Origin of the sequence: Achromobacter sp. JD-1, from assembly GCF_038594925.1 — a bacterium.
Lineage (GTDB): Bacteria > Pseudomonadota > Gammaproteobacteria > Burkholderiales > Burkholderiaceae_B > Achromobacter > Achromobacter spanius_C.
The window spans coordinates 1-57671 of record NZ_JBCGCS010000003.1 but is presented as its reverse complement, the minus strand read 5'-3'; the positions used below and the strand labels follow the sequence as shown (position 1 = coordinate 57671).

At 60.9% G+C, this 57671-nt stretch carries 48 protein-coding genes, 4 tRNA genes and 1 pseudogene (1 of these 53 running past the window's edge); 13 read left to right on the top strand and 40 right to left on the bottom strand.

The annotated features are described in order from the left end of the window. The 20 genes and pseudogenes from rpoC to WBR68_RS05765 form a co-directional block, all read right to left on the bottom strand. Nucleotides 1-49, bottom strand: partial view of a DNA-directed RNA polymerase subunit beta' gene (gene rpoC / locus WBR68_RS05860; protein ID WP_050450097.1) — the beginning only. 4196 nt of this gene lie to the left of the window's left edge; only the first 49 of its 4245 coding nucleotides appear in the window; its start codon is at nt 47-49; the stop codon falls past the left edge of the window. After that, nucleotides 49-4161 (bottom strand): DNA-directed RNA polymerase subunit beta, encoded by a 4113-nt coding sequence (gene rpoB / locus WBR68_RS05855; protein ID WP_050450098.1) that lies wholly within the window; start codon nt 4159-4161, stop codon nt 49-51. The genes rpoC and rpoB overlap by 1 nt, the downstream gene beginning before the upstream one ends. A 161-nt stretch (nt 4162-4322) precedes the next feature. Next, nucleotides 4323-4703, bottom strand: a complete 381-nt coding sequence (gene rplL / locus WBR68_RS05850) for a 50S ribosomal protein L7/L12 (protein ID WP_006216571.1) — start codon at nt 4701-4703, stop codon at nt 4323-4325. A gap of 81 nt (nt 4704-4784) precedes the next feature. Beyond that, nucleotides 4785-5309, bottom strand: coding sequence for a 50S ribosomal protein L10 (gene rplJ, locus WBR68_RS05845; RefSeq protein ID WP_006216572.1), 525 nt, complete (start codon nt 5307-5309; stop codon nt 4785-4787). A 273-nt stretch (nt 5310-5582) separates the two neighbouring features. Further along, entirely contained in the window at nt 5583-6284 is a 702-nt protein-coding gene (gene rplA, locus WBR68_RS05840) for a 50S ribosomal protein L1 (RefSeq protein ID WP_006392088.1), read from the bottom strand. Nucleotides 6285-6286: 2 nt separating this feature from the next. After that, nucleotides 6287-6718, bottom strand: a complete 432-nt coding sequence (rplK, locus tag WBR68_RS05835) for a 50S ribosomal protein L11 (RefSeq protein WP_046806050.1) — start codon at nt 6716-6718, stop codon at nt 6287-6289. 63 nt (nt 6719-6781) lie between these two features. Next, complete coding sequence (gene nusG, locus WBR68_RS05830; RefSeq protein ID WP_006216576.1) at nt 6782-7315, bottom strand: transcription termination/antitermination protein NusG; 534 nt, start codon at nt 7313-7315, stop codon at nt 6782-6784. Nucleotides 7316-7324: 9 nt separating this feature from the next. Next, nucleotides 7325-7705: a preprotein translocase subunit SecE gene (gene secE / locus WBR68_RS05825; RefSeq protein ID WP_006216577.1), complete on the bottom strand. Its 381-nt coding sequence runs from the start codon at nt 7703-7705 to the stop codon at nt 7325-7327. Nucleotides 7706-7769: 64 nt separating this feature from the next. Further along, nucleotides 7770-7845 (bottom strand) — tRNA-Trp (locus tag WBR68_RS05820). A gap of 142 nt (nt 7846-7987) precedes the next feature. Next, the gene (tuf, locus tag WBR68_RS05815) at nt 7988-9178 is read right to left on the bottom strand and encodes an elongation factor Tu (protein ID WP_006221899.1); all 1191 of its coding nucleotides are present in this window, start codon (nt 9176-9178) and stop codon (nt 7988-7990) included. Nucleotides 9179-9234: 56 nt separating this feature from the next. After that, nucleotides 9235-9309: transfer RNA gene (locus tag WBR68_RS05810), tRNA-Thr, on the bottom strand. A 12-nt stretch (nt 9310-9321) separates the two neighbouring features. Continuing rightward, nucleotides 9322-9395 (bottom strand) — tRNA-Gly (locus tag WBR68_RS05805). 145 nt (nt 9396-9540) lie between these two features. After that, nucleotides 9541-9627: transfer RNA gene (locus tag WBR68_RS05800), tRNA-Tyr, on the bottom strand. A 113-nt stretch (nt 9628-9740) separates the two neighbouring features. After that, nucleotides 9741-10904: an iron-containing alcohol dehydrogenase gene (locus WBR68_RS05795; RefSeq protein ID WP_127186195.1), complete on the bottom strand. Its 1164-nt coding sequence runs from the start codon at nt 10902-10904 to the stop codon at nt 9741-9743. A 26-nt stretch (nt 10905-10930) separates the two neighbouring features. Continuing rightward, nucleotides 10931-12319, bottom strand: a complete 1389-nt coding sequence (locus WBR68_RS05790; protein ID WP_230693702.1) for an aldehyde dehydrogenase family protein — start codon at nt 12317-12319, stop codon at nt 10931-10933. 30 nt (nt 12320-12349) lie between these two features. Continuing rightward, entirely contained in the window at nt 12350-13735 is a 1386-nt protein-coding gene (locus tag WBR68_RS05785; protein WP_050447330.1) for a glutamine synthetase family protein, read from the bottom strand. 251 nt (nt 13736-13986) lie between these two features. Then, nucleotides 13987-15000: a Bug family tripartite tricarboxylate transporter substrate binding protein gene (locus tag WBR68_RS05780; RefSeq protein ID WP_230693701.1), complete on the bottom strand. Its 1014-nt coding sequence runs from the start codon at nt 14998-15000 to the stop codon at nt 13987-13989. A gap of 193 nt (nt 15001-15193) precedes the next feature. Beyond that, nucleotides 15194-16795 carry a rhodanese-like domain-containing protein gene (locus tag WBR68_RS05775; RefSeq protein WP_050447464.1) on the bottom strand — a complete coding sequence of 534 codons (1602 nt, stop codon included), beginning with the start codon at nt 16793-16795 and terminating at the stop codon, nt 15194-15196. Between the two features lie 45 nt (nt 16796-16840). Next, nucleotides 16841-17983, bottom strand: a pseudogene (gene metC, locus WBR68_RS05770) (cystathionine beta-lyase); the annotation flags it as partial. 2 nt (nt 17984-17985) lie between these two features. Next, nucleotides 17986-18573 (bottom strand): cysteine dioxygenase family protein, encoded by a 588-nt coding sequence (locus tag WBR68_RS05765; RefSeq protein ID WP_050447332.1) that lies wholly within the window; start codon nt 18571-18573, stop codon nt 17986-17988. 116 nt (nt 18574-18689) lie between these two features. Between WBR68_RS05765 and WBR68_RS05760 the strand changes: the two genes are divergently transcribed. After that, nucleotides 18690-19583: a LysR substrate-binding domain-containing protein gene (locus WBR68_RS05760; protein ID WP_050447333.1), complete on the top strand. Its 894-nt coding sequence runs from the start codon at nt 18690-18692 to the stop codon at nt 19581-19583. Here WBR68_RS05760 and WBR68_RS05755 read toward each other — a convergent pair. The 8 genes from WBR68_RS05755 to WBR68_RS05720 all read right to left on the bottom strand — a co-directional run bounded on the left by WBR68_RS05755 (nt 19577) and on the right by WBR68_RS05720 (nt 29532). Further along, nucleotides 19577-20581: an asparaginase gene (locus WBR68_RS05755; RefSeq protein WP_050447334.1), complete on the bottom strand. Its 1005-nt coding sequence runs from the start codon at nt 20579-20581 to the stop codon at nt 19577-19579. The two genes, WBR68_RS05760 and WBR68_RS05755, sit on opposite strands and share 7 nt — an antisense overlap. Continuing rightward, complete coding sequence (locus WBR68_RS05750; protein ID WP_050447335.1) at nt 20574-21497, bottom strand: ParB/RepB/Spo0J family partition protein; 924 nt, start codon at nt 21495-21497, stop codon at nt 20574-20576. The genes WBR68_RS05755 and WBR68_RS05750 overlap by 8 nt, the downstream gene beginning before the upstream one ends. Before the next feature lie 44 nt (nt 21498-21541). Further along, on the bottom strand, nt 21542-22366 hold the full coding sequence (locus WBR68_RS05745; protein ID WP_230693700.1) for a GNAT family N-acetyltransferase: 825 nt from the start codon (nt 22364-22366) through the stop codon (nt 21542-21544). 9 nt (nt 22367-22375) lie between these two features. After that, a complete protein-coding gene (locus WBR68_RS05740; protein WP_050447337.1) occupies nt 22376-23176 on the bottom strand; it encodes a ParA family protein in 801 nt (266 codons plus the stop codon). Then, a complete protein-coding gene (gene rsmG, locus WBR68_RS05735; RefSeq protein WP_127186200.1) occupies nt 23173-23898 on the bottom strand; it encodes a 16S rRNA (guanine(527)-N(7))-methyltransferase RsmG in 726 nt (241 codons plus the stop codon). The genes WBR68_RS05740 and rsmG overlap by 4 nt, the downstream gene beginning before the upstream one ends. Beyond that, the gene (mnmG, locus tag WBR68_RS05730) at nt 23895-25814 is read right to left on the bottom strand and encodes a tRNA uridine-5-carboxymethylaminomethyl(34) synthesis enzyme MnmG (protein WP_127186505.1); all 1920 of its coding nucleotides are present in this window, start codon (nt 25812-25814) and stop codon (nt 23895-23897) included. The genes rsmG and mnmG overlap by 4 nt, the downstream gene beginning before the upstream one ends. Nucleotides 25815-28056: 2242 nt before the next feature. Then, nucleotides 28057-28263, bottom strand: coding sequence for a cold-shock protein (locus tag WBR68_RS05725; RefSeq protein ID WP_006216596.1), 207 nt, complete (start codon nt 28261-28263; stop codon nt 28057-28059). A gap of 243 nt (nt 28264-28506) precedes the next feature. Continuing rightward, the gene (locus WBR68_RS05720) at nt 28507-29532 is read right to left on the bottom strand and encodes an AbrB family transcriptional regulator (protein ID WP_230693795.1); all 1026 of its coding nucleotides are present in this window, start codon (nt 29530-29532) and stop codon (nt 28507-28509) included. 113 nt (nt 29533-29645) lie between these two features. Here WBR68_RS05720 and WBR68_RS05715 point away from each other — a divergent pair, with 113 nt between their 5' ends. After that, nucleotides 29646-30812, top strand: coding sequence for a pyridoxal phosphate-dependent aminotransferase (locus WBR68_RS05715; RefSeq protein WP_127186201.1), 1167 nt, complete (start codon nt 29646-29648; stop codon nt 30810-30812). A gap of 96 nt (nt 30813-30908) precedes the next feature. Here WBR68_RS05715 and WBR68_RS05710 read toward each other — a convergent pair whose 3' ends face one another. The 5 genes from WBR68_RS05710 to WBR68_RS05690 form a co-directional block, all read right to left on the bottom strand. Further along, the gene (locus WBR68_RS05710) at nt 30909-32435 is read right to left on the bottom strand and encodes a tripartite tricarboxylate transporter permease (protein ID WP_050447342.1); all 1527 of its coding nucleotides are present in this window, start codon (nt 32433-32435) and stop codon (nt 30909-30911) included. Continuing rightward, nucleotides 32432-32869 (bottom strand): tripartite tricarboxylate transporter TctB family protein, encoded by a 438-nt coding sequence (locus WBR68_RS05705; RefSeq protein WP_230693699.1) that lies wholly within the window; start codon nt 32867-32869, stop codon nt 32432-32434. The genes WBR68_RS05710 and WBR68_RS05705 overlap by 4 nt, the downstream gene beginning before the upstream one ends. Nucleotides 32870-33003: 134 nt before the next feature. After that, nucleotides 33004-34002: a Bug family tripartite tricarboxylate transporter substrate binding protein gene (locus WBR68_RS05700; protein WP_050447345.1), complete on the bottom strand. Its 999-nt coding sequence runs from the start codon at nt 34000-34002 to the stop codon at nt 33004-33006. A gap of 116 nt (nt 34003-34118) precedes the next feature. Then, nucleotides 34119-35495, bottom strand: a complete 1377-nt coding sequence (locus WBR68_RS05695; protein ID WP_230693793.1) for a sensor histidine kinase — start codon at nt 35493-35495, stop codon at nt 34119-34121. Nucleotides 35496-35592: 97 nt separating this feature from the next. Continuing rightward, nucleotides 35593-36270: a response regulator gene (locus tag WBR68_RS05690; RefSeq protein WP_050447346.1), complete on the bottom strand. Its 678-nt coding sequence runs from the start codon at nt 36268-36270 to the stop codon at nt 35593-35595. Between the two features lie 489 nt (nt 36271-36759). On the opposite strand from WBR68_RS05690, the gene WBR68_RS05685 reads away from it, so the two are divergent. Beyond that, on the top strand, nt 36760-38136 hold the full coding sequence (locus WBR68_RS05685; protein ID WP_230693698.1) for a ClcB-like voltage-gated chloride channel protein: 1377 nt from the start codon (nt 36760-36762) through the stop codon (nt 38134-38136). A 20-nt stretch (nt 38137-38156) separates the two neighbouring features. On the opposite strand, the gene WBR68_RS05680 is transcribed toward WBR68_RS05685, so the two are convergent. Then, nucleotides 38157-38615: a GNAT family N-acetyltransferase gene (locus WBR68_RS05680; protein ID WP_230693697.1), complete on the bottom strand. Its 459-nt coding sequence runs from the start codon at nt 38613-38615 to the stop codon at nt 38157-38159. Between the two features lie 40 nt (nt 38616-38655). Continuing rightward, the gene (gene mnmE, locus WBR68_RS05675) at nt 38656-40008 is read right to left on the bottom strand and encodes a tRNA uridine-5-carboxymethylaminomethyl(34) synthesis GTPase MnmE (RefSeq protein ID WP_230693696.1); all 1353 of its coding nucleotides are present in this window, start codon (nt 40006-40008) and stop codon (nt 38656-38658) included. A 115-nt stretch (nt 40009-40123) separates the two neighbouring features. Between mnmE and WBR68_RS05670 the strand changes: the two genes are divergently transcribed. From WBR68_RS05670 to WBR68_RS05640, 7 genes are all read left to right on the top strand, one after another. Continuing rightward, on the top strand, nt 40124-41710 hold the full coding sequence (locus WBR68_RS05670) for an ABC transporter substrate-binding protein (RefSeq protein WP_050447350.1): 1587 nt from the start codon (nt 40124-40126) through the stop codon (nt 41708-41710). Between the two features lie 22 nt (nt 41711-41732). Further along, the gene (locus tag WBR68_RS05665; RefSeq protein ID WP_050447351.1) at nt 41733-42707 is read left to right on the top strand and encodes an ABC transporter permease; all 975 of its coding nucleotides are present in this window, start codon (nt 41733-41735) and stop codon (nt 42705-42707) included. After that, nucleotides 42704-43633, top strand: coding sequence for an ABC transporter permease (locus tag WBR68_RS05660; RefSeq protein ID WP_050447352.1), 930 nt, complete (start codon nt 42704-42706; stop codon nt 43631-43633). The genes WBR68_RS05665 and WBR68_RS05660 overlap by 4 nt, the downstream gene beginning before the upstream one ends. A gap of 11 nt (nt 43634-43644) precedes the next feature. After that, nucleotides 43645-44655 (top strand): ABC transporter ATP-binding protein, encoded by a 1011-nt coding sequence (locus WBR68_RS05655; RefSeq protein WP_230693695.1) that lies wholly within the window; start codon nt 43645-43647, stop codon nt 44653-44655. Beyond that, on the top strand, nt 44652-45671 hold the full coding sequence (locus tag WBR68_RS05650) for an ABC transporter ATP-binding protein (protein ID WP_230693694.1): 1020 nt from the start codon (nt 44652-44654) through the stop codon (nt 45669-45671). The genes WBR68_RS05655 and WBR68_RS05650 overlap by 4 nt, the downstream gene beginning before the upstream one ends. A 122-nt stretch (nt 45672-45793) precedes the next feature. Beyond that, entirely contained in the window at nt 45794-46993 is a 1200-nt protein-coding gene (locus WBR68_RS05645) for a M20 aminoacylase family protein (RefSeq protein WP_230693693.1), read from the top strand. Nucleotides 46994-47204: 211 nt separating this feature from the next. Beyond that, nucleotides 47205-47363 carry a hypothetical protein gene (locus WBR68_RS05640; protein ID WP_230693692.1) on the top strand — a complete coding sequence of 53 codons (159 nt, stop codon included), beginning with the start codon at nt 47205-47207 and terminating at the stop codon, nt 47361-47363. Nucleotides 47364-47600: 237 nt separating this feature from the next. Here the strand turns inward: WBR68_RS05640 and WBR68_RS05635 are convergent, their stop codons facing one another. The 5 genes from WBR68_RS05635 to rpmH all read right to left on the bottom strand — a co-directional run bounded on the left by WBR68_RS05635 (nt 47601) and on the right by rpmH (nt 51945). After that, a complete protein-coding gene (locus tag WBR68_RS05635; protein ID WP_127186208.1) occupies nt 47601-49046 on the bottom strand; it encodes a catalase in 1446 nt (481 codons plus the stop codon). 281 nt (nt 49047-49327) lie between these two features. Further along, nucleotides 49328-51007 (bottom strand): membrane protein insertase YidC, encoded by a 1680-nt coding sequence (gene yidC, locus WBR68_RS05630; protein WP_050447357.1) that lies wholly within the window; start codon nt 51005-51007, stop codon nt 49328-49330. Between the two features lie 48 nt (nt 51008-51055). Continuing rightward, nucleotides 51056-51328: a membrane protein insertion efficiency factor YidD gene (gene yidD, locus WBR68_RS05625; RefSeq protein ID WP_083447395.1), complete on the bottom strand. Its 273-nt coding sequence runs from the start codon at nt 51326-51328 to the stop codon at nt 51056-51058. Further along, nucleotides 51328-51699, bottom strand: coding sequence for a ribonuclease P protein component (locus WBR68_RS05620; RefSeq protein WP_230693691.1), 372 nt, complete (start codon nt 51697-51699; stop codon nt 51328-51330). The genes yidD and WBR68_RS05620 overlap by 1 nt, the downstream gene beginning before the upstream one ends. Nucleotides 51700-51810: 111 nt before the next feature. After that, complete coding sequence (gene rpmH, locus WBR68_RS05615) at nt 51811-51945, bottom strand: 50S ribosomal protein L34 (RefSeq protein ID WP_003816025.1); 135 nt, start codon at nt 51943-51945, stop codon at nt 51811-51813. Nucleotides 51946-52349: 404 nt separating this feature from the next. Here rpmH and dnaA point away from each other — a divergent pair, with 404 nt between their 5' ends. The 3 genes from dnaA (at nt 52350) to gyrB (ending at nt 57468) form a co-directional block, all read left to right on the top strand. Continuing rightward, entirely contained in the window at nt 52350-53807 is a 1458-nt protein-coding gene (gene dnaA, locus WBR68_RS05610) for a chromosomal replication initiator protein DnaA (protein ID WP_127183034.1), read from the top strand. A gap of 2 nt (nt 53808-53809) precedes the next feature. After that, complete coding sequence (dnaN, locus tag WBR68_RS05605; protein WP_006227714.1) at nt 53810-54919, top strand: DNA polymerase III subunit beta; 1110 nt, start codon at nt 53810-53812, stop codon at nt 54917-54919. 101 nt (nt 54920-55020) lie between these two features. After that, nucleotides 55021-57468: a DNA topoisomerase (ATP-hydrolyzing) subunit B gene (gyrB, locus tag WBR68_RS05600; RefSeq protein ID WP_230693690.1), complete on the top strand. Its 2448-nt coding sequence runs from the start codon at nt 55021-55023 to the stop codon at nt 57466-57468. The last annotated feature ends 203 nt before the right edge of the window (nt 57469-57671 follow it).

Here is a 57671-nt window from a genome sequence, read left to right as displayed (position 1 = left end):
ATTGCTCGTCTTGCGAGACTTGCTTAAATAGGTCGAGTAGCGCTTTCATTAGTTACGCTCCAAATCCATGTCCAGGGCCAACGAGCGGATTTCCTTCACCAGCACGTTGAACGATTCCGGCATGCCGGCGTCGATGACGTGGTCGCCCTTGACGATGTTTTCGTATACCTTCGTACGGCCAGTGATGTCGTCCGACTTCACCGTCAGCATTTCTTGCAGGGTGTACGCGGCGCCGTATGCTTCCAGCGCCCACACTTCCATTTCCCCGAAACGCTGACCACCGAACTGCGCCTTACCACCCAGCGGCTGCTGCGTGACCAGCGAGTACGGACCCGTCGAACGCGCGTGCATCTTGTCGTCGACCAAGTGGTGCAGCTTCAGGTAGTGCATGTAGCCGACGGTCACGGGGCGCTCGAATTTCTCGCCCGTGCGGCCGTCAAACAGCCATGCCTGCGTACGCGAAGGCGTCAGTGCCATGCGCTCGGCGACGTCGTCCGGATAGGCCAGCTCCAGCATCGTGGTGATTTCCTCTTCGGTCGCGCCGTCGAAGACGGGCGTCGCGAACGGCACGCCGTTCTTGAGGTTCTGGGCCATTTCCATGACTTCTTCGTCGGTCAGCTCGTCGATGCGGGCGCCGGAACCGGTCGTGTTGTAGACCTTGTCCAGGTAGGCACGGACGTTCTTGACCTGCGCAGTGCGCTCGTCGCGCAGCAGATCGGCAATGCGGTGGCCCACGCCCTTGGCAGCCCAGCCCAAGTGCACTTCCAGCACCTGACCGACGTTCATCCGCGAGGGCACGCCCAGCGGGTTCAGAACGATGTCGGCCGGCGTGCCGTCAGCCATGTGCGGCATGTCTTCCACCGGGGTGATACGCGAAACCACACCCTTGTTACCGTGACGGCCCGCCATCTTGTCGCCAGGTTGCAGACGGCGCTTCACGGCCAGGTAGACCTTGATCATCTTCAGCACGCCCGGGGGCAGCTCGTCGCCCTGCGTCAGCTTCTTGCGCTTCTCTTCGAAGGCCAGATCAAACTGGTGACGCTTCTGCTCCAGCGATTCCTTGGCTTGCTCCAGCACGACAGCGTGCGGCTCATCGGCCAGACGGATGTCGAACCACTGCCAGCGGTCCAGATCAGCCAGGTAAGCCTTGGTGATCGTAGCGCCCTTGGCCAGCTTGCGCGGGCCGCCGTTGACGGTCTTGTTGACCAGCATCTTTTCGATACGGTCGAACTGGTCGTTTTCAACGATGCGCAACTGGTCGTTCAGGTCTTGGCGATAGCGGCGCAGTTCATCGTCAATGATGGACTGGGCGCGCTTGTCGCGCACGATGCCTTCACGCGTGAACACTTGCACGTCGATCACGGTGCCGGTCATGCCCGAAGGCACGCGCAGCGAGGTGTCCTTAACGTCGGACGCCTTTTCACCGAAGATGGCGCGCAGCAGCTTTTCTTCCGGCGTCAGCTGGGTTTCGCCCTTGGGCGTGACCTTGCCGACCAGCACGTCGTCGGCGCTGACTTCGGCGCCAATGTAGGTGATGCCCGAATCGTCCAGACGGTTCAGTTGCGTCTCAGCCAGGTTGCTGATGTCGCGCGTGATTTCTTCCGGACCCAGCTTCGTGTCGCGGGCGACAACCGTCAGTTCCTCGATGTGCACCGAGGTGTAGCGGTCATCGGCAACAACCTTTTCGGAGATCAGGATCGAGTCTTCGAAGTTGTAGCCGTTCCAGGGCATGAACGCGATCAGCATGTTCTGACCCAGGGCGAGTTCGCCCAGGTCGGTCGATGCGCCGTCAGCCAGCACGTCGCCCTTGGCGACCTTGTCGCCACGCTTGACGATAGGACGCTGGTTGATGTTCGTGTTCTGGTTGGAGCGGGTGTACTTGATCAGGTTGTAGATGTCGACACCGACTTCGCCGGCGACGTTTTCTTCGTCGTTCACGCGAATCACGACGCGCTCGGCGTCAACGTGGTCGACCAGGCCGCCACGCAGTGCCTGCACGGTCGTGCCCGAGTCAACGGCCACGGTGCGTTCGATACCCGTACCCACGACCGGCTTTTCCGGACGCAGGCAAGGCACGGCCTGACGTTGCATGTTGGCGCCCATCAGTGCGCGGTTCGCGTCGTCGTGCTCAAGGAACGGAATCAGCGAAGCAGCCACCGACACGATCTGCGACGGGGCAACGTCCATGTAATGCACGTTGGCCGGCGAGGTCAGCATCGTTTCGCCTGCTTCACGGCAAGCAACCAGGTCGTCAACGAAGGCGCCCTGCTCGTCCAGCGCGGCGTTAGCCTGTGCAATGACGTAGTGGCTTTCTTCGATGGCCGACAGGTAATCGATCTGCTCGCTGACGCGGCCATCGATAATCTTGCGGTAAGGCGTTTCCAGGAAGCCGTACTCGTTCAAGCGAGCGTACAGCGCCATGGAGTTGATCAGACCGATGTTCGGGCCTTCCGGCGTTTCGATCGGGCAGACACGGCCGTAGTGGGTCGGGTGCACGTCGCGGACTTCAAAGCCGGCGCGCTCGCGGGTCAGACCGCCCGGGCCCAGTGCGGAAACGCGACGCTTGTGCGTGATTTCCGACAAGGGGTTGGTTTGGTCCATGAACTGCGACAACTGGCTCGAACCGAAGAACTCCTTGATGGCAGCCGAGATCGGCTTGGAGTTGATCAGGTCGTGCGGCATCAGGTTTTCGGTCTCGGCTTGGCCCAGACGTTCCTTGACCGCGCGCTCGACACGCACCAGGCCAGCGCGGAACTGGTTTTCGGCCAGTTCGCCAACACAACGCACGCGACGGTTGCCCAAGTGATCGATGTCATCGATCTGGCCACGGCCGTTACGCAGCTCAACCAGCACCTTGATGGTTTCAAGGATGTCTTCGTTGGTCAGCGTCATCGGACCGGTGATGTCTTCACCACGGCCCAGACGGCTGTTGACCTTCATGCGGCCCACGCGCGACAGATCGTACGTCTCTTCGCTGTAGAACAGACGTTGGAACAGCGCTTCCACCGCTTCTTCGGTGGGAGGCTCGCCAGGACGCATCATGCGGTAGATGGCAACGCGCGCGGCCATCTGGTCGGCGGTTTCATCGGTGCGCAGGGTTTGCGAAATGTACGGACCACGGTCCAGATCGTTCGTGTAGAGCGTCTGGATGTCGTAGACGTTCGAGGCGCGCAGGGCACCCAGCACGCTTTCCGTGATTTCGTCGTTGGCGTTGGCGATGACTTCGCCGGTATCTTCGTCAACGATGTTCTTGGCCAGCACGCGGCCGTACAGGAAATCTTCCGGCACGGAGATGCGCTGGATGCCACCGGCAGCCAGGTCGCGCAAATGCTTGGCATTGATGCGCTTGTCTTTTTCGACGATGACCTTGCCATCGCGATCCGAGATGTCGAAGCGGGCCATTTCGCCCTTCCAACGCTCGGGCACGAATTCCATCATCGCGCCTTCGCTCTTCAATTCGAAGTTATCGAAGTCGAAGAAGTTGGCCAGGATGGATTCCGGCGTCATGCCGATGGCCTTGCACAGGATCGTGACAGGCATCTTGCGACGGCGGTCGACGCGGAAGAACAGGACGTCCTTCGGGTCGAATTCGAAGTCCAGCCACGAGCCGCGGTAAGGAATCACGCGGGCCGAGAACAGGAGCTTGCCGGAGCTGTGCGTTTTGCCGCGGTCGTGTTCGAAGAACACGCCAGGCGAACGGTGCAGCTGCGACACGATGACACGCTCGGTGCCATTGATGACAAAGGAACCCGTGCCCGTCATGAGCGGAATTTCGCCCATGTAGACTTCCTGTTCCTTCACTTCCTTCACGGTCGGCTTGCTGACTTCGCGGTCAAGCAGCACCAGGCGGACCTTGGCTCGCAGGGGCGAGGCATAGGTCAGACCACGTTGCTGACATTCCTTGACATCGAACACCGGTTCGCCGAGCACGTAGCTCACGAACTCCAAGCGCGCCATACCGTTGTGACTAACGATCGGGAAAATCGACGAGAACGCCGCCTGCAAACCGTCGGCTACGCGATCGGACGGGGCGGTATCCGCCTGCAGGAAAGTTAGGTAGGATTGAAGCTGTGTCGCCAAAAGGAAAGGAACGTTTTGAACGTCTTCACGCTTGGCGAAGCTTTTGCGGATGCGCTTTTTTTCGGTGTACGAGTAAGGCATGAGCACTCCGACTCGAGGTTGCATGGGCCGTCAACCACGGCCCTAGGTGATACGACTCCAGGAAACCCCCCTGAAAGGGCATACCCCCAGTAGGGGTTTCCTGGAAACGCAAAAGCCCGGGGACTGCAAACTGTGCTGTCCCCGGGCAGTTGACGCAGGTCTTACTTGACTTCGACCTTGGCGCCAGCTTCTTCCAGCTTCTTCTTGGCGGCTTCGGCGTCAGCCTTGGCCACAGCTTCCTTGACGGGCTTCGGAGCGCCGTCAACCAGGTCCTTGGCTTCCTTCAGACCCAGACCGGTCAGCTCGCGCACGGCCTTGATGACGCTGACCTTGTTCGCGCCGGCTTCCAGCAGGACGACGTTGAACTCGGTTTGCTCTTCAGCAGCGGCAGCAGCGCCACCAGCGGCGGGAGCAGCAACAGCGACAGCGGCGGCAGCAGCCGACACGCCAAACTTCTCTTCCATTTCCTTGATCAGCTCGGACAACTCGAGCACGGTCATGCCAGCGATGGCGTCAAGGATTTCAGCTTTGTTAAGTGCCATTTTTAAGAACTCCAAATATTTTGGTAATGCCAGGGTTTGGGTGTCGCTTCGTCGTTCAGCGAATTCCGGACAGCAGGGCGATTAGGCCGCTGCCTTTTGGTCGCGCACAGCCGCGAGGCCACGGGCGAACTTGGTCGGAACTTCGTTGAGCGTACGCACGAATTGCGCGATCGGGGCTTGCATGGTGCCAAGCAGTTTCGACAGCAACTCTTCGCGGGACGGCATGGTGGCCAAGGCCTTCACACCATCTTGAGTCAGCAGGCTGTTGGGCAATGCGCCCGCCTTGATGACCAGCTTGTCGTTGCTTTTCGCGAAACCAGCGATAACCTTGGCCGCCGAAACCGGATCAGTGCTGATGCCATAGATCAGCGGACCGGTCAGTTGCTCAGCCAACGGCTCGAAAGCCGTGCCGGCAACAGCACGACGGGCCAGCGAGTTCTTCAGAACTCGCAGATACACGCCCGATTCACGCGCAGTTTTGCGCAGTACGGTGACAGAGGCGACGTCCAGACCACGGTACTCAGCGATAACAATCGATTGTGCCTTGGCGACTTCTGCCGAGACTTCCTCGATTACCACCGCTTTCTCTTGACGATTGAGACTCACGGTTTGAACACTCCATCAAAAGACGCCTGGGGCCTGAGCCTTGCGCGTCAACCGAATGCGGCGCCTGGTCGAGTTCTTCGGGTAAAGAAATCTTCCTGGGGACGCCGTCTACGCTGGATCCGAACTAGATGAGCTTCGGGATTAAGCGGGGCAGCGAGGATGCTGCTTTCTGTACAGAAGGGAGAACCCTTCCACTACCCTGCTCCAGCGGTCTTTGACAGCAACATCCGGAGGAATCCGGATGCAGCCCAAAGTACGTTTACAGCTGTTGGCTTAGTTGGAAGCCGACAGCGAGGCAATTTCAACGCGAGCACCGCCGCCCATCGTGGACGAAACGGCCAGCTTGCGCAGGTAAATGCCCTTGGCAGCTGCGGGACGGGCCTTTTGCAGGGCGTCGACCAGAGCAGCCAGGTTGGTTTGCAGCTGTTCCACGCCGAACGACGCGCGGCCGATCGTTGCGTGGATGATGCCAGCCTTGTCGGTACGGTACTGAACCTGACCGGCCTTGGCGTTCTTGACAGCGGTGGCGACGTCAGGCGTCACGGTGCCGACCTTCGGGTTCGGCATCAGGCCACGGGGACCCAGGATCTGGCCCAGGGCACCCACGACACGCATCGTGTCGGGCGAAGCGATGACCACGTCAAAGTCCATTTGACCGGCTTTGATCTGGTCAGCCAGGTCGTCCAGGCCAACGATGTCGGCGCCGGCGGCCTTGGCGGCTTCAGCCTTGTCGCCTTGGGCGAACACGGCAACGCGAACCGACTTGCCGGTACCGGCGGGCAGAACGACCGAACCGCGAACCAGTTGGTCCGACTTCTTCGGGTCGATGCCGAGCTGCACGGCCACGTCAATGGATTCATTGAACTTGGCGACGGCGGTTTCCTTGACCAGGGTCAGGGCTTCAGCGACCGGGTACAGCTTGGTGCGGTCGATCTTTTGTGCAATAGCGGCGGCGCGCTTGGACAGTTTTGCCATGATTAGATCCCCTCAACCGTGATGCCCATGCTGCGGGCGCTGCCAGCGATCGTGCGCACAGCGGCGTCCAGATCAGCGGCGGTCAGATCGGGGCCCTTGGCCTTGGCGATTTCTTCAGCTTGAGCGCGGGTCAGCGTGCCGACCTTGTCGGTATGCGGCTTGGGCGAACCCTTTTGCACGCCAGCGGCCTTCTTGATGAGGACCGTCGCGGGCGGGGTCTTCATGATGAAGGTGAAGCTCTTGTCCGCGAAGGCGGTGATCACCACCGGAATCGGCAGACCAGGCTCCATGCCTTGGGTCTTGGCGTTGAACGCCTTGCAGAATTCCATGATGTTCAGGCCGCGTTGACCCAGTGCCGGGCCAATCGGGGGGGACGGGTTAGCTTTACCAGCCGGTACTTGCAGCTTGATAAAGCCGACGATCTTTTTCGCCATGCTTTGCTCCTTGCGGGTTATATCGCCGTGGCCTTATTTGCCAGGGCTCCCCGGGGGTTGAAATCAGGTCTTTTCGACCTGGCTGAAATCGAGTTCGACGGGTGTGGCACGACCAAAAATGGTGACCGACACGCGCACCTTGCTCTTTTCGTAATTGACTTCTTCGACGTTGCCGTTGAAGTCTGCAAACGGACCTTCCTTGACCCGAACCATCTCGCCCACTTCGAAAAGAATCTTGGGGCGGGGTTTCTCGACACCCTCTTCCATTTGAGAGAGGATCTTCTCGACTTCCTTTTCGGAAATCGGGGTCGGACGGTTGCCCGAGCCACCCAAAAAGCCGGTGACGCGGTTCGTGTTCTTGACCAAATGCCACGTTTCGTCGGTCAGGTCCATCTCAACCAGGACATAACCGGGGAAAATGCGGCGTTCGGTGATCGACTTCTGACCACCCTTGACCTCGACGACTTCCTCGGAGGGCACAAGAATGCGGCCAAAAGACGTTTGCAAGGCCGCGCGCTCGATGCGCTCTACCAGGGCCTTGTGAACGCTCTTTTCCATGCCGGAGTACACATGGACGACATACCAACGCTTACTCATTCGCCGTCCTTATTTCCAGCCCAACAACAGGCCGTAAAGAATCCATTCGATGCCCTTGTCGAGCACCCACATGAAAATGCCCATGACAGCCACGAACGCGAAAACGATACCCGTCATCTGGGTCGTTTCCTTGCGGGTGGGCCATGCGACACGCTTGACTTCGTTGTAGGACTCGCTGGCAAAGCTCAGGGTGCGGCGGCCGGGTTCGCTGAACCAGGCAATTACGGCTGCAATCACAAGGCCGCCGACAAACACGCCGACACGTGCAGGCATCGGCTGTGCGCTAAGCACGGAAAACCCGACGATGCCAGCAATAACGACGAGAACCGCCAGGCCGAGCTTGACCCGGTCGGCGGTGCTGGTTACGGTTTCTACGCTGGTATTAGACATATTGCGACGCGAGCCGCCGTGAATGCGTAACTCGCGATGATCTCCCGCGGGTTTATCCTGGCGGTGGCAGGGGCAGTAGGAATCGAACCTACAACCTTCGGTTTTGGAGACCGACGCTCTGCCAATTGAGCTATGCCCCTAAAACACTACTGGCTTGCACTACATTCACTGGCTTTCCGCCCAACGCCTACGCGCATGGTCACGGAACCGAACATCATACTACTTTTACAGCAAAGATGGATAGAGGGACTTGAGAGTCCACTCTACCCATCCGGGTATTGCTTACTTCAGGATCTTGGCGACGACGCCGGCGCCGACGGTACGACCGCCTTCACGGATGGCGAAACGCAGGCCTTCTTCCATGGCGATCGGAGCCAACAGCTTGACCGTCATGGCCACGTTGTCGCCCGGCAGAACCATTTCCTTGTCGGCCGGCAGCTCGATCGTGCCCGTCACGTCCGTCGTGCGGAAGTAGAACTGGGGACGATAGCCTTGGAAGAACGGCGTGTGACGGCCGCCTTCTTCCTTGGACAGGATGTACACCTCGGACGTGAAGTCCGTGTGCGGCGTGATCGAACCCGGCTTGGCCAACACTTGACCACGCTGGACGTCTTCACGCTTGGTGCCGCGCAGCAGAATGCCCACGTTGTCGCCAGCTTGACCTTGGTCGAGCAGCTTGCGGAACATTTCAACACCCGTGCAAGTCGTCTTGACCGTCGGCACCAGGCCCACGATTTCGATTTCTTCGCCGACCTTCACGATGCCGCGTTCGATACGGCCGGTAACCACCGTGCCACGACCCGAGATCGAGAACACGTCTTCAACCGGCATCAGGAACGTGCCGTCCACGGCGCGCTCGGGCGTCGGGATGTACGAATCCAGTGCAGCGGCCAAAGCCATGATGGCTTGCTCGCCCAGTTCGCCCTTGTCGCCTTCCAGCGCCAGCTTGGCCGAACCCTTGACGATCGGGGTGTCATCACCCGGGAAGTCGTACTTCGACAGAAGTTCGCGAACTTCCATTTCCACCAGCTCGAGCAGCTCGGCGTCGTCAACCATGTCAGCCTTGTTCAGGAAGACGATGATGTACGGCACGCCAACTTGGCGGCTCAGCAGGATGTGTTCACGCGTTTGCGGCATCGGGCCGTCAGCGGCCGACACAACCAGGATCGCGCCGTCCATTTGCGCCGCGCCCGTGATCATGTTCTTCACATAGTCAGCGTGGCCCGGGCAGTCAACGTGAGCGTAGTGACGCGCTTCCGTTTCGTACTCGACGTGAGCGGTGTTGATCGTGATGCCGCGAGCCTTTTCTTCAGGAGTCGCATCGATCTGGTCGTAGCCCTTGGCTTCGCCACCGAACTTGTTCGACAGAACGGTCGTGATAGCTGCCGTCAACGTCGTTTTGCCGTGGTCAACGTGACCAATCGTACCCACGTTCACGTGCGGCTTGGTACGTTCAAACTTGCCTTTTGCCATGGCTGACTCCTGACCTGGATTGCGCTTCAGACTGAAGAAAAGAACTTGGAAATTTGTGGTGCCCATGGCGCGGATCGAACGCGCGACCTCTCCCTTACCAAGGGAGTGCTCTACCACTGAGCCACATGGGCATTTAAAAATCTTGGAGCGGGTGAAGGGAATCGAACCCTCGTCGTAAGCTTGGAAGGCTTCTGCTCTACCATTGAGCTACACCCGCGGCATACCCATTCACCATCTCATTTCCCAAACCCTCAAAATCAAGGCCTGGGGAACCTTACAACCTTCTTTGCGAAGGCCGCCCAGTTCCCTAGGCCTAATTTTAAAATCCAGGCAGACATCGCCTGGATTTAGAGTTGGGTCTCTGGTGGAGGAGATTGGATTCGAACCAATGTAGGCGCAAGGCCAACAGATTTACAGTCTGCCCCCTTTAACCACTCGGGCACCCCTCCAGCGGAGAACTTGAGATTATGAACACTTTCGAATCCGGTGTCAAACCTTCCAGATGAAAATATTCAAAAACTTTTGTTCAACCACTCGCGTTTCCGCGCAGAGGGGGCGAAGTTTACAGGTTTCCGCGAATTGCTGCTTGCAAAAGTTGTGAATACTCATCGGCGGTGAAAACAATGGGGTTTGTTCCACCTGACGGATCCTCACTGGCCATGCGCCCTACCCGCTCGGCTTGCGCCTCGTCGATGCCGATCTCGGCCAGCGTATGGGGAATGCCTACCGCCTCGCGCAAGCGCAGCACCCAATCCAGCACCGCGCCGGGCCCAGTGGCCGGAAGGTCGAGGTAACGCGCCAGCGCTTCCAACCTGGGCGCGACCGCGTGCTGGTTCGCCTTGAGCACATAAGGCATCAAGATGGCATTGAGCATGCCGTGATGCGCGTCGTACAGCGCGCCCAAGGGATGCGCCAAGGCATGCATGGCGCCCAGGCCGCGCTGGAAGGCAGTGGCGCCCATGGTGGACGCCACAAGCATTTGCTGACGCGCCTGCACATTCGAGCCGTCCGCCACCACTTGCGGCAGGTATTCCTTGATCATCCGCATGCCTTCGATGGCGATGCCCGCGGCCATCGGATGAAAAAACGGAGAGCAATACGCCTCAAGGTTGTGCGATAGCGCGTCCATGCCGGTCGCGGCGGTGATCCTGGGCGGCAGGCCCAGTGTCAGCTCGGCGTCCAGAATGACGATGGCCGGCAGCATCCGCGCGTGGAAGATGATGCGTTTGACCTCTGCGGCTTCATCCGTGATGACCGAAGCCCGCCCCACTTCCGACCCGGTGCCTGCCGTGGTCGGCACGGCCACCACCGGCGCCATGCCGGCGACGTTCACACGCAGGTAGTTGTCGCCGATATCCTCGAAGTCCCATAAGGGACGATCTTGCCCCACCATCAACGCAATCGCCTTGGCAGCGTCCAACGCGGAGCCGCCGCCGAAGGCAATAACACCGTCGTGCCCGCCCTGCTGGTAGGCCGCCACACCATCTTCCACATTCCGGCCGGTGGGATTTCCCTTGATCTCATGAAAAACCGCACACGCCAAGCCCAATTGATTGCACGCCAGCGCGGCGTTTGCCACCATCGGCAAGGGGGCCAGGCCCGGATCGGTGACGAGCAGCGGGCGCGTCATGCCAAGTTCGCGGCACCATTCGGGCAGTTCTTTCACGCGGCCCGGGCCGGCCTTGATGGCAGTCGGGTAGTTCCAGTTAACGCTGGGCACGGTCATGATTCGGTTCCTGAAGACGCCTTGGATCAGACGCTGCGCAGATGGAAGGATTTGGCCTGGGTAAGCTGTTCGTAGCCAATGACGGACAGGGACACGCCGCGGCCCGTGTTCTTGACGCCCGTCCAGGCCAGGGCCGGATCCAGGTAGTCGCAGCGATTCATGAAGAACGTGCCGGTGCGCACTTGCGCACCAAGTGTCAGCGCGGCCGCTTCATCTTGCGTGTATACCGCCGCCGTCAGGCCGTAGGGGCTGTCATTCATCAATGCGACGGCTTCGTCATCGCCCGCGACCGGCATGATGCCGACAACAGGTCCGAAGCATTCGTCGTTCATGATACGCATGCGATGGTTTACTCGCGTAAGGATCGCTGGGGCGACATAACACGAGCCTTCACTCGCATTATTGAAATGCGATTGATCCATCATATTTTTGGCGCCAGCCGAAATGGCGTCGCCAACAACATCACGAATTTCCGCCGCGGCGCGGGCACGAACCACCGGCCCCAACGTCGTGGTCTCATGCAACGGGTTACCCAGTACATAAGCCTTGGTCAGCGCGACCGTTCGTTCAACAAAGTCATCGTATCGCGACTGCGCCACGTAGATGCGTTGAATACCACAGCAGGACTGACCAGAATTGAAGAACGCGCCGTCGACCAGGGATTCAACTGCGTGGTCCATGTTGGCGTCGTCGCGCACATAGGCGGGATCGTTACCTCCCAGTTCTAAACCCACGCCGATGAACCGGCCCGCCGCGCTTTCCTCGACAACGCGGCCCCCGCGCACCGAGCCCGTGAACGACACGTAGCCAATCTCCGGCGCGCGGATCAGCCTTTGCACCGTGTCATGGTTCGCATGCAGGTACTGGAATACGCCCTGGGGCACGCTGGCATCACGAAATGCCCGTTCAAGCAGTTCCGCGCACAAGGGCGTCTGATCAGAGTGCTTCAGAATCACGGTGTTGCCGGCCATCAAGGCCGGCACGATGCTGTTCACAGCGGTCAGCAGCGGGTAATTCCAGGGCGCGATGGTCAACGCAACGCCAATTGGCTCGCGACGAATGAAGCGCGTGAAGCCAGTCTGCTCGGGCACCTGTATGGGCGCCAGCGCGTCATCGGCAATCGAGATCATGTGGCGGGCGCGAGCCTCGAAGCCGTCCACTTCACCCGGCGTGTAACGCAACGGCCGGCCCATCTGAATCGTGATCGCGCGGGCAATTTCGTTGCGGGCCGCGACCACCTTGTCGACGGCCGCCGATACGATGCGCCCCCGCTGTGCAATACCCAACGCCTGCCAAGCCGGTTGCGCGGAATGTGCCTGAGCCAGCGTGCGCGAGATCTGCGCTTCGCTGGCGTAGGCACGCCGGACGACCTCGCGTCCGTCGATGGGACTGATGGTGATGAGTTCCTCGGTCATGGTGGCCCTAAGCAAATAGTTGGACTCGGATCAGATGATCTCGAAATAGCGAGCAAGCTCCCAGTCGGTGACATGGCGCCGGAACTGCCGCTCTTCCCATTCCCGGGTTGCGGCGTAGTGTTCTACGAAGGCGTCGCCGAACAGGTGACGCGCGGCCTCGGACTCGCGCAAGCGTTGTGCCGCCTCCCACAGCGTGGTGGGCAAATGCATGTGGGCGGGGAATTGCTGGGTGTAGGCGTTTCCCTGCACCATCGGTTCTGGCACCAGACCCAGCTGAATGCCGTACAGGCCGGACGCCAAGGCGGCGGAGAGCGCCAGATACGGATTGGCATCCGCCGATCCGATGCGCACCTCAACACGCTGTGACTTGTCGCTGCCGGGGATCAGGCGCAACGCGGTGGTGCGGTTCTCCATGCCCCAGGTGGCGTCCAGCGGCGCCCAATACCCCGGCACCAGCCGCGAATAGCTGTTGATGGTCTGGGCGTACAGCGCCATGAACTCCGGCAGATAGCGTTGCACGCCCGCCATGAACGAGACCTGCACCGCGCTCATGCCGTGCGGCTGCGATTCATCATAGAAGGCCGAGCGGCCACTTTTCGCGTCACGCAAGGACAGATGAATGTGGCCGCTTTGGCCGGGATGGTCGTGCGACCACTTGGCCATGAACGTCGCCATCAAGCCGTTCTGCTGCGCCAGCGCCTTGGTGAAGGTCTTGAACAAAAAGGCCTTGTCGCCAGCGGCCGCGGCCTTGTCGACGGCGATGGCCGCTTCCAGCACCCCAGGCCCAGTTTCCGTGTGCAGGCCTTCGATGGGCATGTCCATGCGTTCGCACATGTCCAGCAGCTTACGGTAGAAGTCGCCTTCGACCGTGCTGCGCAACATGGAATAGCCGAAGTTGCCCGGCGTCCAGTTCTCCATATTGCGATAGTGCTTTGCGCGCACGGAGTGCGGCGTTTCACGGAACATGAAGAATTCATATTCCAGCGCGGCGTAGACGTCGTAGCCCATGCCCTCCGCGCGATCCAGCGTACGTTGCAGCAAGCGGCGCGGGCAGATGGCGGCCGCATCGCCTTCGAACTCGGCCAGGAACAGCAGCATGTCTTCGCCCCCAGGCCCCTGCTCCAGTGGCAGGCGACGACCGGTGTGGGGCAGGATGCGCAGCTTGGCATCGGGATAGGCCGTGTGCCAGCCGGTGTACTTGGTGTTGTCGTAGAGTTGGTCGTCCAGGTCCCAACCGAACACCACGTCGCAAAACGCCAAGCCCGAGCGCAGCGCCCCCAGGAATTTGTCGCGCCGCAGGTACTTGCCCAGCATGACGCCGTCGACGTCAGACAAGCCCACCTTGATATGCGAAAGCGGACTGGATTGCACCAGACGTTCCGCGTCTTCCACCGTTGCTACCCCTAGTGAATGCATGCTCGTTCACCTTGTGGCTGAAGCCTTGCGTTGGACTGCGGGCAAGCGCCACGGCGCCCTTACCGGACAAGGGAATATCGCGTGGCGTGCTCTCAGGGTTTCTCCGAGTCTAGACACCTTGCCGCGAATTTGCAGCCTTGAGCATGCAGTAGTTTCCCTAGGTAGCTGGCAAGCAATTCCAGGGCGCATGGCGAACACGCAAGCGAAACAGGCGGCACATGGCCGCCTGTTGCTGACGTCTCACGCAGGCCTTAATCCAGCGATACGCCCGCCGTCTTCACCATGTCGGCCCAGTAGACCGTGTCTTCCTGCAGGCGTGTCTTGAACGCATCAGGCTGGCTGCCCACCGGCCAACTGCCGCCACTGTTGATCTTTGCAATCACCTTGGGCGACTTCATTGCCTGGCTGACTGCTTGCGCCAGATAGGCAACGCGCTCGGGCGGAGTACCCGCCGGGGCGAACAGGCCGTACCAGTCATCAGCCGTGATGCCGTCCAGGCCGCTTTGCTTCAGCGTGGGCGCGCCCTTGAAGATACCGACGCTGTTCTCATGGCTCAACGCCAGGATGCGCAGTTTGCCGGCGGCCACCATGGGTTCAGCCGACGCTGGCGACGTGATCAGCATGTCGACCGTGCCACCCATCAGGTCGGTGATGGCCGGCGCCGCGCCGCGATACGGCACGTGCACCAGGGTCACGCCCGCCTTCTTGGACACCAGCGCGCCCATCAGGTGGCTCATGGTGCCGTTGCCCGGCGTGGCGTAGGTGATGATGCCCGGTTGTTTGCGCGCGGCCTCCAGGTAGTCGGCCATGGTCTTGTACGGGCTCTCGGTGCGCGCCACCAGCACCAGCGGCGCGGACGTGATCTGCGAGATCGGCATGAAGTCTTTGACGGGATCAAAGCCCACGTTCTTGTAAAGACGCGGATTGACGGCCATGACGCTGGTTTGCGACATCACCAGTGTGTAGCCGTCAGGCTTGGCGCGCGAGACCTGCGCCGTGCCCACATTGCCGCCCGCGCCAGAACGGTTTTCCACGACGACGCTTTGGCCTGTGATGGCACCCAACTCTTGCGCGATCAGACGCGACACATTGTCGTTGCCGCCCCCAGGCGGAAACGGCGAAACGACAGTAATGGCCTGCTTCGGATAGTCGACCGGCGCCTGCAGGGTTTGCGCTTGAGCTTGTGCCTGGGCGCTTGCGCCCCCGACCAATGCCGCGACGGTGAATGCGACGGCGCCGCAGGTGTGCAATGCGTGGTGCTTCATGTGGATTTTCCCCTTGTCGTAAAGGCCGGATACGCGGCCATGCTTTGCATTCCGGTTCGCCATGAACCGTCCGCACCCCGTCGGCACCTGCCGCCGGGGCGTATTAATCGGGTTGATGCATGTGGTGTGCCGCCTGGGCCTCTGCGGGCCATTGCGGCGTGCGCGCTATCCAGCGCGCGGTAGCGGGTCCGCGCTAACTTGCTGGAAAGCGGTACGTGGCCAATTCGCGCTCATCAATCTGCTTGACCAGGTTGGTCTCCCACGCCAGATACTGACGCGCCGCGGCCTTGTTGCCATCGTGACGGTCATGCACGAAAAACAGATAGTCGATGCACGCTTCGTCCGAGGGCACGGCGGGCGTGACTTCAAGCGCGATGCCCGCCGCCGACCAACTGGCTGGCGTGCCGGTGTTCACCTTGATGTCGCGCATACCCAAGGCACGCAAGTCCTCGGCTGCCCACGCGGCCAGGTCGGCGTCGTCGGCCAGCAGGACGACGGGACGCGCCGGGTCCAGGTTCAAGCGGTCCAGACGCGGGCGGATGGACCACTGTGCGCCGGAGATATGTCCGGCGCGATATCGCATGCCTGGGCGGATATCGACAGCCTGCACGCCCTGCGGCAAGACTGCCGCCAGCGCCGCGTCGGTCAAAACGGAAAGGTGCGGGGTCCGCGGCATCGGTGCCTCATGCACCAAGGCGGCGTGCACGCCCTCTTCCAGCACGCAAGCGTCCCAGCCCATCTGCCGCAACCAGCTCGCCACGACCGGCGCGCGCACGCCCTCGGCGTCGAACACCACGATCCGCGCGCCGCGCACAGCCAGGTACTGGTCCGTGGCCTGCACCAGTTGGCCGCCCGGCGTGTGCTGCGCTCCCGGCAAGGACCCTTGCGAAAACTCTTCAGCGCTGCGCACGTCGCACAGGAACGTCGTGCGCTTGGGGTCGAGCAGCCACGCCTGCACCGTGCGGGCATCCACCACCGGCACGCCATGACGCTGGGCCAGTTGCGCCGATCGCGCAGCCAGCGCGGGCAGCGCTTCCGGCGACACGCCATCGTCATAGCGGCGGCGCGCACCGTGTTCAAGTTGCAGGTCTTCCAGATACCAGCCCTGCGTGCCGTTCTCAAGCGCGTAGACAGGGTTGGGCACCCCCAGGTTGATCAGCGTCTGGGCGCCAATGATGCTGCGTGTGCGGCCGGCGCAGTTGATGACGATCGTTGTGTTCGGATCCTTTACCAGCGTGTGGGCGCGCAGCGCCAACTCGCCATTCGGGCAGCATATGCCACCGGGGATGCTCATTTTTTGGTATTCGGCGTAAGGCCTGCCGTCCAGCACAATCAAATCGTCGCCACGCCTCTGGCGCTCGGCCAGTTCACGGGCGCCGATGCGGGGGGTGTGGAAAACTTCTTCGGCCAATTCGCCAAAGGTTTTGCTGGGGACATTCACGCCTGCGAAAGCGGCGTAGCCGTCGCGCTGCCATTGGGCAATGCCGCCGGCCAGGCGATGCACGTTGCCGTAACCCAGTCGCGCCAATGCGCGGGCGGCGCGTTCTGCCGTGCTGTCGTCGCCGCCGTTGTCGTACACGACCACGCGCACGTCGTGGCGGGGGGCCAGGCGCAGGATGTCCACTTCCAGCCGGCTGTACGGAACGGGCACCGCGTAGAACAGATGGGATTCGCCGTACTGCCCGTGTTCGCGCACATCCAGCAAGGCGATCTCGCTGCCATCGTGCAGCCACTGTTTGAGCGTGTGGGAATCAACGGTTGCGATGGAAGGGGCTGAGGTGGGATGCGTCGTCATGGAATTCAAGGAGATCCGGGGGGATAAGGTCAACGCTGACAGGGCTTGTTCCAAGTCGCTGATCAGGTCTTCGGGGTCTTCAAGGCCAATATGCAGGCGCAGCATGGCGCCGCGTGGCGTCGGGTCCGGCAGCGCGCGCGACGCAAACTGCACCGGAATCACCAGGCTTTCAAAGCCGCCCCACGACGCGCCGATGCCAAACAGGCGCAGGTTGTCGATCAACCTCTCGGCGTCCTGGGCGTTATAGGCGCCATCCAGTTCCACCGTCAGCAGCCCATTGGCGCCGGTGCAGTCGCGCAACCACACCGCGTGCGACGCGTCACCAGGCAAGGCGGGGCACAGCACACGGGCAACTTCGCGGCGTTCCTGCAGAAATTGTGCTACCCGCATTGCGTTCTTTTCGTGCTGAGCCATGCGCAGGGGCAGCGAACGCATCCCGCGCAACACCAGGAAAGCGTCATCAGCGCCCACGGTCTGGCCAAAGTCGATGGTGGCGCGCTCAAGCGGGCGCCAGGCGCGCGCATTGACGACGACGGCGCCCATCATCACGTCGGCATGTCCACCGAGATATTTGGTGGCGGCCAGTATGGAAATATCAGCGCCCAGCGTGAGCGGTTTGTATATCAAACCCGACGCCCACGTGTTATCCACAGCCAGCCAGCAACCGTGTTTTTTCGCGGCTGTGGATAACTCGCAAAGGTCCGGCAGCTCATAGGTCAGTGAGCCCGGCGCTTCGGCGTAGATCATTCGGGTGTTGGGTTGGATCAAGGCTTCTATGCCCGCACCGTTCGGCCGGTAGAACGTATGTTCGATACCCAGGCGCGTCAGATGCTCCGCGCAGAATCGGCGCACCGGCTCATACACCGCGTCGGTAATCAGGACGTGATCGCCCGCGCGCAGATACGCCAGCAATACCGTGGCGATCGCCGCCTGGCCGGTGGGGAACAGCGCTGCGCGAAAGCCCTGCTCCAGCTCCACCAGGGCGTCTTCCAGCGCGTGCGTGCTGTCGGTGCCGCGCGCGCCATAAGACGGCAGGCGCTCTTGTTCGCGGCGCTCGCGCGTGTCACGCCAGGCAGCGACGCTATCGAAAACATAGGTGCTGGCGCGCGTAACCGGGGTATTCACCCACCCTTGATGGGGACGCCCCGCACGCAGCAATCGCGTTGCGGGCTGGTAGGGCTTGTTCATGATCAGCGGCGAGTCTTCACGCCGATCGGCATGATCTTGCAGGTGCCCGCTTCCAGGTCGAATCCCAGGCGTTCGTCCAGCGTTTCCAGCGCGCGGCCATACATGTGCAGATGGCGGATGACGCTGTCGCCCTGGATTTCAACGGCATGGATATCGTCGGGCATCAACGCGATGCCGGCGCCCGGTCCCACCACCACGGTGCCCGTCTTTTGCAACCGGCCCACGCCTGGCACGGAACCATCGTCCAGGCGGTCGTAGACATAGTTGTATTCCACACCCTCCACGGCGGCGATACAGGCCCAGGTGGTGTGGTTGTGCGGCACGATCTTGTTGCCGGGGCGCATGACGTTCAAGTAGAGCGCGTAGCTTTTGTCGTCGTCTTCAGCAATCAGGTAGCGGGCTTGGCGCTCGCCCTCTTCAGGCGGTGCGTAGCGGTCGCCCGTCCACCAATCTGTATGCGCGGCCAGGCCCACTAGTTCTTGCAGCACATCGTCGAGGCTGTCTCGGTTCAGCCCCTTATTTCCTACAGTTTTTTTAATATTTCCGATAGCGGCGTCGATACCAGCCTGATGAGGATGTGCGGTGCTCACGATGATTTTCCCTCTTGTTTCACGAGTTATTGGGTTTAATGTATCGCCGCGATGCCGTGCCAACAATTTAAATTGCCTTAACATTCCATTAGCATCGCTAATACTTTGGGCACATCATGCGCAATCTGGACCTGGACCTGCTTCGCACACTTACGGCTATTGCACGGCACGACACGTTCTCTGAAGCCGCCAACCGGCTGCACAAGACGCAATCGGCCATTACGCAACAGATGCAGCGGTTGGAAGCCAGTATTGGTTTGCCGCTGTTCGAAAAGCAGGGGCGCAACAAAGTGCTGTCGTCGCATGGGCGTCGGTTGGTGGAATACGCACGTCACATGCTGGCCATCAACGACGAGGCGCTGCGCGCCCTGCAGGACGGCCCGCTGGAGGGTGATTTGCGCTTGGGTGCGCCGTTGGACGTGGCCGACACCATCTTGCCGACATTGCTGACGCACATTGCGCGTTCAGCTCCCCGCGTGAAGCTTGAGATTCGCGTGGACCGCAGCCCTTTCCTGATGGACGCCCTGCGCGCTGGCGAGCTTGACCTGACGATATCCACGCGTTTCGATCAGGATTTCGAAGGGGTTGCGCTGCGCACCTCGCCCACCGTCTGGTTAGCGTCCGCCGACTACATGCATGACCCGCACGCGCCCGTGCCGCTGGTGCTGGCGGACGAGCCCAGCATCTTTCGCCGCCTGGCGTTGAACGCGCTGGAACAGGCACGCGTGCGCTGGCACACGAATTACGTGGCGCCGAATCTGGTGGGTATCAAGGCTGCGCTGCGCGCCGGCCTGGGGGTGACGGCGCGTAGTGTGGAACTGCTGGGGCCCGAGATGCGCGTGCTGGGCGACAAGGAAGGCTTGCCGCCCTTGCCGGACGTTACCTACTTCCTGTGGATAAGGCGCGATCTGATCAATCCGCTGACGCGCCAGGTCTACGACATGCTGCGCAGCAACCTGGGGTTGGCACAGCAGGGCGATGCGGCGGCCGAGCCGCCTGGCGCTCAGTAGCGGTCGAAAATGGCCTGAACAGCGGCCGTGTCGCGAGTTACGGAAAGGGCCAGCATCAACAGGATGCGAGCCTTCTGCGGGTTCAGGTCGCGCGCCGCGATAAAGTCCAGACGGCCATCATCCAGTTCGACGTCGCGCGCGACAAAGCCGCTGCCAGTGCGGCTGGAACGCACCACCGCCACGCCTTTAGCGGCGGCGCGGCTCAAGGCGTCGATGGCCAGGTCCGTTGCATTTCCGTCGCCCACGCCGGCCAATACGATGCCATCGGCCGAGTCGGTCAGGAAGTCGATCACGTCGGCCTGCAGGTTTGCGTGAGCGTAGACGATGTCCACGCGTGGCCACCCAGCCGCTTCCAATGATGCGAGTGAAAGCTCGCTTTGTGTGGTGTGAACCGTGGTGTTGCGGGAATAGAAGCATGGCGCGCCGCCATGCATCACCCCCGCTCTGCCGCGATTGGGCGACGCGAATGCGCACAAGCCGGCACTGGCGATCTTTTGAATCTCGCGCGCGTAGTGCACGTCTTCGTTCATCACGACAAGCGGGCCTCGGCCACGTGCGTCCGGATGGCGGGCCAACGCTACCGCGTTGTAAAGATTTGCGGGGCCTTCGGCGCCCAGCGCGGTTGCCGGCCGCATGGCCCCGACCAGCACCACGGGCTTGTCGTGCTGCACCACCAGGCTGAGAAAATAGGCGGTTTCTTCAAGCGTATCGGTGCCGTGCGTAATCACGATGCCGGCTACCGAAGCGTCCTGGCAAAGCGTGTCGACACGCGCCGCCAGCGTGCGCCAGACCTCATGCGTCATGTTCTGGCTGCCCACGTTGGCCACTTGTTCAGCGCGAATGTCGGCGATACGAGCCAACTGAGGCACGGCGGCCAACAGATCATTGACAGAGAACGACCCCGCCTTGTATCCCGCCGACGTGGCGTCTGCCTGAGCACCCGCAATCGTGCCGCCCGTGGCCAGAACCGCAATCACCGGCAATGCGCGCTCAGGCATCGACCACTCCGGACAGGCCTTGACGTTCAAGCAGTGAATTCAAGTGTTCCCAACCGTGAAAGTCGATGACGATCTGGCCCTTTTCCTTGGCGCCCACCTTCAGCGCGACTCGCGTGCCCAAATGATCGGACAGCGCCTCTTCCAAGCGCGTCAGATCGCGCGAAACCCCGTTGGCCTTCTTGCGCGGCGAACTGGCGGACTCCGCTTCCTTGGCGGTCTTGGCCACCAGTTTTTCCGCCTCGCGCACCGACAGGCGGCGCGCGATGATCTGGTTGGCCAACTGGATTTGCGTGGCCGCATCCACGGCCAGTAATGCACGCGCATGGCCCATGTCCACATCGCCGGCCAGCAGCATCGTCTGCACGGGCGCGGCCAGGTTCAGCAGACGCAGCAGGTTGCTGGTAGCCGAGCGCGACCGGCCGATTGCTTGCGCAGCCTGCTCGTGCGTCAGGCCGAATTCGTCCAGCAGGCGGCGCACGCCGTGCGCTTCTTCCAGCGGGTTCAGGTCTTCGCGCTGAATGTTTTCAATCAGCGCCATGACGGCCGCATTTTCGTCAGCCACTTCGCGCACCAGCACCGGTACTTCTTTGAGGCCGGCCAGTTGGGCCGCGCGGAAACGGCGTTCGCCCGCGATGATCTCGTAATGGCCCGGCGCGGTTTCGCCCAGTGCGCGCACAAGAATGGGTTGCATGATGCCTTGCGTGCGGATCGATTCGGCCAGCTCGCCCAAGGCGCCCTCGTCCATGCGCGTGCGCGGCTGATACTTGCCGGCGCGCATCTTCGAGAGAGGCAAGGTGGAAGGCGGACCCTCGGGCTTGGCCGCGACGGCCCGGCCGATGTTGTCGATCGCAGGCGCGTCCGCGCCCAGCAAGGCGTCCAGTCCGCGACCCAATCCCTTGGGTTTCTTGGTGGCCATAGTTAAATCCTCTTTCCTTCTGTTTTTGTATCCCGAGACCAGGCTCAGGCGTCCGGCTGCTCGGCGGGCAGTCGGTACCAATACGCGTAACAGTCTTTGAAACCGTAGCGGCCATACAAGGCCCGCGCGGCCGTATTTTCCGGCTCGACCTGCAAATATGCCGTCGTGGCGCCACCGGCGGCGCCCTCGCTCAAGAGCTGCTGCACCAGGGCGTCGGCATAACCTTTACGCCGTTGTCCAGGATCAGTGACGATGTCGAACAGGCCCAGCAGTTCATCGTCGCGGACAGCCAGACCCGCGGCGACACACTGCCCCGCTGCGTCAAAAACCAGCACCGGCTGCTTATCCACAGCCAGGCCTTGCAGACGCGCTTGATGCTCACCAATGTGTTCGGATGACGAACCGCGCATGAGGCCGACCGCCTGCGCGAAGCGATCGGTATCAACGTTCCTGAAAGACAAGCCGCCCCGGACGCTGGGCGTGGGGGCGAGCGACATGCTCATGACTCGGGTCTCACCGGTGAAGGTATAACCACGGGCCTCCAGCTCGGCATCCAGGGAAAAATCGGGGCCGATGGAGGTAATGCGCAGCACCATGGGCAAGCCATGGCGCGCGTACAACGAAGAACAATACGCCAGCCGCTCGTCCAGCGGACGTGTGGATAACCCCAGCACATTCACGCTGCGCGCGCGTTTGGCCGACGAACGCGCAAAGCGCACGAGCCAGCCATCATAGAGCACCTGTGCATTGACGGACGTCGCGTTCAGCGCCGCCTCTTCCAAGCGCACGCGCAGGCGGTCCCGCTCGTCGATGGACGGCGTGCAAAATGCCTGTGGCGCGGTTGGAGCAAGAAGCGTGGCTGCGGACATGAGCACGGCTTACTGGAAATCTTTCCTGACGCGCTCGATCATTTCAGCGCCAAACGAGATATAGGCTTGCGCGCCCCGTGACGCACGGTCATACACCACGCCCGGCATGCCGTAACTGGGTGCTTCAGCCAAGCGCACGTTGCGCGGCACGACGGTCTTGAAGACCTTGTCGCCGAAGTGCGCTTCCAGCTGCGCGGACACTTGCTGTTGCAAGGTCATGCGCGGATCGAACATCACGCGCAACAAGCCGATGACGCGCAGGTCGTCGTTGATGTTGCGATGCACGCGCTTGATGGTGTTGACCAGATCGGACAGGCCTTCCAGCGCGAAGTACTCACACTGCATCGGAATGATCACGCCATGGGCGGCAGCCAAGCCGTTGAGCGTCAGCAGGGACAGTGTCGGTGGGCAATCGATCAACACGAAATCGTATTGGCCGGAGACGGTGTCGATCGCCCTCTTCAACTGCCGCTCGCGTTCTTCCATTTGCACCAGGTCAATCTCGGCGCCGGAAAGCTCGCGGTTGGCAGGCAGAACGTCGTAGCCACCGGACTCCGACTTCACACGGGCCTGCTCGATGGTGGCTTCGCCAATCAGCACTTGGTACAGATTCGATTCCAATGCGTTCTTGTCGATACCGCTGCCCATCGTGGCATTGCCCTGGGGATCCAGGTCCACCAGCAACACGCGCTGATTGTGCGTGGCAAGGCCCGCCGCCAAATTGATGGCGGTGGTCGTCTTGCCCACACCGCCCTTTTGGTTGGCAATGCAGAAGACGCGGGCATTTGTGCTGGGGGGTAAATTCTTCATAGGGTTCCTTGACTGCGTCCTTCGCGGCGTTCTTCGCCGCGGCCTTCATTGCGGCGCATCCAGATCAGACAACGTTCTGCTTGCAACTCCGGCACGCAAAGCGGCTGAATATGGTCGACCTGCCATTCCCCGCGCGCATGCAACGCCTGAATTTCCTCTTCGGGGACCTTGCCCTTCATCGCGACGAGGGTACCATCGTTGCGCACGTGACGACCCGCGAGCTGCGCAAAATCGTCCAGGGAAGCGAAGGCCCGCGAGGTAACGATGTTGCACTCGGCTGGGTCCAGCGTTTCGATGCGGGCATGGCGCGCGTGCAGGTTTGGCAAGCTCAGCGCGCCGCTCATCTGACGCACGAATGCGGTTTTCTTTTCAACGGCATCGATGCAGGTCACCGCCCACGCGGGCTGCATGATCGCAAGCACCACACCAGGCAGACCGCCGCCAGACCCCACGTCGAAGATCTTGGCCGATGTGCTCGCGGCACCCAGCGCTTCATTGAATGGAGCAACCGCGGACAGGCTGTCGAACAGGTGTTGGATCAACATCTGTTGCGGGTCGCGAATCGCGGTGAGGTTATACGTGCGATTCCAGCGCTGCATCTGCGCCAGGTAGTTCAGCAGCTTGGCTTGGGCGGAAGCGTCGGCGTGCAGCCCCAATTGCTCGCATGCGCGCGAGAGGCGGCCGGCCATGTCCGCGCCGGCCAGATGGGTATCGGCGGTCATGCGGCTTGCTTGCGCGAGCCGTAGTGCAGGCGCTTCAGGTGGATAAGCAGCAACGAAATTGCGGCGGGCGTCACGCCCGAAATGCGCGCGGCTTGGCCGACGGTTTCCGGACGATGCGTCTTCAGCTTCTGACGCACTTCAAACGACAGGCTCGTCACGGCGTCGTAGTCGACATCGGCCGGGATGGGCTGCTGTTCATGCGAGATCTGCTTCTGAACTTCGTCTTGCTGGCGGGCGATGTACCCGGCGTACTTCACCTGGATCTCAACCTGTTCGGCCAGGATGTCGTCCTCGACGACGCCGGGCCCTGCCAACAGGGATCCGTCCACGTTGCGTGCGGCCATCAACGCTTCATAGGAAACATTCGGACGTTTCAGCAGATCAGCTAGTGAGTACTCACGTTCAATCGCCTTGCCCAGCAGGGGTTCGGCAATTTCCAACGGCATCACGCGTGGATTCACCCATGACGTCTTCAATCGCTCGACTTCGGCCGCAACGGCGTCGCGCTTACGGTTAAAGGCATTCCAACGCGCGTCGTCCACGATACCCAATTGGCGGCCGATCTCGGTCAGGCGCAAATCGGCATTATCTTCACGCAGGCTTAGCCGGTACTCGGCGCGCGACGTGAACATGCGATAGGGTTCGGTCACGCCGCGCGTAACCAGGTCGTCTACCAGCACGCCCAAATAAGCTTCGTCGCGGCGCGGTGTCCATTGGTCGCGGCCCAGCGATAGCAGGGCCGCATTCACGCCAGCCAACAAACCTTGGGCGGCAGCTTCTTCGTAACCCGTCGTGCCATTGATCTGACCAGCGAAGAAAAGTCCGCCGATTGCCTTGGTCTCAAGCGTGCTCTTCAATCCACGTGGATCAAAGTAGTCGTACTCGATGGCGTAGCCGGGGCGCATGATGTGCGCATTTTCCAGGCCACGCAGCGAATGAATCAGATCAAGCTGAACATCGAACGGCAGGCTGGTCGACACGCCGTTCGGATACACCTCATGCGTGTCCAGACCTTCCGGCTCCAGAAAGACCTGATGCGATTCCTTGTCTGCAAAGCGGTGGATCTTGTCTTCGATCGACGGGCAATAACGCGGGCCCACGCCTTCGATAACACCGCTGTACATTGGCGAGCGGTCCAGCCCGCCCCGAATGATGTCATGGGTGCGGGCGTTGGTATGGGTGATCCAGCAAGGGAGCTGCCGGGGGTGCATGGCCACATTGCCCATGTACGAAAACACGGGAACCGGGTCCAGGTCACCCGGCTGCTCTTCCAGAATGCTGTAGTTGATGGAGCGGCCATCAATGCGCGGAGGCGTGCCGGTTTTCAGACGCCCCTGGGGAAGCTTGAGTTCCTTCAGACGCTGGCCCAGCGAAATCGCAGGAGGATCACCCGCGCGGCCACCCGAATAGTTCTGCAGACCCACGTGAATCAGGCCATTCAAGAAGGTCCCCGCGGTCAGGACAACCGTCTTGGCTCGGAACTTCAAGCCAACCTGCGTGACGGCACCGACTACCCGGTCCCCTTCCACCATCAGATCTTCCACCGCCTGCTGGAACAGCCACAGGTTGGGCTGATTCTCCAAGCGCCCACGGATGGCTTGCCGGTACAGAACCCGGTCTGCCTGGGCACGGGTTGCACGCACAGCCGGCCCCTTGGAGCCGTTAAGAATGCGGAACTGAATACCCGCTTCGTCCGTAGCCAAAGCCATCGCGCCACCCAGGGCGTCGACTTCTTTGACCAGATGGCCCTTGCCGATCCCACCAATAGAGGGATTGCAAGACATTTGGCCTAGGGTTTCGATGTTGTGCGTCAACAGCAGCGTCTGGGCGCCAGCGCGCGCGGCAGCCAGTGCCGCTTCAGTGCCGGCGTGGCCGCCACCGACGACGATGACATCGAATTCGCGGGGATAGTCCATGATGAGGGGAAAGATAAGAAGGCGTTCGGTGCTCATTATAGAGGCAGGGATTGCATGTTTCACGTGAAACGTTTGCCGATAGAGAAGTGCGGGAGTCCACGCCGGATCAGCGTCGGGAAATCACAACGACATCCCTTCTAGACGGGGAAAATATGTCGGCATCTGCTGATTTCCGGCACAGGATGTTCCACGTGAAACACTATCAAGTGTGGCAAACCTGGATCTCTGGAACGCGTTCGCTGCTATGTTTCACGTGGAACATCTCTCAAGATTGGATGAAGACTCTGATGTTTCACGTGGAACAAAGTGGTATCCCGCTGTGCGCATGCCGAACCTTAAGCTTTCAATGTTTCACGTGGAACATCCTTGTGGAGCAAGTAGATTCCGCGCAGACCACCACGGGTTTGGCGTCTGTCTGGCGCTCCCATTTCTGTTCCACGTGAAACATCGCAACGATCTCGCCGCAATTTATTGGCGTGATAAAGAAAAAGCATGCGTGGCCTAACCGCTTATGCGTCCGAGCCAATCGACATGGCGAAAAAAAGATTGGCGGCCAGCAAGGTCAACTCAGAAAGAAAAAACAATTATTTTGACCCTACCCTACCCCTTACCCAAAAAAACTACTTTTTTTTTAGCTTCACGTGAAAAAAGTAGAGAAAAGAAAACGAGGAGAAGACTTCGGACACCTGACAAGCAACCCACCGCCCGCCGCGCGATTCTCCAAGAGTCGAAAAATATCAACGCCGCATTTGCCGCTGTCCCAGTAGACGCGTGCAAATTGCACTCATCTTGCTGCCGTGGAAAAGTAAGTCCGCAGCCACGCTCTTTATTCACAAGGCGCAGTGGATATCCTGGTGGGCCAAATTTTTTCCCGTCGTCCCGATGCAGCGGCGTAGGCAAAGCAAGATATCAACAGCTACGATAGCAAGCGCGTTTATGCCAGACCCGACCTTCACATGAATATGTTTGTCTGAATAACTTTGGGGATAACTTAAGAAGGGGGCAATTTGGAAAGCAAGCGCTGGCCCGCGCTAGCCACATCCCACGGTAAAACTCGACGATCAACAAGCCGAACGTGATTGCACCGGATGTCATAGGAGAAATCGCTTTGTCGTGCGCCAACACGCGGCTGATTCCACTTCAGCCTCCGCAGCGTTAAATCCAATGTGCACCACGATTTTTCACGTGGAAAACTTTGTGGATAAGCTGGGCATTCATTCCTAGCGCTTTTCCACCGCTCGCCCGATCAGGGAAGCTGGACATGCACGAGAGCACGAAAAGCCGGGAACTCTATAGTTATTGGTCAGTCAAATTGCGACAAAAATGCGGCTCGCGGCTTATTCACAGACTTATCCCGCAGCGCCCATCCTGATTCCTATTTCAGCCGCCAATCCGGGCGCGACTCTCTTTATCGCGCGTAGTGTCCACACTGCGGCAGGCCGCTGATCTTTGACATCACAAATATCTTGCCCGGCCAGAACCCGCCCCGCCATCCTCCATATGGACGAGAGTCCGGTTTCATGTGGCACTTGTGGAAAAGCAGCTTGCGTGATGGGGGCCCATCCGACGCAATGAACGCAACAGCCCGTTCAATGCGACAAGGCAGAAAAGATCCTCAACCATTTCCGCTGGCTCGTCGAAATTCCGCACCAAAGCCGCCCCCAAACGTTCCTATCCCCATTTCTATCCACAGGCAGTCGCAGCCTTTTTTTGCCACTTTGCGTCAAAATCTGTGCATAACCGGCATGGGGATATCTTTGTGAACAACCATGGCTAGATGCCGAAAAATCGGTCTGAAGAACTACCGCAAAGCGACCGATTCGCGTAGGAATCGCTACCCTGGGCATCATCAAAATAAAGTGCCAAAACCGCATTTTTACGGGCGAAACAGGGGGTTTTCGCGCTAAGCAAGCATGCGCGCACAGCGTGGGCAGACACCAAACAGCGCCACGTGCAATACCAAACGTGAAACTTGAAAATCTGTGCAAAACCTCCACCGCAGCAATGCCCGTGCTTCATTAATGAGCATCAAAATGGAGATGCTCAAAATAATTATCCACAAAGTTATCCAAGGGTAGAGAATATGTTAGTGAACACTAACTATTGCGCACGGCAGAGGCTTGCCGTCGTTCCCAAAGCGGGGTCAAACAGCCCGGGAATGAAACAACGCCCCAGATCCGAAGATCTTGGGGCGTTGTAGCCAGGTTTGGACCTGGCGGACGGGAAATGGGGATTCCCCGATTTAAAGCGGGCGAATTTCGGCCGCTTGAGGTCCTTTCGGACCATCCTTAACTTCGAATTCGACTTCCTGCCCTTCGTTCAGGCTGCGATAGCCGCGGCCCTGGATGGCGGAAAAGTGTGCGAAAACATCGGTTCCGCCAACATCGGGGGTAATGAAGCCATAACCCTTGTCGGCGTTGAACCACTTAACTTTGCCCTTCTGAGCCATTTTTTCTAGCGTCCTGTAATTAACTCGAAATGCAATGAATCAAGGACGCCGTGAGAACTGAACGATCGGTAGAAATACCTGCGTTGCTGCTGTGTTCCCGCTCGTCGCCAAGCAACAGAACGAGTCCGCGCGCTGCTTGAATCAACTGCGGAATCAGCATACTCATCCGGCATTGGCGCCTCATATTGTTGTTTACCCCAATGTCGCATTTTTCAGACTCGACCCAAGTACCGCCGTGCGGAATTAGCCTTGCCGACGCGCAAGAATGGCGTAAATCGGGCCTGTCACAATCACCACGAAAACCATGCGCGTGACATGAAAGGCGGTTACCACGGGCACCCCAAGTTGAAGCACTTTGGCGGTGATGGCCATCTCGGCAATGCCGCCTGGCGTAGTGCCCAAGATAAGCGTGGGTACCGGCGCCACCGACCAGCAGGCGAGCAGCGCACCCAAGCCAAACGCCAACCCCAAAGCGGTCAAGGTAAAGGCTGCTACCACCGCGATAAAACGCGGCGCCGCCCGAAAGAAGTCCGGGCGGTAGCGGTCGCCCAGGGACCAGCCGATAAGCAATTGACCCACCTTGGGCACATAGTCCGGCAAAGCCGACCATTCAATGCCCGATGAGGTCAGCAACATGGCTATCAGCATCGGCCCCAATACCCAGGGGTTCGGCAAACGCAGCTTCACGAAGGCCATGCCGCCAAGACAGGTCAGCGCCACCAATGCAGCCAGACCCGCGCCGTGGACCGCGGTGGGTCCAGGCACCGTGGGATCTAGCCCCGCCACGCCCCACCACTGGAAAATGAACGGTACGGTCACCACCACCAACAGCACCCGCACACTGTGCGCCGTGGCCACCCGGTCGATGCGCGCGCCATGGCGTTCCGCCAGATTGGCCATCTCGCTTGCCCCGCCGATGGCGGACGAAAACCAGGCGGTCTTGAGATCGGCATCCGTATAGCGGCGAAGCATAGCGGTCCCCATGAACGCCAGCGCCAACGCGAACAACATGCCGACGACGATAGGCCCCGCATTGCTGCCGATGTGCCCGATCACCTGCGGCGTGAAGTACAAGCCCAGCGACGTGCCTATCACCCACTGCCCGCCGTTGCGTGCCGGCCTGGGGCAGACCGTGCCCAGGCCGGCGATCCGCGTCGCGGCCGTGACGAGCAACGCGCCCAGCATCCACGGCAAAGGCAGATGCGCCCACACCGCCAACAGCGCACCAGCCAGCGCGATCACCAAGCCGCCCATCACCCTCAACCACATGTTCTGAACCACGATTCCATCCACCTGCGGCGCCAATGCGAAACCCGAATTATGAGTTAGTGGGATACTTACGAGAACTTTCTTCGCCCCTTGCGCATTCCTTCGCGTTCACCATGATCCGATCCAAACTTCCCGACGTTGGCACCACCATCTTCACCGTCATGAGCCGCTTGGCCATCGAACACAAGGCCATCAACCTGGGCCAGGGCTTTCCTGACTTCGATCCCGACCCCGCGCTGTGTGCGTTGGTGACCCAAGCCATGGCCAATGGCCACAACCAGTATCCGTACATGCCTGGCGTCGCGCCCTTGCGTGAAGCCATCGCGGCCAAGACGCGCGAGCTCTATGGCCACGCCTACGACCCGGAGACCGAGATCACGGTGACCAGCGGCGCCACCGAGGCGCTGATGGCAACGGTGCTGGCCGCGGTCAACAGCGGCGACGAAGTCGTCGTCATTGAACCCTGCTACGACTCCTACCTGCCGGCCATCCGGCTGGCGGGCGGCACAGCCGTGCCGGTGCCGCTGCGCGCGCCCACCGAGGCTGACCCTTACTACCGCATCGACTGGCAGCGCGTACGCGACGCCATCACGTCGAAGACGCGCCTGCTGATGCTGAACTTCCCGCACAACCCCACGGGCGCGGTGCTTGACGACAGCGACCTGGACGCGTTGGAAGCCATCGTGCGCGATACCGGCGTGCTGCTGGTGTCGGATGAGGTCTATGAGCACATCGTGTTTGATGGCAAGCCGCATGCCAGCGTGGCGCGTCGGCCGTTACTGGCCGAACACGCTTTCGTGATCTCGTCGTTCGGCAAGACTTATCACACCACCGGCTGGAAGATCGGCTACTGCTGCGCGCCGCGGCAGCTCAGTGCCGAGCTGCGCAAGGTACACCAGTTCATGGTGTTCACGGTGCCCTCGCCGATGCAGTTCGCCTTGGCCGAATTCATGCGTGATCCCAAGCCGTACCTGGACCTGCCAACCTTCTACCAGGCCAAGCGAGACCGTCTGTCGCAAGGCCTGGCAAACACGCGATTCCGTCCGCTACCGAGTCCGGGCACGTTCTTCCTGCTGGCTGATTACAGCCAGATTTCCAAGCAGAATGAAGCCGACTTTGCCCGCGACCTGACCGTGCGCCACGGCGTGACGGTGATCCCTGTTTCGGCCTTCTATCGCCAACCCGATGCCGCCGAATCCAACCACCATATCGTGCGCTTCTGCTTTGCAAAGAAGGATGCCACGCTTGATGCGGCGCTGGAAAGATTGGCGCAAGTCTGATCCTTCCAAAAAATACGAGTGATTACTCGTATTCAGAATAAAAGCATAGGGGCGCTTCGAAGCGCCCCTATGCTTTACATGCCGCTCAGACTATCTTTACGAGGCATCAGCCGCCACGTTCCTGGACCGCCGAATGCGACGCAACACTTGCGGCACCACCACCACCGCCAGCGCCGCCGCCCACAACGACAGGGACACAGGGCTGGAAAAAAGCACGACCACGTCGCCATCCGTGATGGACAGGGCACGCCGCAGGTTTTGTTCCATCATGTTGCCCAACACCACGCCCAGCACCAACGGCGCCATTGGCACCCCGAACTTGCGCAGGAAGTATCCCAACGCGCCGATACCGGCCACCAGCAATAGGTCAAACGTGCCCGAATTGATCGCGTACACGCCGATATAGCTGATGCAAAGAATGCCGGGAACCATCAGCCAGCCCGGCACCGACAGCACCTTCGAGAACAAGCGCACCAGCGGCACGTTCATGACGAACAGCAGCACGTTGGCGACGAACAGCGATGCGATCAAACCCCACACCAACTCTGGTTTGGTGTCGAACAGGACCGGTCCGGGCGTGATGTTGTAGAGGGTCAGCGCACCCATCATGACCGCCGTCGTGCCTGATCCCGGTACGCCCAGCGTCAACATCGGCACGAATGATCCGATGGCGGACGCTGTGGCGGCGGCTTCTGGCGCAACCAGACCCCGCATATCACCCTTGCCAAATTTGGCGTTCGGGTCTTTGGCTTCGATGATGCGTTTTTCTTGCGAGTAGGCAACGGCCGCGGCAACGCTGGCCCCCGCTCCGGGCAACACGCCCACGCCAAAGCCAACCAGCGCGCTGCGCACCACGCTCCACCACGTAAACGCCAACTCTTTCAGGTTGAACAGCTTGCGGCCACTGGGGGTGACTTCAACGCTGTGCCCACGAACTACCTTTTCCAACATCTCCAGCATTTCGCTGACCGCGAACAAGGCAATCACAATCACCACGAAATCAATCCCGTCAGCCAGATGCACCGATTCAAAGGTGTAGCGGTAAACCCCTGAATTCGCGTCCACGCCCACCACCGAAATCGACAAGCCGATCATCGCAGCCAATACCCCCTTGACGGGCTGCTTTCCCAGCAGGCTCGTCAAGCAGCAGAACGCGAAAATCATCAGGACGAAATACTCGGCCGGACCGAAAGCCAGCGCCCATTTCGCCAACAGCGGCGCCAGCAGGATGATGCCCACTACCGATACGATGGCGCCGAAAAACGCCGACCATGCCGACAACGACAACGCCACATTGGCCATACCCTGACGCGCCAACGGATACCCGTCCAGCGTCGTCATGATGGCACTGGCCTCGCCGGGCACGTTCAAGAGAATCGCCGTAATGCGGCCGCCGTATTCCGCACCTACATACACGGCCGCCAGGAGGATCAAGGCAGTTTCCGGCGGCAGGTTCATGGCAAAAGCGATGGGTATCAGCATCGCCACGCCGTTGACAGGACCCAGGCCGGGCAGCACGCCCACCATGGTGCCGATGAAGGATCCGATCATGGCCACCAGAATGTTGGTGAGCGAGAACGCGACCCCGAAACCGATTGAAAGATGATCAAGAATGCCGCTCATAGCAAGGTCTCCAGCAGGCCGCCGGGCAACACAACGTCCAGCACTTTGTCGAACAGCAAGAAAAACACCACGCTCATGACGACGCCGCCGATGACGCACTTGACCCAGCCGCCACCAAACAAACGGCCCACAAAAACCGTCATCAGGCTGGTGGCGATGATGAAGCCCAACCATTGGAACAAGAAGGCATAGCCCACCGTGAACGCCATCATCAACGCGATGCGTCCATTGGCTCCGGGCGGGTTGGCTTCCACGGTGTGGCCGCCCTTGTAGACCAGCCACAAGCCGCACAGGCCGATGATTGCGGCCACCAGCAAGGGAAAGGCGCGTGGGCCGACGGGTTCGTAGGCGAACGGGGCTTCAATGCCCCATCCCGCCGCTGTCATGAAGGCAGCCAGCGCCAGCGCGCCTATGCCCAGGATTCGATCATTCATGATCCACTTTTCCGTTGTATGGGAACGCGCGGGCGCAGCCGCCCCCGTCGCCACCTGCCAGGCCGGCGGCGCGGGGAACCCTTGCGGGGCGCGATAGAAAGGGAACGCCTTGCGGCGCGGCTTACTTCTTGGACTTACTTCTTGATTAGGCCGAATGAATCCGCGAGTTCGCCGTAGACCTTGACGCGCTCCTTCACGTACGCATCCAGCTCAGGGCCCGTCTTGTTGAACGGAAACAGACCCTGTTGCTGACGCAACTTTTCGAATTCGGGCGACGCCACGGTCTTGTTGAACGCATCGACCCAGAACTGGTAGTCCTTGTCGGACACCTTCGGCCCCACGTAGAAGCCGCGGATGATGGGCCAGACGATGTCATAGCCCTGCTCTTTGGCTGTCGGGACGGTATTCAGCTTGCCCGGCAGGCGCTGGTCGTTGAACACGGCCAGCACGCGGATGGGCGCGCCGCCTTCCAGCATCGTGAACGCTTCGGCCGCATCACCCATGTAGGCCTGGATATGGCCGCCGCGCAACGCGGTAACCGCTTCGCCCCCGCCTTCGAAGGCGACGAAACGCATTTTCTTGAAGTCCACGCCGGCCGCCTTCGCGGTCAACGCGGCCTTCATCCAGTCCTGGCTGCCCACCGTGCCACCGGCGCCCAGCACGATCTTGGTGGGATCCTGCTTGAAGGCCTCCATCAGGCTCTTCAGGTCGGTATAGGGCGAGTCGTTGCGGACGACGGCGACGCCGTAGTCGGTGCCGATGCCGGCCAGCCAGCGCACGTCGTTGACGTTGTACTTGCCGAATTTGCCCTGGGCCAGGTTCAGCAGGGAACCGCCGGAGAACGCGACGATGGTGCCGGGTTCGTTGGGGTGCTGCGCCACGATGTTGTTGTAGGCCACCGCGCCGATGCCGCCCGGCATGTAGACGATACGCATCGAACTCTTGAGCGCGCCGCTTTGCTTCAGGCCCTCGGTTGCCAAACGGCAGGTCAGGTCGAAACCGCCGCCGGGTTGGGCCGGCGCGATGCATTCCGGGCGGCGAGGCTCATCAGCGGCCTGGGCCACGCCCAGGGACAAGGTCATCGCGCCAAGCGCCGCCAAGGCGGCCAGGCGCAGCTTCAGGCTGGTCTGCATTCTTGCGTCTCCGAGATTTATAGGTCTAGGTATGGCTGGTTGGCCGAGCCGGCGATGTCACGCCTGCACGAACCCAGCGGACCCTACCGTACAAAATCGAAGCTTTCCAAACCCTTTCAAATCGCGCCCATTTCGTGACGCGGCGCAGCATTCACCGTGGGTTCCAGGGAAAACACCAAGGTCGCGCGCAATCCGGGTAAAGGCGCGCGGTTATCCAGCACCAGCTTGGCGCCAAGGATTTCGGCAATGGTGCCCACAATGGCCAGGCCCAGCCCCGCCCCTGACGTGTTCTTGCCCGCCGCGCCCCGGCGAAAGCGTACACAGGCACGAGCGATGTCCTCGGCCGACATGCCAGGGCCGTCATCCTCTACCACCAGCCTTGCCTCGCTTCCCTTGGCCTGTACGGTCACGGTGACCTCTCCGGTCGGCGACGCGTAACGGATCGCGTTGTCGACCAGGTTAGTGACCGCTTCGCGCAGCAACCATTCTGTGCCGTTGACCGGCAAGGGGCGCTGCGCGGCCTCCAGGCCTATGTCCAATTGTCGGGCCCGCGCCGCTGGCAGCAGGTTGCGAATCACGGAGTCGGCAAGTTCGACCAGATCGACGGATTCCACGGTGAATCCGCTTTCGCCCAGAGAAGCGTCCTTAGCGCGCGCCAGGGCGAGCATTTGGTTGGTGGTGCGTACGGCCCTGTCCAGGCCCTCCTGCATCGCCAGAAGGGCTGTACGGACCTCCTGGGGGTCTGTTTCGCGCAAGGCATAGGCCGTTTGGGTTCGCAAAACGGACAAGGGCGTGCGTAATTGATGGGACGCGTCGTCCAGGAACTGGCTCTGTACCCTCGCCTGGGCCGCAAAACGGGCCATGTGGAGGTTTACAGCGGCAACCAAGGGCAGGACCTCACCTGGCATCTCGGAATCGCTGACGGGGCTTAAATCGTCTCCAGAACGCCCTTCCACCTCTTGCCTGAGCCGGGCAAGCGGACGTAGCGCCATGAATACCCCCAGGATGATGACCAGAACGCTGATGAGGATCACCGCCAGGTCACGCTCCACCGACCGCAGCAGTACCTGGTGCAGGAACGCCTGACGGCCTTCCAGCCCCTCCGCAACCTGCACGATTACCCGTCCCCCTTTATTCGCGTAGAGCGGCGGGTCCATGGGGCGGGCCAGCGCGGCAACCCGCACGGGGGTGCCCTGGTAAGTCGCATAGAAAAAACGCGGTTCGCCCGATTTCAGTGGTTGATCCGGCATCGGCAGGTCCGGATGTCCTATTTCGGCCAGCCCATCCTCGGTTGCCACCCGGTAGAACACGTTTCCATTGGCCGTCAGCTCAAAAAATTCCAGCATCAGGTAGGGCTGTTCCATGGCTAATCCACCGCTGGCTGTGGATATGTTGTGGTCGATTGCGCGCAATGCTCCAGAAAGCGAACGGTCGTACGCAATGTCGACCTGGTTACGCAGTTGGTGGTTTGACAGCCACAACGCACCCATCATCACCAAGACCAAGGTCGGAATCAGCCACCAGAGCAGCTGCGTCTTGAGCGTGCGATTGCGTTTTTTTGGCGCGAAAAATCCGTTTTTTTTCGGACTTCTAGTTGTCAACACGGTTCTCCAGGCAGTAGCCCATACCGCGCATGGTCACGATCTGCACACCGGTATCCGCCAATTTTTTGCGCAGACGATGCACCAGAACCTCGATGGCTTCCAGGTTGATGTCGGCATCGTCCGACACGATGCGATCAAGAATCTGCTGCTTGTTGATCGGTTCGCCGCTTTTCTGGATCAACACCCGCAGTACCGCGTGTTCACGTGGGGATAACTGCAAAGTCTGTCCAGAGACCGTGAATTTTTGAGCTGACGTCTCAAAAACCAGGTTACCCAGTGCCAAACGTGGATGTTCGCGACCTCGGCTGCGCCGAATCAGTGCGATCAAACGCGCTTCCAACTCTTCCACAACAAACGGTTTCGGCAGGAAATCGTCTGCACCGAGGTGCAGTGTGCCGATTTTTTCGGCCAATGAATCGCGCGCGGTCAAGACCAACACCGGCGTACGGTCGTCTCGCGCGCGAATTTTTGCCAGCAAAGCATGGCCATCCATGCCGGGAAGTCCCAGATCCAGGATGACCGCGTCGAATTCTTCGATTGCCAACCTTCTTTCGGCGACCAATCCGTCGTCAGCCCACTCAACGACAAAGCCAGCATGCCTGGCCAGGCTTCGGGAAAGCCAACGGGCAAGTTCGGCTTCGTCTTCTATCAGGAGGATGCGCATGGACGGAGTCCGGGGGGGAGTGGCTGGGCGAAATGGGAAAGCATGTTTGGCTTTTCCTTTATTTCTCTTTATATAAAGACTAATGATTAATAAGGCCTGTGGATAACTACCTTAACCTTGAAAACCTCATTTTTTTCATCAGCTTGCAGCCGCTTTTGCCTGTGCAAGAACTCTGTGTGGGAAAAAAGTTGAAGTTGGACAACATTTCGGACACCCCTCAAAACCCCAGCTTGTTCAACTTGCCTCCACACAATGTGCACAACCTGGCTACTTAGGAGTTATCCACAGGGTCGGCCATGGGAAATGGGGTGGAAAGCGGCACTTTTACCCCGAATAAGAGCCCTTTGCCTACCCGGTTTTTCGCCCTTGCAGAGGGCCAAAAACGCCTGCAGGCGCGTCTGCGGAAATGAGGATTCGAGGGGGTACAGCGCCCCGTTCTTGACGGTTTGCTGAACAAAAAGTGAGCAGTTTCAGCCGTAGAATCCCGCCATGGCTATCGAGATAAAAAACAGGAAATGGCGTTGGCTGAACGGTCTGCGAGACCGCTTTATTGCCGACAACTTGCCCGCCACCTTGTTCGCGGCGGCGTTGATGGGACTGTTCGGTGCACTGGCCACGGTGGTGTTTCGCGAGTTATTGGGATGGGCGCAGATGGTGCTGGGCGGCGAAGATGCGCCGCATGGCATGGTGTCGCTGGCCCGGGGCCTGGACCCTTGGCAACGGTTTTTGACTCCTGCCATTGGAGGCGCAATTGCCGGGGTCATCTTGCAGATGGCTGCCCGCTGGCTCCCCAAACGTGGCGCTGCCGACTATATGGAAGCCATTTCCATCGGCCGCGGTGTCATCGGTTTGCGCCAGACTCTGGCCCGCAGCCTGTCGTCCATTTTTTCCATCGGATCCGGCGCTTCCATCGGCCGTGAAGGCCCGATGGTGCAGTTGGCCGCCATGTTTTCGTCGCTGACCGGGCGGTTTCTGCTGTTGCCGCCGCGTCATTTGCGGCTATTGGTCGCTTGTGGGGCGACTGCGGGCATCACGTCCGCCTACAACGCGCCGATTGCGGGCGCGTTGTTCATCTCTGAAATAGTCTTCGGCGTGATTTCGTCCGCCACGCTGGTGCCGCTGGTGGTGTCGTCGGTGGTGGCCAATATCGTCACGCGCCAAATCCTGCACTACGACGCGGTGTTCCATATGCCGCACTTTGAATTCGTGTCCGGCTGGGAGGTGATCAATTACCTGGGGCTGGGCGTAGTCGCGGGCTTGGTGGCGCCCCAATTCCTTCGCCTGCTGGACAGCGCGCGTGCCACTTTCTCGCGCCTGCCCTTTCCGCTATGGATGCGAATGGCGCTGGGCGGATTGATCGTGGGGGCGCTATCGGTCATCAACCCCGAGGTATGGGGTAACGGCTACAGCGTGGTCAACAGCATGCTGCACACGCAATGGGCGTGGCAGGCAGTGGCGGCCATCTTGCTGATGAAGATCCTCGCTACCGCCGCCAGCGCGGGGTCGGGTGCCGTTGGTGGCGTCTTCACGCCAACGTTGTTCGTGGGGGCGGCGCTGGGAGCCTTGTACGGAACCGGCTTGCAAGCCTTGATTCCGGCTGGTGGCCTGTCGCCGGTTTCCAGTTATGCCGTCGTAGGCATGGGCGCATTGCTGGCCGCCACGACGCATGCGCCGCTGATGTCTATCTTGATGATTTTTGAGATGACCTTGAGCTATGAAGTCATGCTGCCGTTAATGCTGGCTTGCATCACCGGCTACGTGATTGCGCACCGAATACGGCCGGAATCGGTGTATGCGAAGTCGCTTGCAAACAACCGCCGCGCGCAAAAAATCGTGGCGAAAACATCGCCGGACAAAGGCGAGTAAATGCTCATATTTGTTGATCGCTACATTGAAGGCAAGCTCTTGCGCATGAATACGCGACGCAACCCAAGCTCTTCGGCGCGGTGCGTTTCAACATAGCCATAGCGAAGGTAAATTGCTATGTTCTCCGTCATTTTTTCCTGCGTATAAAGACGGATATTTGCTAGTCCCGCTTCGCGCGCGCAGGTTTCCGCGTAGTGCATGAGGACGCGGCCAACCCCTTTTCCTTGCGCGGCCGGAGACACGGCAATGTTGTCCAACAGCAGGCAATCCGGTTCGGGAATCAAGACCAGCACCGCCTGGATGACGTCGGCCTTTTCCAGCACGTGGACCACCCCTTCGGCGACACGCTTCGCGTAGTCGTCACGCATCGGACCCGGGACGGTCCCGATGCGCGCGATGTAGGGGGTGTAGGCGTCGGCAACGATTCGTTCAATGACGGGGATGTCGTTTGGGGTGGCAAGCCGGATCACGAAGGGCATGGGCGTACTCGCCAATAACGTTTAGCCGTAGAAAAGAAAACTACTTCCCAATACAGAAACTGGAAAAAATCTCGCCCAGCAGATCGTCGCTAGTGAACTTGCCGGTGATGCTCGACAGGCTGTCATGCGCCAGGCGCAGTTCTTCTGCAAACAGATCCAGCACCCGGTCGTCCTGACCCGCGTGTTCGCCCGCCAATTCCAGATGCTCGGCCGCTTGCCGCAGGGCGTGCAAATGGCGTTCACGCGCCAGCCAGGGGGATTCGGCGCCGGGGTTCCAGCCTGCGATGTTCAGGAGTTCGGCGCGCAGCGCATCCAGGCCCGCGCCGCGCTTGGCGGAAATGCCCAATTCGCCAGCGCCCGCCACGAAGCCTGTGGATAACAGATCCACTTTGTTGAAAACTTTCAGCACCGGTGTACGCGGCGGTAGACGCGCGGTGATCTGTGCATCCAGCTCGTCGCCGGGTTGGGTGGCGTCTTGCAGATGCAAAATAACATCAGCGCGCTCGATTTCCTGCCAGGTTCGGGCGATGCCGATGCTCTCTACGGTGTCTTCCGTTTCACGCAGGCCGGCCGTGTCCACAATGTGCAAGGGCACGCCGTCTATATGGATTTCCTGCACCACTTTGTCGCGCGTCGTGCCCGCAATCGGGGTGACGATGGCGATGTCGTCGCCCGCCAGCGCGTTCAGCAAGCTGGATTTGCCCACGTTCGGTTGGCCGGCCAGCACCACGTGCAAACCCTCACGCAGGATGACCCCCTGGCGGGCTTGCGCGATCAGCCTGGAGAGGTCCGCGGTCAGCGCCTCCAGCGTCGGGCGAGCCTGGTACTTTTCAAGAAAATCGATTTCCTCTTCCGGAAAATCCAGCGTTGCCTCGACCAGCATGCGCAGGTGGATGATGCGGTCGGACAGCTCGTTCACGCGCGCCGAGAATTCGCCCGATAGCGAAGCCATGGCGCCGCGCGCAGCGGCTACCGACGACGCGTCTATCAGGTCCGCCACGGCTTCGGCCTGGGCCAGATCCATGCGGTCGTTAAGAAAGGCGCGGCGGGTGAATTCGCCCGGTTCGGCCAGGCGCACGCCCAAATCGCGGCCGGCGGCCAGGCAGCTTTCCAAGACGCGGCGCAACACGGCGGGGCCGCCGTGGCCTTGCAGTTCCAGCACGTCTTCACCGGTATAGGAATGCGGCGCGCGGAAGTAGATTGCGATGCCTTCATCCAGCAGTTCGCCGTCCACGGATTTGAACGGAAGATAGTGCGCGTGGCGCGGGGTCAGTTCGCGCTGGAACAGGCGGCGCACCAACTCGGACAGGTCCGCACCAGAAACGCGCACGACGCCGATGCCGCCTCTTCCGGGGGCGGTGGCAATGGCGGCAATGGGGGCGTAAGCGGACATATCTGAAGGGGACGGAAGCGAGAACAATAGGGGAATATAACTGTTGCGCAGCCCCTTGTTTGCTGGTTAATGTGGCCCCGAGGTTCAAAACCCGAATCAACTCAGGGAGATCACGATGGCATCTCGGTTTTCGCGTGTCTTGGCCTGCGGCTCCGCCGCGGTGATGCTGGCCTTTGGCACATTCAGTTCCGCAATGGCTCGCGATCTGGTGATCGCCCTGAAGACCGAGCCCTCGTCGATGGATCCGCAGTATCACGCGCTGACGCCGAACACGCAGATCTCCCAAACCATTTTCGATACGCTGGTGGCTACCGACGCCCAGTTGAAGCCGAAGGCCGCACTGGCGGAATCCTGGACGGTGGACGGCAAGGTCTGGACCTTCAAGCTACGCCCCAACGTGAAGTTCTCGGATGGCACGCCGTTCACCGCCGAAGACGTGGTGTTCACGTATGACCGCGTGCCCAAGGTACCCAACAGCCCGTCTCCCTTCACGCTGTACCTGGGTTCGGTCGAGAAGACTGAAGCGGTCGACCCGATGACCGTGCGCATCACTACCAAGCAGGCTGCGCCGAATTTGCTGGTGAACCTGGCGCAATTACCTATCTTGTCGAAAAAGGCCGCATCCGGTCCAGCGCCGGAAGGCAAGACGACAACCGAATTGAACAGCGGCGATGGCTTGATTGGCACGGGTCCGTACAAGTTCGTGTCGTGGAAACGCGGCGCCGAATTCGTGTTGGCGCGCAATGAAAACTACTGGGGCAAAAAGCCTGAGTGGGACCGTGTGGTGTACCGCCCGATCAGCAACGCCGCCGCACGCGTGGCCGCATTGCTGGCCGGTGATGTCGACATGATCGAAGATCCCCCCACCGACGACCTGCCCAAGCTGAAGAGCGACAAAAAGCTCTTCGTGGAAGAAACGCCGTCCGTGCGTGTGGTGTATGTAGCGCTGGATCAGTACGCCGAGCCGTCGCCCGGCATCAAGGGCACCGACAAGAACCCGATGAAGGACAAGCGCGTGCGCGAAGCCTTGTCGCTCGCCATCAATCGCCAAGCGCTGGTTGAGCGGGTGATGGGCGGCGTGGCCCTGCCCGCCGGCAACATGCTGCCCTACCCCATGTTCGGCTCCAGCAAGGAACATTCCAAAGCGCCCAAGGCCGATGTGGAAAAGGCGAAGGCCTTGCTGAAGGAAGCTGGCTATCCCGACGGTTTCTCGATCACGCTGGGTTCGCCGTCGGGCCGCTACGTGAATGATTCAAAGGTGGCGCAAGCGATCGCATCGATGTGGACGCGCATCGGCGTGAAGACCAGTGTGGACGCGATGGCGCCCCCGGTGTTCTTCAAGAACCGTGACAGCTATGCGTTCTCGGCGTATCTGGCGGGCTGGTCGGTCACCAGCGGCGAAATGTCCAACGCGTTGACTTCACTGCTGGTGACGCGCAATCCGGAAGCCGGCCTGGGCACCACCAATCGCAGCCGCTATTCCAACCCGAAGATGGACGAACTGGTGAAGGAAGCATCGTCCACCATGGACGAGGCCAAGCGCGCCGAGTTGCTGTCCAAGGCCAGCAACATGGCAATGGACGACTACGCCATGCTGCCGATTCACTTCGAATTGTCGGTCTGGGCGATGAAGAACGACATCCGCTACCAGGGCCGTCCTGACCAGGTCACGCTTGCGCAGTTTGCAACCTTGAAGAAGTAACGCGCAACGCGGGCGGTTTCCAGTGCTGGCAACAATCGTAAGAAGGCTGCTGCAAACCATCGTCGTCATGCTTGTCATGTCGGCGTTGGTTTTTGCAGGCATATACATGGTGGGCGATCCAGTCTCGATGCTGGCCAGCCCGGAAGCCACCGAGGCGCAGCGCGCGGCCATCAGCGCGTCGCTGGGTTTGGACCTGCCGCTGTGGCGGCAGTACCTGATCTTCATGAGCCAGGCAGTGCAAGGCGATTTCGGCAACAGCTTCCTGACGGGCGAGCCGGCCATGCACCTGATCCTGGAGCGCATGCCGGCCACCGTCGAACTGGCCTGTGTGGCCATGCTGATGTCGGTGCTGATCGGCGTGCCGCTGGGCATCCTGGCGGGCTTGAAGCCGCAGGCGCCGGGTTCGCGCGCCATCATGACCGGCTCCGTGCTGGGTTTCTCATTACCCAACTTCTGGGTCGGCCTGATGCTGATCATGGTGTTTGCCGTGATGCTGGGCTGGGTGCCGGCGGGGGGGCGCGGCAAGACGGTCAGCATCGGTTCGCTTGAGCTGAGCGTGCTGACGCTTAGCGGCTGGATGAGCCTGGCCTTGCCCGCCGCCACGATCGCCATCGCCAAGTGCGCGATGATCATCCGCGTGACGCGGGCGGCCACGCGTGAAGCGCTGCCCATGGACTACATCAAGTTCGCGCGCGCCAAGGGCCTGTCGGAAAAACGCGTGTTGGGCGTGCATCTGTTGAAGAACATCCTGATTCCGGTCGTGACGGTGGCGGGTCTTGAATTTGGCCAGGTGATGGCGTTCGCCGTCGTCACCGAAACTGTGTTTTCGTGGCCGGGCATGGGCAAGCTGCTGATCGATTCCATCATCAATCTGGATCGTCCGGTGGTGGTGGCCTATCTGCTTTTGATCGTGTTCTTCCTGGTCATGTTGAATCTGGTGGTGGACATCATCTACACGGTGCTGGACCCCCGCGTACGTCTGGATAGCCGCCGATGAACACCAACGTCAATGTCCCCGCCTCTGCCGCGCCGGCCGCCGCGCGCAAGGAAGAAACGCCTTGGCGCCGCTTCGTGAAGGATTTCTTCGCCAGCAAGCTGGCCACCCTGGGCCTGGTGATGCTGGTGGTGATTGTGGGCGCCGCCGTGTTGGCGCCCTGGATTGCGCCGCAAAATCCTTACGACCTGGCGGTGCTGGACATCATGGATTCCAAGCTGAAACCGGGCAGCGAAAGCAGCGACGGTTCCATGCACCACTGGCTGGGTACCGACGGGCAGGCGCGCGACCTGTTGTCGGCCATTCTCTATGGCATGCGCACCAGTTTGATGGTGGCTACCGTGTCGGTGCTGGCGGCCTTTGGCATCGGCGCCACCGTTGGCCTGATCGCGGCTTATTTTGGCGGCCGGATCGACGCGCTGCTGATGCGGATTGTGGATATCCAGTTGTCGTTTCCCGCCATCCTCGTTGCGCTGATGCTCTTGGCGATTTTGGGCAAGGGTGTGGATAAGGTGATCATCGCGCTGATCGTCGTGCAATGGGCGTATTTCGCCCGGGCCGCGCGCGGCGCCGCGCTGGTGGAGCGTGGCAAGGAATACGTTGAAGCCGCGCGCTGTATGTCCTTGTCCTGGGGGCGCGTGCTGTTTCGTCATGTGCTGCCCAACTGTATGCCGCCGCTTATCGTGATCGCCACCATTGACCTGGCGCACGCCATCGCCTTGGAAGCCACGCTGTCGTTCCTGGGCGTGGGGGTACCGGTGACCGAGCCGTCGTTGGGCATGCTGATCTACAACGGCTTCGAATACCTGTTGTCGGGCCAGTACTGGATATCGTTCTTTCCCGGCATTGCGCTGGCGCTGGCCATCATCGCCATCAACCTGGTGGGCGACCACCTGCGCGATGTGCTCAACCCGCGTCACGCGAATTAGGGGCGGACGCGATGCAGACAAACGCTGTGGAAACGCCCTTGGCCGCACCCCCGACGGTTCTTGAAGTGCAAGGATTGAAGACGCACTTCTTCACGCGCAACGGCGTGGTGAAAGCGGTGGATGGTGTGGACCTGAGCTTGGCCGAAGGCGAAATCCTGGGCCTGGTGGGCGAATCAGGATCAGGCAAGAGCATCACCGGTTTTTCGCTGATGGGTTTGCTGGACGAGCCGGGCCGTATCGTTGAAGGGCACCTGCGGCTGAACGGTGAAGACTTGCGCGGGGCAACGCCGAACCGCTGGCGCCAATTGCGGGGCCAGGAGATCGCGATGATCTTCCAGGACCCGATGATGACGCTGAACCCCGTGCTGCGCGTGGATACGCAAATGATCGAGGCGGTGCAGGCGCACCACAAGGTGTCGCGCGAACAAGCGCGGCAACGCGCCTTGCAGACGCTGACGATGGTGGGCATTCCGTCGCCACAGGAGCGCCTGCGCGCTTACCCGCACCAACTGTCTGGCGGCATGCGCCAGCGCGTGGCCATTGCCATCGCGCTTTTGAATTCACCGCGCCTGATCATCGCCGACGAGCCCACCACCGCGCTGGACGTCACGATTCAAGGGCAGATTCTTTTTGAAGTGCAGAAGCTGTGCCGCGAAACCGGTACCGGCTTGATCTGGATCACGCACGATCTGGCAGTGGTGGCGGGCCTGGCCGACCGCGTGTCGGTGATGTATGCGGGCCGCGTGGTCGAGACGGGCAGCACGTACGACGTCATCACGCATCCCATGCATCCGTACACGCACGGGCTGATTGCGTCGATCCCCACACCGGAATCGCGCGGTCGGCCGCTGGTGCCGATTCCTGGCATGACACCGTCGCTGTTGAACCTGCCGCAAGGCTGTGCGTTTCGCGGGCGCTGCCCGCGCGCGACTGACGCCTGTCTGACCGAACCGCAGCCTGTGGAAGTTCGCCCGGCGCAATGGGTGCGCTGCTGGCACGCCGGAGACCCAGACCCCAAATGAGCGCAGCAGAACGCGACGCCGCCGCCCCCATCTTGTCCCTGCGCGACGTGGAACTGCGCTTCGTGCAGCCCGTGGACCTGGCCGGGCGCATTGCCAATTTGCTGGGAGCGGGCTTGAAGACGCAAGTGGTGCATGCCGTGGCCGGCGTGGACCTGGACGTGCAACCCGGTGAAGTCATTGGCATCGTGGGCGAATCGGGCTGTGGAAAATCCACGCTGGGCCGCGTCGTGTCCGGCATCTTGCCGCCGTCATCAGGCGATGTGCACTACCAGGGCAAAGCCGTGCGGACGATGGCGGGGCCGGAGCGGCGCGCCTACGAACTGGGCGTGCAGATGATTTTCCAAGACCCCTACGCCTCGCTCAACCCGCGCATGCGGGTGCGTGAAATCATCGGCGAGGCGCCCGTGGCGCACGGCCTGATCCGCGCCCGCGACAAGGCGGAATACGTGGCCGGGCTGATGCGGCAAGTGGGCCTGGACCCGTCTTTCACGCAGCGCTACCCACATCAGTTTTCAGGCGGGCAGCGGCAGCGCATCGGCATCGCGCGGGCGTTGGCGCTCAAGCCCTCCGTGATCGTCTGCGATGAAGCCGTGGCCGCTTTGGATGTGTCGATTCAGGCGCAGGTGCTGAACCTGTTTGAACAATTGCGTGATGACCTGGACCTGACGTATCTGTTCATCAGCCACAACCTGAGCGTGGTCAGCCATATCTCGGACCGCGTGGCGATCATGTACCTGGGGCGCGTGGTGGAGCTTGCGCCGACCGACACGGTTTTTCAGCGCGCCAACCATCCGTACACGCAGGCACTGTTGAAAGAGCTGCCGACCTTGACGCCCGGTCGGCGCACGTATCAGCCGATCAAGGGCGAACTGCCGTCTCCGCTGGACCCGCCCAGTGGCTGCGCATTCCACCCACGTTGTCCCCACGCCATGGCGCGCTGCAAGGAGGAACGGCCCTTGCTGCGGGAAATCGCGCCCGGCCAATTCAGCGCCTGCCACCTGAACGACATGCCCTGACTAGACGTAGGATGGGTGAAGCGCGAGAATCCCTGGAACAAGAAAGCCGATACCCAGCGCGCGCAACCCATCAAGCAACCGCCGATCGCCTCAATGAATTCACCTAATTTAATTCTGACGCCATGAAAACCATTGCCGAAATCGAACGCGCGCACCCGGAACTGACCGCCTTGCGCCGCGATATCCACGCGCACCCGGAACTGGCCTTCCAGGAAACGCGCACGTCCAACCTGGTGGCGCAACGCTTGCGCGAGTGGGGCCTGGAAGTGCATACGGGCCTCGGGAAAACCGGCGTGGTGGGGGTATTGCGCGCCGGCAGCGGCAAGAAGATGATCGGCCTGCGCGCCGACATGGATGCGCTGCCCATGCCCGAGCACAACCGTTTTGCACACAAGTCCACCATCAGCGGCCGCATGCACGGCTGTGGCCATGACGGCCATACCGCCATGCTGCTGGGCGCGGCGCAGTACCTGTCCACGCATCGCAACTTCGACGGTACGGTGGTGTTCATCTTCCAGCCGGCCGAAGAAGGCGGCAACGCCGGCGCGCGCGCCATGATGCAGGATGGCCTGTTCGACAAGTTCCCGTGCGACGCGGTGTTCGGCATCCACAACATGCCCGGCATGCCGGTCAACCAGTTCGGCTTTCGTGCCGGCCCGACGATGGCATCCAGCAACCGTTGGGACATCGTCATCAAGGGCGTGGGCGGGCACGCGGCGCAGCCTCATGCCTCGGTCGACCCCATCATTGTGGCTGCCGATATGGTGCATGCCTTGCAGACCGTGATTTCGCGCAGCAAGAATCCGCTGGACCAAGCCGTGCTGTCGATCACGCAGATCCATGCGGGCGATGCCTACAACGTGATTCCCGGCGAGGCCGTGCTGCGCGGCACGGTACGCACGTATTCGGTGGAAACCCTGGACAAGATCGAAGCCGACATGCGCCGTATCGCCACCACCTTGCCGCAGGTGTATGGCGGCACGGGCGAACTCGATTTCGTGCGGGCTTATCCGCCGCTGGTGAACTGGGAAAAGGAAACGGCCTTCGCGGCGAAGGTGGCCGAAGAGGCGTTCGGCGCTGAAAACGTGCTGCGCGATATGCCGCCCTTCATGGGCGCTGAAGATTTTTCCTTCTTCCTGGAAGCCATTCCGGGTGCATATCTGTTCCTGGGCAATGGTGACGGCGACCATCGCATGGAAAGCTATCACGGCATGGGCCCGTGCCAGTTGCATAACCCGAACTACGATTTCAATGATGCGCTGTTGCCGGTGGGCGCCACGTACTGGGTGAAGCTTACCGAGGCCTTCTTGCCGGCCGCCTGAATGCCCGACAACTACCGATAGGCTATTTGCTTATTGGCGTTGTTGATAAAGCCGCGGGGTGTACTCCCGCGGCTTTTTCTATATGACGTGAAGCTTTGATCAAACGCCCATAACTTCGTTTGAGATAGCAGGCGCGGTTCCCATAATGGGTCGTTCCACAGCTAGCGGAAATCCCACGGATAAGCACTTATCCACAAGGAACACCATGCGTATGTCATCCGAACTTCAGGACCGCCTGGTCCAAACTGTCACCGCCACCGGCTTGGCGCTGGTGTTGGCTCTGTTGGCGCTGGCCTCGCCCACCCCCGCATTGGCCGAAGGTGTGGATACCTTGTCTGCGTGCGTGGCCGCGTCGGCGAGTCTGCGCTAAACGCTCTGCCTGGCGCTGGCCAAGTGCTGCATTCGCGGCCAGCCCTGTGGATAACGTTGAAAACAGGCCACCGCCACGAGCTGTGGATAAAGCGAAATTCGATTCCTAGAGAGCAAATCACCTACGAAGGCATGCACGGCACCCCTACATAAACACCGGTGCGTCTAGCCCGCAACGATGAAAAAAGGGCGGTTCCTGTGCGGAACCGCCCTTTTCCTATTCAGGCTGCTGGCACCCTCAGAGCGTCAGCCCCAGCGCCTTGGCCACGCCGGCCGCATAAGCCGGATCGGCCTTCTTGAAGTGTTCCAACTGACGGCGCTGGATCTCTTCTGGCACGCCCGCCATATGGCGGCCGATATTGCCGAACAGCAGTTCCTGTTTTTCGGGCGTCATCAAGCGGAACAAGTTGCCGGGCTGTGAATAATAGTCATCATCCACGCGGTGGTTCCAGCGCGCGGCAGCCTGGCCGTCCAGCGCCAGCGGCGGTTCGCCGGCGGACGGGGTTTCCTTCCACTCGCCCGCGCTATTGGGCTCGTAGTTCAGCGTACCGCCCACGTTGCCATCGACACGGCTCGCGCCATCGCGGTGATAGCTGTGGAACGGGCAGCGCGGCGCATTCACGGGGATCTGGTGATGATTGATCCCCAGACGATACCGGTGCGTATCGCCATACGAGAACAAGCGCCCTTGCAGCATCTTGTCCGGCGAAAAGTCGATGCCCGGGACGATGTTTGCCGGGGTGAAAGCGGCCTGCTCGACTTCGGCGAAGTAGTTCTCGGGATTCTTGTTCAGCTCAAGCACACCCACTTCAATCAGCGGATAGTCGCCATGCGGCCAGACCTTGGTCAGGTCGAACGGGTTGATGTGGTAGGTAGCGGCTTCGGCTTCGGGCATGATCTGCACCTTCAGCGTCCACTTCGGGAAGTTTTTCTGCTCGATGTTCTCGAACAGATCACGCTGCGAGCTTTCGCGGTCGTGCGCAACCACCTGGGCGGCTTCCTCGTCGCTCATACAGACCACGCCCTGCTGTGACTTGAAGTGGAACTTCACGTAGAAGCGTTCGCCGTCCTTGTTGACGAAGCTGAACGTGTGCGAGCCAAAACCGTGCTGCTGGCGCAGGTTGGCGGGAATGCCGCGATCGCTCATCAAGATGGTGACCTGATGCAGCGATTCGGGGCTGAGCGACCAGAAATCCCAGGCGGCGGTGGCGCTGCGCAGGTTCGTCTTGGGATCGCGCTTTTGCGTGTGAATGAAGTCGGGGAATTTCAGCGGGTCGCGAATGAAGAACACCGGGGTGTTGTTGCCCACCAGGTCCCAGTTGCCTTCATCGGTGTAGAACTTGATGGCAAAGCCGCGCACGTCACGTTCGGCATCCGCCGCGCCGCGTTCGCCGGCTACGGTGGAAAAGCGCAGGAACAGCGGGGTTTGCTTGCCGACCTGTGAAAAGATGCTGGCGCGGGTGTAGCGCGTGATGTCGTGGGTAACGGTGAAGGTGCCGTAGGCGCCGGACCCCTTGGCATGGACGACGCGTTCGGGAATGCGTTCGCGGTCGAAGTGGGCCAGCTTTTCAATCAGCCAGAAGTCTTGCAACAGCGCCGGGCCGCGAGGGCCGGCCGTCAACGTGTTGTTGTTGTCCGGCACCGGCGCGCCCGAGGCGGTGGTCAGAGGCTTCTTGTCGGTCATAGCACACTCCGTACGTAATTCTGGAAGGCGCGCGACCGCTTGGGCCCCACGCTGTGTTGTGAATATTCCCGTGCGTATCCGCCAGGGAATATGTCCGACACATCATAGGGGTCAAGGTTGCGTTTGTGAAGTTGATTGCTATATATAAATCGATTGCCAAAAACTATCGATAATTTTTCATGTTCGACGCGTAGGAAGTGGACGGTGGGAACCTCGCGCGCATGAAAAAACCGGCCGCTAGGGGCCGGTTCTTGTAGGCTTGCAGGGCAGGCCTATCGGAATTAGCGGTTTGCCGCGGCTTCCGCCTTGCGCTGCATGGCGCGGGTGATGGACCACTGCTGTGCGATGGACAGGGTGTTGTTCACGCACCAGTACAGCACCAGGCCGGCCGGGAAGAAGAACATCATCCCACCGAACACCAGCGGCATGATCATCATGACCTTGGCCTGGATGGGGTCCGGCGGCGTCGGGTTCAGTTTGATCTGCAGGAACATGGTGGCCATCATGATGGCGGGCAGAATGAAGTACGGGTCGCGGATCGACAGGTCATGGACCCACAGAATCCACGGCGCGCCGCGCATTTCCACACTGGCCAGCAGCACCCAGTACAGCGAGATGAACACCGGAATCTGCACCACCATCGGCAAGCAGCCGCCCAGCGGGTTGATCTTTTCGGTGCGGTACATCTCCATCATGGCGGCGTTGAGCTTTTGCTTGTCGTCGCCGTACTTTTCCTTCAACGCCTGCAGACGCGGGGCCACTTGCTTCATGCGGGCCATCGAGCGGTAGCTTGCGGCGGCCAGCGGGTAGAAGATGGCCTTGATCAGCACGGTCAGCGCAACAATCGTCCAGCCCCAGTTGCCCAGCAACGAATGCAGCCAGGTCATCAGCGTGAACAGCGGCTTGGCAATGATGGTCAAAAAGCCGTAGTCCACGACCAGTTCGAGGCCGGGAGCGAGCGCCGCCATGGCCTTCTGGTCTTGCGGGCCGACCCACAGGTGCGAGTCAACGCGCGAGGCGGAACCCGGGGCGATTTCACCCACCGCTTCGATGCTGCGGGCGGCGTACAGGTTCTTCTGCACTTCCAGCAGTTCGTTCGTGCGCGGCTTGCCTTGCGGCGGCACCCAGGCGGTGGCGAAATAATGCTGCACCACGGCGATCCAGCCATTGTCCGCCTGCTTGACGTAGCTGGCCTTCTTCTTTTCGATGTCGCTGAACGTGCTCTTCTGGAATTTTTCCTGTTCAGAGTAGACGGCGAAACCGGTGAACGTGTGATAGAAGCTGGACGTGTCGGCGGGGTCATTGCCGTCGCGCTCCAGTTGCAGGTACAGCGCGGGCGATACGGGGGCTGAACCGACGTTGGCCAGGTCGTGGCGCACGTCAATGTCGTAGCGGCCCTTGTGCAGGGTGAACGTCTTGGTGACTTTCACGCCACCCGATTCGCCCTCGAACGACACGACCAGGCTGTCGCCGGTCATTTGGCGTTCGGTGGACGTGACGCGGAAAGGCGTCTGGTGCGTGGGGAAGCTCTGACCGTTGGGCGCGCCGACCACGCCGGACTGCACCACGTAGGTCAGGCCGGCCGAACGGTCCAGCAGCACGGTGGGTTGGTCGGCATGGCCAGTGGCCGGGTACTTCAGCAGTTCGGCGCGTACCAACTGGGCGCCCATGGTGTCGAAGGTCAGCCGCAGCACGTCGGTGGTGACAACGACTTCTTCCGAACGCGCCGTGGCGGGCGCGGTGGCGCCAGGAACCGCCGACGGCGCGGTTGCCGTGGTGGTGGGCGCGCTGGGCACCGAAGGCGTGGCGTTATTGGCGCCGGCCTGCGGTTCAGCCGTGCTGGCCGCGGGCGTCGGGCCCCCGAACAGGGACGGCTTGCCGTTATGGATTTGCCAGTTGTTCCATAGGAGCAACAGCGAGAAGGAGAAAATCATCCAGAGGACGGTTCGTCGGATATCCATGGTGCCTACTGAAGTGAATACGGGCCAGCAAAGCCCGCCAGTTTAGCGTCAATCGTGCTCGATGCGGTGGCTGTGGGAACAGCACGGGGGGCCATTGGTTCCCTTGGACGGCGGAACCGGATCCCAGCCGCCGGGCGACCACGGGTGGCAACGGCCAATACGCCGGACTGCCAACCAGAAGCCGCGCCAGGCGCCGTGGCGTTCGATTGCTTCAATCGCGTACGCCGAGCAAGTGGGGGTGAAGCGGCACTGCCTGCCGATCCAGGGACTCAGGAAGAACCTGTAGAAGCGGATCGGAAGAATGAGCAGTGCTTTGAAAATCATCGCGCAATCCGGTCAAAGTGAGCGTCCACTTCGGCCCTGACCACGCGTTTAAGCGAGGTGAGCGTGTTGGGCGCGACTTTGCTATGCAAGCGCACGACGTAATCCTTGGCCGGCAGCGCCAGGCGCCGATGGCGGAACGCTTCGCGGATGACCCGCTTGATGGCGTTGCGCGTACTGGCGTGGGCGGCGAACCGCTTGGCGATGATGAGCCCCAGACGGCCACAGGCATCCTGGCCGGGGGGCAGATCATTGGGAGCCGACGTCACAATGAATAACGCCCCTCGAGCAAGACGCCGGCCTTTCAGGGCAGCGGCGAACTCGGAGGGGCGATGCAACCGCGCCTCCGGGGGAAGCGTGGAGCGCGGCATGGACTGCGGGTCAGGCGTTTGCGCGGAACCAGAACGAGATTGCGAGAGGTCTTGCAATATGGCCGGTCCGTGCAAATAGTCAGGTTTCCGGGAAAACCGGAAAACCAGAACTTAGACAGCCAGACGCTTGCGGCCCTTGGCGCGGCGGGCGTTCAGGATGGCGCGGCCAGCGCGGGTTTTCATGCGCACGCGAAAGCCATGGGTGCGCTTGCGGCGGGTAACGGAAGGTTGGTAGGTACGTTTCATGGACGATCCACAAAAAGAACAAAAGTCAGAAGGGACCTGCCCGGAGGGTTCCAGGACGCAAAATCAGAAGCGGGTATCTAGTGAGCTTTTTTGCAACAGGTACAAAAACAACTCGTAGACGGGGCTCTGGACAAGGGATTTCTCCCCAGGCGACCTATTCAGCAAAGCTAAAAACCGGACAGTGCAGTAAGCGCCCAAACCTGTGAAAGGAGGGTACTTGCTACAACTCCGGCTAAGCTCTCTGTGAAACCTTCTGACAGACAGAATTCGGAAAAGCCCACCATTTCAGCAAGTTTTCCCTGTCTTGTCAAACAGTTAAGCCTGGGCAGTGTAGACGCTTATGTCCTGCCCTGTGGATAACCCCAGCCCAGGCAAGGTAGAATCGAGGTTTGAATAAGAGCGACATGAAAGAATTCTGGCAGACCTGCGTCAGTCGTCTTGAGCAGGAACTCCCCCCCCAACAAATCAGCGCGTGGATACGACCGCTGGTCCCGCTTGCGTACGACGAAACGCAGGCGGTGCTGCGCGTTGCCGCGCCCAACCGCTTCAAGCTGGATTGGGTGCGTAAGAACTTTTCCCACCAGATCGAAGCGTTGGCCGCGGAGTGGTTCAAGCGACCGGTACAGGTCTTGTTCGAGTTGCCTTCTCATGGAGCCGCCCCGCGCATGCCGGTCGCGCCCGTGCGTGCACCGCAACCCGTTCAATCGCACCTGTCCGCTGCACAGCCCTCAGGCGGCGCGCCGCCCATGCAGGCCCCGGCTCCGGCCGCCCCACCCCAACCCGCCACGACGGTGGCGGCGCAGTCGGTCAACGCGGATGCCGCCAACATCGTGTACGAGCGTTCGCGCCTGAACACGGACCTTACCTTCGAGAACTTCGTGACGGGTAAGGCCAACCAGTTGGCGCGCGCCGCGGCGTTGCAGGTGGCCGAGAACCCCGGCACGTCCTATAACCCGCTGTTCCTGTATGGCGGCGTGGGCCTGGGCAAGACCCACCTGATCCACGCCATCGGTAACGCCATGGTCGCGGCTGGCACGGGCGTGCGGGTGCGCTACGTGCACGCTGACCAATACGTGTCCGACGTGGTAAAGGCATACCAGCGCAAGGCGTTCGACGACTTCAAGCGCTACTACCATTCGCTGGACTTGCTGCTGATCGATGACATCCAGTTCTTCTCCGGCAAGAACCGCACGCAGGAAGAATTCTTCTATGCGTTCGAAGCGATGGTGGCCCAGCGCAAGCAGATCATCATCACCAGCGATACGTACCCGAAGGAACTGTCCGGCATCGACAGCCGCCTGATTTCGCGCTTTGACTCCGGCCTGACGGTGGCGATCGAGCCGCCGGAGCTGGAAATGCGCGTGGCGATTCTGCTGCGCAAGGCGGAATCCGAAGGCGTGCCCATGCCCGAGGAAGTGGCCTTCTTCATTGCCAAGCATCTGCGCAGCAACGTGCGCGAACTGGAAGGCGCGCTGCGCAAGGTTCTGGCCTACGCCCGCTTCCATGGTCGCGATGTGCTGACGGTGGATGTCTGCAAGGAAGCCCTGAAAGACCTGCTGTCCGTGTCCAACGGCCAGATCACGGTAGAAAACATCCAGAAGACGGTGGCGGATTTCTACAAGATCAAGGTCGCGGACATGTACTCGAAACGCCGGCCCGCCAATATCGCCTTGCCGCGTCAGGTCGCGATGTACCTGGCTAAAGAGCTGACGCAGAAAAGCCTGCCGGAAATCGGTGATCTGTTCGGGGGGCGCGATCACACCACCGTACTGCATGCCGTACGCAAGATTTCCGACGCCCGCGCAAAACAAGCGGAGCTCAACCATACCCTGCACGTGTTGGAACAAACTCTAAAAGGATGAACATGCAACTCGTACAAACCACACGCGATGCATTGCTGAAACCGCTGTCGACTGTGGCGGGCATCGTCGAAAGACGCCATACCCTGCCCATTCTTGCGAACATCCTGATGCGCAAGGAAGGCAACAAGGTTGCCTTCATTGCGACCGACCTGGAAGTACAGATCACCACCCATGCCGACTTCGGCGTGGGCCAGGACAACGAGTCCACCACGGTTGCCGCGCGCAAGCTGCTCGACATCCTGAAAGCGCTGCCGGACACCGGCGACGTGCGCCTGGCCCTGGCCAGCAACAAGCTGTCGGTGCAGTCGGCCAAGAGCCGCTTTGCGTTGCAGACGCTGGCCGCCAGCGAGTTCCCCACCGTCGCTCAGCCCGAGCAGTGGGATGTGTCGCTGACCATGCCGCAACGCACGCTGCGCCACCTGTTCAACATGGTGCACTTCGCCATGGCGCAACAAGACATCCGTTACTACCTGAACGGCATGCTGCTGGTGTTTGAACCGGGCCGTGTGCGCGCCGTCGCCACCGATGGTCACCGCCTGGCGCACTGCTCCACCGAAGCCGACGGCATTGCCGAACGCCACGAAGTGATCGTGCCGCGCAAGACCGTGCTGGAAATGCAGCGCCTGCTGGAAGACTCCGACGAGGTGGTCTCCATTGATGTGGCGCCCGGCCAGATCCGTTTCCGCTTCGGCGATGTCGAACTGGTGTCCAAGCTGGTCGAAGGCAAGTTCCCCGATTTCACGCGTGTGATTCCCACGAACTACACGCGCCACTTCATGGTGGGCCGCGAAGCGCTTCAAGGCAGCTTGCAGCGCGCCGCCATTTTGACGACCGACAAGTTCAAGGGCGTGCGCCTGCAATTGGCGCAAAACCAGATGAAGATCTCGTCTTCCAACGCCGAGCAGGAAGAAGCGCAGGAAGAAATCGACATCGACTACGGCCATGAGGCCCTGGACGTGGGCTTTAACGTGGGCTATTTGCTTGATGTGCTGGCCAACGTGAAAGTCGACAACATCCAGTGGTCGGTCATGCCCGATGCCAACGCATCGGCGCTCATCACCCTGCCCGAAGACGACCAGTTCAAATACGTCGTCATGCCCATGCGGATTTGATCCGCGTCCCACTCCTTTGTGGGTTTGTGCCGCTTGCGGGCCTGATGGCTCGCGGGCGGTCCGGCCGCCAGGCCGTTCTTTAAAGCGTTATCGAACCAGACATGTCAGATCAGCAGAACACCACTCCCGAGAACAGCGGCTACGGCGCAGACTCGATCAAGATGCTCAAGGGGCTGGAGGCCGTGCGCAAGCGCCCCGGCATGTACATCGGCGACACGTCCGACGGCACCGGCTTGCACCACATGGTGTTTGAAGTCGTGGATAACGCCATCGACGAAGCTCTGGCCGGCCATTGCGACGACATCGTCGTCACCATCCACACCGACAACTCCATCTCGGTCACCGACAACGGTCGCGGCATCCCCACGGATATCCACAAAGACGACGAATTCCACCGCAGCGCGGCGGAAATCGTGATGACCGAATTGCACGCTGGCGGCAAGTTCGACCAGAACTCGTACAAGGTGTCCGGCGGCCTGCACGGCGTGGGCGTGTCTTGCGTGAACGCCCTGTCCGAATGGCTGCGCCTGACCATCCGCCGCAACGGTCAGGTCCACCAGATGGAATTCCGCCAAGGCGCGCGCGTGGCGCCCCTGGCCGTGACGGGCACGACGGACATGCGCGGCACGGAAGTGCGCTTCCTGGCCGACCCGGTCATCTTCAACAACATCGAATACCACTACGAGATTCTCTCCAAGCGCTTGCGCGAGCTCTCGTTTTTGAACAACGGCGTGAAGATCCGCCTGGTGGATCAACGCCAGGGCAAGGAAGAGAACTTCGCGTTCTCGGGCGGCGTGAAGGGCTTTGTTGAATACATCAACCGCGCCAAGACCGTGCTGCACCCGAACGTGTTTTCGGTCAGCACCGAATCGGCCGCCGGCGGCGTGTCGGTAGGCGTGGAAGTGGCGATGCAGTGGAACGACAGCTACAGCGAAAGCGTGCTGTGCTTCACCAACAACATCCCGCAGCGCGACGGCGGCTCGCACCTGACCGGCCTGCGCGCGGCGATGACCCGCATCATCAACAAGTACATCGCCGACAACGAATTGGCCAAGAAGGCCAAGGTGGAAACGTCCGGCGACGACATGCGCGAAGGCCTGGCCTGCGTGCTGTCGGTGAAGGTGCCCGAGCCCAAGTTCAGCAGCCAGACCAAAGACAAGCTGGTGTCCAGCGAAGTGCGTCCGGCCGTTGAAGAAGCCGTGGCCCGCACGCTGGAAAGCTGGTTGCTTGAAAACCCGATCGACGCCAAGGCGCTGTGCAACAAGATCGTCGAAGCCGCCCGCGCGCGTGAAGCCGCGCGCAAGGCCCGCGAAATGACGCGGCGCAAGAGCGTGCTGGAAGGCGCCGGCCTGCCCGGCAAGCTGGCCGACTGCCAGGAAAAAGATCCGGCGCTGTGCGAGCTGTACATCGTCGAGGGTGACTCCGCAGGCGGCTCGGCCAAGCAAGGCCGCGACCGCAAGTTCCAGGCCATCCTGCCGCTGCGCGGCAAGGTGCTGAACGTGGAAAAGGCGCGTTTTGACCGCCTCATCGCCAGCGAACAGATCGCCACGCTGATCACGGCGCTGGGCACCAGCATCGGCCCCGATTTCAACGTGGAAAAGCTGCGCTACCACCGCCTCATCATCATGACTGACGCGGACGTGGACGGCGCGCACATCCGCACCCTGCTGCTGACGCTTCTGTATCGCCAGATGCCGGAACTGGTGCAGCGCGGCTATGTGTATATCGCCCAACCGCCGCTGTACAAGGTGAAGGTTGGCCGCGAAGAACGCTATCTGAAGGACGACCAGGAAGAAGCGCAGTTCATGCTGCAACAGGCGCTGAAGGATGCCGAGATCATCTCGGGCGGCAACATCATCCGCGGCGAAGAGCTGACCGACCTGGCCAGCCAGTACGTGGCGGCCGACGGCGTCATTGCGCGCCTGTCGAAGGTGTTCGACGTGGGCGCCTTGTCGGCCATGGCCGAAGGCGTGGAAATCAACCTGGAAACGGCTGAGTCCACGGCGGATTCCGCCAAGCGCCTGGCCGAGGCCATGCGTGACCCGGTCAGCGGCAACGGCGTGGACGTGGTGCCGCAGTTTGATGAAGCCACCGAACGCCATCGCCTGTCGGTGCAGCGCATGCACCACGGCAACGTGCGCGTCAGCATCATCGACGCCGACTTCGTCAACGGCGCTGATTACACCATCCTGTCCAAGGCGGCCAAGAGCTTCCTGGGCAAGGTCGGCCCGCGTTCGCTCGCCGCGCGTGGCGAAGGCGAAAAGCGCAAGGAACAGACCGTGTCCGACTTCCGCGAAGCCATGCAATGGCTGCGCAGCGAAGCCGATCGCGGCATCTCGAAGCAGCGCTATAAGGGTCTGGGTGAAATGAACCCGGAACAGCTGTGGGAAACCACGATGGATCCGAAGGTGCGCCGCCTGTTGCGCGTGCAGATCGAAGACGCCATCGCGGCGGACGAAGTCTTCACGACCCTGATGGGCGACGACGTAGAACCGCGCCGCGCGTTCATCGAACGCAACGCGCTGTCGGCGGGCAATATCGACGCGTAAGCGTGTAGGATCCCGTTGGAATTTAGATTTTTCCCAATAAATCTAGATATCTGAAGACGAAACCCAGCCGGCAGCGGCTGGGTTTTTTTATTGATGGCGGGGGGAATGTGATGACTTGATGGCCGGTTGTTGGTTTGCACTGAAAACTGACCCAGCGTTTGCATCGAAAACTGACCCAGCCCTAATTTGATTGGGTCAGGGTT

Coding starts and splice junctions, on each gene's coding strand:
- mnmE (WP_230693696.1), bottom strand. CDS start 40,008: ATGTCCGCTTACGCCCCCATTGCCGCCATTGCCACCGCCCCCGGAAGA.
- rplA (WP_006392088.1), bottom strand. CDS start 6,284: ATGGCAAAACTGTCCAAGCGCGCCGCCGCTATTGCACAAAAGATCGAC.
- WBR68_RS05760 (WP_050447333.1), top strand. CDS start 18,690: ATGCGCAATCTGGACCTGGACCTGCTTCGCACACTTACGGCTATTGCA.
- WBR68_RS05685 (WP_230693698.1), top strand. CDS start 36,760: ATGGCTATCGAGATAAAAAACAGGAAATGGCGTTGGCTGAACGGTCTG.
- WBR68_RS05640 (WP_230693692.1), top strand. CDS start 47,205: ATGTCATCCGAACTTCAGGACCGCCTGGTCCAAACTGTCACCGCCACC.
- secE (WP_006216577.1), bottom strand. CDS start 7,705: ATGTCTAATACCAGCGTAGAAACCGTAACCAGCACCGCCGACCGGGTC.
- WBR68_RS05740 (WP_050447337.1), bottom strand. CDS start 23,176: ATGAAGAATTTACCCCCCAGCACAAATGCCCGCGTCTTCTGCATTGCC.
- WBR68_RS05715 (WP_127186201.1), top strand. CDS start 29,646: ATGATCCGATCCAAACTTCCCGACGTTGGCACCACCATCTTCACCGTC.
- WBR68_RS05785 (WP_050447330.1), bottom strand. CDS start 13,735: ATGCATTCACTAGGGGTAGCAACGGTGGAAGACGCGGAACGTCTGGTG.
- WBR68_RS05720 (WP_230693795.1), bottom strand. CDS start 29,532: ATGTGGTTGAGGGTGATGGGCGGCTTGGTGATCGCGCTGGCTGGTGCG.
- WBR68_RS05650 (WP_230693694.1), top strand. CDS start 44,652: ATGAGCGCAGCAGAACGCGACGCCGCCGCCCCCATCTTGTCCCTGCGC.
- rpoB (WP_050450098.1), bottom strand. CDS start 4,161: ATGCCTTACTCGTACACCGAAAAAAAGCGCATCCGCAAAAGCTTCGCC.
- nusG (WP_006216576.1), bottom strand. CDS start 7,315: ATGAGTAAGCGTTGGTATGTCGTCCATGTGTACTCCGGCATGGAAAAG.
- WBR68_RS05790 (WP_230693702.1), bottom strand. CDS start 12,319: ATGACCGAGGAACTCATCACCATCAGTCCCATCGACGGACGCGAGGTC.
- WBR68_RS05670 (WP_050447350.1), top strand. CDS start 40,124: ATGGCATCTCGGTTTTCGCGTGTCTTGGCCTGCGGCTCCGCCGCGGTG.
- dnaA (WP_127183034.1), top strand. CDS start 52,350: ATGAAAGAATTCTGGCAGACCTGCGTCAGTCGTCTTGAGCAGGAACTC.
- WBR68_RS05635 (WP_127186208.1), bottom strand. CDS start 49,046: ATGACCGACAAGAAGCCTCTGACCACCGCCTCGGGCGCGCCGGTGCCG.
- WBR68_RS05700 (WP_050447345.1), bottom strand. CDS start 34,002: ATGCAGACCAGCCTGAAGCTGCGCCTGGCCGCCTTGGCGGCGCTTGGC.
- WBR68_RS05660 (WP_050447352.1), top strand. CDS start 42,704: ATGAACACCAACGTCAATGTCCCCGCCTCTGCCGCGCCGGCCGCCGCG.
- WBR68_RS05710 (WP_050447342.1), bottom strand. CDS start 32,435: ATGAGCGGCATTCTTGATCATCTTTCAATCGGTTTCGGGGTCGCGTTC.
- rsmG (WP_127186200.1), bottom strand. CDS start 23,898: ATGACCGCCGATACCCATCTGGCCGGCGCGGACATGGCCGGCCGCCTC.
- WBR68_RS05645 (WP_230693693.1), top strand. CDS start 45,794: ATGAAAACCATTGCCGAAATCGAACGCGCGCACCCGGAACTGACCGCC.
- gyrB (WP_230693690.1), top strand. CDS start 55,021: ATGTCAGATCAGCAGAACACCACTCCCGAGAACAGCGGCTACGGCGCA.
- mnmG (WP_127186505.1), bottom strand. CDS start 25,814: ATGGACTATCCCCGCGAATTCGATGTCATCGTCGTCGGTGGCGGCCAC.
- WBR68_RS05705 (WP_230693699.1), bottom strand. CDS start 32,869: ATGAATGATCGAATCCTGGGCATAGGCGCGCTGGCGCTGGCTGCCTTC.
- WBR68_RS05795 (WP_127186195.1), bottom strand. CDS start 10,904: ATGACCGTGCCCAGCGTTAACTGGAACTACCCGACTGCCATCAAGGCC.
- rplL (WP_006216571.1), bottom strand. CDS start 4,703: ATGGCACTTAACAAAGCTGAAATCCTTGACGCCATCGCTGGCATGACC.
- WBR68_RS05745 (WP_230693700.1), bottom strand. CDS start 22,366: ATGTCCGCAGCCACGCTTCTTGCTCCAACCGCGCCACAGGCATTTTGC.
- WBR68_RS05725 (WP_006216596.1), bottom strand. CDS start 28,263: ATGGCTCAGAAGGGCAAAGTTAAGTGGTTCAACGCCGACAAGGGTTAT.
- yidC (WP_050447357.1), bottom strand. CDS start 51,007: ATGGATATCCGACGAACCGTCCTCTGGATGATTTTCTCCTTCTCGCTG.
- tuf (WP_006221899.1), bottom strand. CDS start 9,178: ATGGCAAAAGGCAAGTTTGAACGTACCAAGCCGCACGTGAACGTGGGT.
- rpmH (WP_003816025.1), bottom strand. CDS start 51,945: ATGAAACGTACCTACCAACCTTCCGTTACCCGCCGCAAGCGCACCCAT.
- WBR68_RS05780 (WP_230693701.1), bottom strand. CDS start 15,000: ATGAAGCACCACGCATTGCACACCTGCGGCGCCGTCGCATTCACCGTC.
- rplK (WP_046806050.1), bottom strand. CDS start 6,718: ATGGCGAAAAAGATCGTCGGCTTTATCAAGCTGCAAGTACCGGCTGGT.
- WBR68_RS05695 (WP_230693793.1), bottom strand. CDS start 35,495: ATGATGGGTGCGTTGTGGCTGTCAAACCACCAACTGCGTAACCAGGTC.
- WBR68_RS05680 (WP_230693697.1), bottom strand. CDS start 38,615: ATGCCCTTCGTGATCCGGCTTGCCACCCCAAACGACATCCCCGTCATT.
- WBR68_RS05655 (WP_230693695.1), top strand. CDS start 43,645: ATGCAGACAAACGCTGTGGAAACGCCCTTGGCCGCACCCCCGACGGTT.
- WBR68_RS05755 (WP_050447334.1), bottom strand. CDS start 20,581: ATGCCTGAGCGCGCATTGCCGGTGATTGCGGTTCTGGCCACGGGCGGC.
- WBR68_RS05750 (WP_050447335.1), bottom strand. CDS start 21,497: ATGGCCACCAAGAAACCCAAGGGATTGGGTCGCGGACTGGACGCCTTG.
- WBR68_RS05620 (WP_230693691.1), bottom strand. CDS start 51,699: ATGCCGCGCTCCACGCTTCCCCCGGAGGCGCGGTTGCATCGCCCCTCC.
- WBR68_RS05690 (WP_050447346.1), bottom strand. CDS start 36,270: ATGCGCATCCTCCTGATAGAAGACGAAGCCGAACTTGCCCGTTGGCTT.
- WBR68_RS05775 (WP_050447464.1), bottom strand. CDS start 16,795: ATGACGACGCATCCCACCTCAGCCCCTTCCATCGCAACCGTTGATTCC.
- dnaN (WP_006227714.1), top strand. CDS start 53,810: ATGCAACTCGTACAAACCACACGCGATGCATTGCTGAAACCGCTGTCG.